The organism is Desulforegula conservatrix Mb1Pa (genome assembly GCF_000426225.1).
Classification (GTDB): Bacteria; Desulfobacterota; Desulfobacteria; order Desulfobacterales; family Desulforegulaceae; genus Desulforegula; species Desulforegula conservatrix.
In genome coordinates this window covers 1-57,671 of sequence record NZ_AUEY01000015.1, presented here as the reverse complement: position 1 = coordinate 57,671, position 57,671 = coordinate 1, and the positions used below count along the sequence as shown (strand labels likewise).

Genomic DNA, 57,671 nt, shown 5'->3' with positions numbered 1-57,671 from the left:
GTAAGATAACATGCCGGATCAGGCGCCCAAACGTCTCCGAGAGCGGCTTCGGCTCTTACCCTGAAATTGCCGCCGCAGATGTCGAGCCATTTGCATGTGGCGCATCTGCCTGTCACGTGATTCTTCTTGTCCTTAAGTTTGATGAGAAGCTCATCATCCGGTTTTGTCCAGATTTCTGAAAAAGGCCTTTGTCTTACATTTCCGAAACTGTGGTGGCGCCAGAACTGATCAGCAAAAACATCGCCATTCCAGCTTACACAACCGATTCCTCTTCCGCTGCTGTTTCCTTCATTCATTTTCAGAAGCTCAAGAACCTCTGAGGCTCTTTCAGGATCTTCATTCAGAAGTCTTTGATAAATATATGGGCCATCAGCATGGTTATCCACAGTAAGAACTTCCTTGGGTTTGCCTTTGTCGTGGAGATCCTTTGTTCTGTCAATTATCATATCAAGGGCTTTTCTTGTATCTTCAAGGCTTAAATCCTCTTCTATCATCTGTGAGCCTCTGCCTGAATATACTAGATGATAAAAGCAGATTCTTGGTATTTCTTTTTCTTCAACCAGATCAAAAATTGCCGGTATCTCGGTAACATTATGCTTGTTTATGGTAAATCTCAGACCAACTTTGATACCAGCTTCCTGACAGTTCTTGATGCCTTCAAGTGCGGCCTTGTATGCGCCTTTAACTGCCCTGAACCTGTCATTGACATCTTCCATGCCATCAAGACTGATCCCGACGTATGAAAGACCGATCCTTTTAAGGGTTTGTGCCATTTCTTTTGTTATGAGTGTCCCATTAGTAGAAATAACTGCCCTCATGCCTTTTGAAACCGCATATTCGGCAAGATCCGGAAGATCTTTTCTTACAAGCGGCTCTCCGCCGGAAAAGAGAATTACAGGAGAGCCGAAGGAAGCAAGATCGTCTATCAGTCTTTTGCCTTCTTCTGTGGTAAGTTCGTCAAAACCTGATTCTTCAGTAGCATGGGCATAGCAGTGAATGCATTTGAGATTACATTTTCTGGTTATGTTCCAGACAACAACTGGTTTTTTGTCAGAAGAGAACTGAAGAAGATGGGACGGCAGACTGCCTGAATGGCGTCCATAACGAAGAGCGTCGGATGGCTCTACTGTTCCGCAGTATAATTTTGAAATGCCAATCATGAAAAAAGTCCTTTACCGGATTTTGTTTTTCCGCAAAATCAATGAATCTCTTTCATCCCGTTACGGATAAGATTTTCTATATAATGCTCAGGAGCAATGAGGGCCTCTCTGGAAATGAAAAAGCGGTTGCGTTTTGCTTTTTCTTTGACCAGTTTAAGTCCAAGCTCAAAATCAGAAGTCATTTTTTTAAAGACTTCATCAACTGTAGCTCCGTGCTTAATAAATTGTTCGATGATGAAATCAATTGCATCATCCTCGAAAACGATATTGATATCATGGCGGTTTAAAAAGTACAGTTCGATTTTTCTGGCGTCGTCATAGAAATTTTTTATTCTCTTTATGGCGTTGCCTGTGCTTGTCATATGAGAGCAATAATAATCAGAAACCAGATTGATCCTCGCCTCGGACAAAGTCAGATTATACTTGAGGGACAGGGATTTCCAGTTTTCAGCCACATATTTATGAACATATTCTTTTTCGGAATCCGCAAGTTTCTGATATATGCTTTCCCATTTTTCACAGTCTTCTGGATTTGTAAGTGACGATATCGTTTCGTCCGGGTTTTTTATTGCTTCCAGAGTCACTGGCAGAAAGCTGATATTTGTTGAAGGAAGCTTTCTTTCAAATTTGAGAAGAGATTTTTCAACGCAGCTTGAAATCCCTCTTGCGCCTGTGTTTTCTGAGTATGCCTCGTCAGCCAGAAGATCAAGAGCGGCTTCCTCGAATTTTATATCAATGTCATAGGCCGCAAAATCGAGTTTCTTGCCAAGTATTATTGGATTATTCGGATTTTTCAGGATCTCGAATATGTCGTCCCTTGAAAGGGTTTCAAAAACTGTACGGATAGGAAGTCTTCCCACAAATTCAGTCTCGAATCCGAATTCAACAAGATCCTCGGTTTTTACTTTTTTAAGAATTTCATCATTGGTCTCTTTTTCCGCTAAGTCAGCACCAAAACCAATTTTTTTGCCAGATATTCTTTTTTTAATTATTTCAGAAAGTCCGCCAAAGGCTCCGCTCATTATGAAAAGAATATTCTTTGTGTTTACTGCGCGCTTGTTTTTTTTGCCTGTCTTCTGGAATCTGTCCAGCTCCTGAAGCATGGAAACAGGATCGTGGGGTACTTTAAGCTCAACGTCGGTTTCCTCCATTGGCTTAAGAAGGGCTCTCTGAACACCTGTGCGGGATACGTCTGCTCCGATCAGGTTTCTGCTTGAAGCTATCTTGTCGATTTCGTCAATATATATGATTCCATGCTCGGCAAGGGCGATGTCATCATCAGCCTCGCGAACAAGATCACGGACAAGATCCTCCACGTCACCACCCACATAGCCTGTTTCGCTGAATTTGGTGGCGTCTCCCTTTACAAAAGGAACCCCAAGTTTTTGCGCAATAAGCTTTACCATATAGGTTTTGCCTGAGCCTGTCGGGCCTAACATAAGAATATTGTTTTTGATGCTTCCGCTAAGCTCGTCAACTGCGTCCGGATTTGCGGCGGCTTTTCTTATTCTGTTGAAGTGGGTGCATATTTTGGTTGAAAGAACAGCCTTGGCTTCGTCCTGTTTGACAATGTACTGGTCAAGATAGGCGATCAGTTCTTCTGGTTTCATATCAAAGTTTATTTTTGTGCCGAGATCTTTAACCTTTGTCTCCTTGGAGCCTTCATGCTCTGGCTGTACGGAAAACTGCGGTGTTACGACCTTGATATTCCCGCCGAATTTTTTGCTTAAAAAATCGGCGATTTCTTTTTCAAGTTCTTTTGGATCTGGTATGTTTTCGTTTTTTACTTCCATATTATCAGCTTCCAATGGTTAAACTATAGAACCCCTTTTTTTCAAAAACAATAACCATAAAATTAAATTAATCAAATTCATATTTTCTTCTTTGTGATATTCATTGGGGGATGGATCTTGCAAAATGCCCCTTTTTTTTGAATTTGAAAAATCTGGATTTACTACTTTTTTTTTGTCAAATATAAGGCCTTATGCTTTCTTCGGCTATTATTTTTTTCAGGTCTCTCTTTTAAGGTTGTTGAAATGACTAAAGGTTTATTTTTTGTATTTTTTATCGCGCTGATTTTTATTTCAGGCTGCTCTGCCACTACTGAAACAAAACAAAATGTTCCGGGTATTTATAAAGATGCACCGGAATGGGTTCTTGCGAGTGATTTTGCCTTCGGGGTAAGCGGTGCGGGTATGGCAGCGATTGATGATGACTATGAAAGCGCATATAAGGAAGCTGAAGAAAATGCAAAAACCGATCTTTATATAAATCTGAACAAAAAAATCAGGGCGTGTCTGTTTGATTTATTCAAAAAAAGCAGAACTCTTGAAAACGAGGCTTTTGCAAGGATTGGCGAAAATATTGCCCAAACAGCTGCTGGTACTTTTAAAACCAAAGAGTCATGGCAATCTCCGAATAATGGAATTTTTGTTCTTGTGGTATCTGATGTGGATGTTATAAGAGATGCGTTTAAAATAAAATTAATGGATTTCTTGAGTGCCAGAAAGCCAGAAGGTTTTGATCCTCAGAATCCCAAAATCCGGGAAGATCTTGAAAAATATGCAAACATGCATTTCAGATATTTCCGGAAATTATAGGCCTTTTTTATTTGCCATATAGTCAAGCCTTCAGCATGACGTCTTAACAACCAAAAAGACAATATAATAATTTAATTTGGAGGATATATGACCCAGATAGTTGATATACGTGCTCGTGAAATAATTGATTCCAGAGGTAATCCTACGGTTGAAGTTGATGTAAAACTTGCCTGCGGTGTAATGGGGCGTGCAGCTGTTCCTTCCGGCGCATCAACCGGAACCCGTGAAGCCCTCGAACTCAGGGATAATGATAAGTCCAGGTATCTCGGAAAGGGCGTTTCAAAGGCTGTTGAAAACGTAAATACAACTATAATTCAGGCTCTTGTGGGCATGGACGCAACTGATCAGACAGCTCTGGACAGAAGAATGCTTGACCTTGATGGTTCTTATAACAAGGCCGAACTTGGGGCAAACGCCATGCTTGGTGTATCAATGGCTGCTGCCAGGGCAGCAGCCGAAGCTTATGGCCTTCCTTTATATCGTTATCTTGGCGGAATAACCGCATGTGAGCTTCCAATGCCGATGATGAATATCATTAACGGAGGAGCCCACGCTAGTAACAAGCTTGACATTCAGGAGTTCATGATCATTCCTGTCGGAGCAAAGAATGTAACTGAGGCAATCCGCATGGGAGCCGAAGTTTTTCACAATCTCAAAAACATTTTGAAATCCAAGGGCATGAGCACAGCTGTGGGCGACGAAGGCGGTTTCGCTCCTGATCTTTCATCGAATGAAGAAGCAATAACATGTATACTCCAGGCAATTGAAGCGGCAAAATATGTGCCTGGAAAAGATATCGGACTCGCGCTTGATGTTGCTGCAAGTGAATTTTACAAAGACGGCAAATACGTTCTCGAGGCCGAAGGCAGAAGTCTTACTTCCGTTGAAATGATCGATTACTATGAAACTCTTGTTAACAATTATCCTATTCTTTCAATTGAAGATGGTCTTGCAGAGCAGGACTGGGATAACTGGGCTCTTATGACAAAGCGCCTTGGCAGCAAGGTTCAGCTTGTGGGTGATGATGTTTTTGTTACCAATCCTGATATTTTCGAAAAGGGTATTAAAGATGGAATAGCAAATTCAATACTGATAAAGCTCAATCAGATTGGTACATTGACTGAAACCCTTGAAGCCATTGATATGGCAAAAAGAGCAGGCTATACGACAATTATTTCCCATCGTTCAGGAGAGACCGAAGATACTTTCATTTCAGACCTGGCTGTTGGAGTGAGCGGAGGTCAGATAAAGACAGGGTCTCTTTCAAGAAGTGACAGAATTGCCAAATACAATCAGCTGATTAGAATAGAAGAAGAGCTCGGTATGCGTGCAAGGCTTGCCAAAGAAATTTTTAAAAGATAGTATTCCACGCATTTTTAATATGTTGCCGCTTATTTTTAAGCGGCAACATTTTTTTTGGTTTTTTAGTTTGTGTTTTGAATCATAAGTCTTTATTTTTAGCCCTGAGATTCAATCTTTAAATTTAAATATATAATAAAATCCGTATATTGAGGAAATTATGTCCAGGTCCACCAAATTTATATTTGTTACCGGCGGAGTTGTATCTTCCCTAGGTAAGGGGCTGGCTTCAGCCTCCATTGCCGCACTTCTTGAAAGCCGGGGATTGAAGGTCACCATCCAGAAGCTTGATCCTTATATAAATGTTGATCCTGGAACTATGAGCCCATTCCAGCATGGTGAGGTTTTTGTAACCGACGACGGAGGGGAGACAGATCTGGATCTTGGTCATTATGAGCGTTTCATAAGCTCATCCATGACCAAAGGTAATAATCATACAACTGGTAAAATATATTATTCAGTAATCTCCAAGGAGAGAAGGGGCGAATACCTTGGAGGAACTGTACAGGTTGTTCCCCATATTACAGATGAAATAAAAAACTGCATGCTTTCCATTGCTGATGGATTTGATGTTGTTATCGTTGAAATTGGGGGCACCATAGGTGATATCGAGAGCCTCCCTTTCCTTGAGGCAATCAGACAGCTCAGACATGATCTTGGCCGTGAAAATGTCATATATATTCACCTTACGCTTGTGCCTTTTATTCCAACAGCTGGAGAACTAAAGACAAAACCGACCCAGCAGAGTGTCAAGGATCTCATGCGAATCGGTATTCAGCCTGATATTCTTCTCTGCAGAACTGACAGAATGCTATCAAGGGACATCAAAAGCAAGATAGCACTTTACTGTAACGTTGATGTTGATGCAGTAATAACCGCTCTTGATGTCAAATGCATTTATGAAGTTCCGCTTGTGTACCGTAAAGAAGGCCTTGACGATAAAATTCTTCAAAAGCTTAACATATGGGCAAGAGCTCCAAGACTTGAAAAATGGGAAGAGATAGTTGACTGCTATATGAATCCCAAATATGCGGTGGAAATTGGTATTGTCGGCAAATATACGAAACTGACTGATTCATACAAGAGTTTGAATGAGGCCCTTTACCACGGAGGCCTTCCAAATAATTCCAGAGTTAATCTCACTTTTATTGATTCTGATTCAATAACAAAGGAAAGCGTTGAGGAAATACTCGGAAAACTTGATGGCATACTTGTTCCAGGAGGTTTCGGAGCAAGGGGCATAGAAGGAAAGATTCTTGCAGCGAAATTTGCCCGTGAAAAGAAAACGCCTTACTTTGGGATATGTTTGGGCATGCAGATAGCTGTTATCGAATTTGCAAGACATGTTTCAGGATTAAATGGTGCAAACAGCACAGAGGTTGATCTTGCAACACCTTACCCTGTAATATACCTCATGCGTGAATGGTTTGACGAAAGATCCCAGACTCCTCAGAAGAGGGATGTTGATTCAGACCTGGGCGGAACCATGAGACTCGGAGCATATCCATGCAAAATAGAGCAAGGCACTAACGCCATGAACGCATATCAGAGCAATCTGATATCAGAGCGTCATAGACACAGATATGAATTTAATAATGATTTTATGGAGCTACTGAAAAACAGTGGCTTGGTTTTTAGCGGATTGTCACCCAAAGAGGATCTTGTTGAGATAATCGAGCTTAAAGATCATCCATGGTTTTTGGGTTGTCAGTTTCATCCGGAATTCAAATCAAAGCCGATGTCGCCGCATCCGCTTTTTCGTGATTTCATAAAGGCTGCCTTGCTAAAGTCAGGTGCCATGGAATAAAAAGGCAATGACGCTCCTATAGTTACACAAATCTTCTTCTCCGGCGTTTGGGGGGAGAAGACCGGGATGAGAGTGCTACAATATACCTTCCATCATTATTGATGGCCTCGCAAAAAGTCAGAAAAGGGCATTGGCGTCATGCCGGACTTGATCCGGCATCCAGTAATTTCAGTTACTTCTGGATTCCAGCCTGCGACGGAATGACGGTAATCGGACTTTTTGCGGTTTTGCCAAGTTTAATATTAAGTCTGTGATAATAAGTTTTTTGAAATGCTTAAGGCTTCCTTTCTTCTTTTAATTTAAAATCCGGTTGAATGGCATTGTTTTGCCTGACCCCTTACCGGCAATATCTGAGTAGGACCTCAGGTTAATGAATGCATTTTTACATCATCACTCCGATTATATAAATTTTATCTGCGGTGTGGCCCTTATTACAATTACAATGATAAGCTGGGGGCTGCAAAAAAACAGGAATAATGGCGATATTTCCTGGGAATGGCTGACCCAATTTGGAGTAGCCGGAGCCTTTAACAGATGGTTCAAGATGTATTCCTGCGGTAGCCCCTGGGTCTCGGACTATCCTCTTTTTCTTGTAATCTCCTCTCTCCTCTGCACTATTTTTCTTTTTGAATTCGGCCGGGTAAATATCAATCTGAAAAGCAATAAAAAGATCGGAATCTGGGTCTATCTTCTTTTCCTTCCATTGATGTTGATAGCAGCAATTAATGGCTTTCATTTACTCGACTATAGTTCACATTCTTCAATGGTTATTGGAGCAGGAGTTCTTGTTTTTGTGGCATTGCGGAAAGAACTGGATATCTGCAAGCCGGATGAGAGGAGTTCGATTAAATTTCTCATAATATTTTTGTGTTGTTATATTTTGACAACAATAGACCTGTTGCCCTTGTTAAAGCTTTTTACATCAAACAATCAGGGTTTTTTAAAAAATGTTGAGGGAATAACCGGATTTATAAATACTGTTTTTTCAATATTTATTGCCTGGGAAATGTGGCGGTATCTTTATACAAAAAATATTAATGGTAAAGGTCTTTATTTTCTTAAAGATAGGCAGTTTAATTTTATTCCGGTTTTTTTAATTCTTTTAGTTCTTATTGGTTGGGTTGCAACAGACTCCATTGGTAAAATATCGGACAAGGATAGAAAAAAACAGCTCTTGGTTAGAACAGAAGCAATATCTTACAAAGTTGACCCAAATTATCTCGAAGATTTGAATTATGAAGCAAATGACTGGTACAAGCCTACTTTTCAGCGTCTCAGGAATCTCCTTATTCTGAGCGGGAGATTGAACCCTGACAGGCGCTATATTTATATGATGGCCAAAAAGAATGACAAGGTTGTATTCACAGTCGAGGATGTTCTTGAGACAGACGCAGATTTTGAGATGCCAGGCGGAACATATGACGATGTCCCAAAAGAAGTTCTGAATGTTTTTGGCGAAGGCCGTTCACTTACACTAGGTCCATATACTGATCAGTGGGGGACATTTGTTTCTGCCTTTGTTCCCATAAAAGCCAGGGGGACGTCCGAAGTTATGGCTGTACTTGGTATGGATATACTTGCAGACAAGTGGGACCTGGAAACCTTTAGCAGGCGTCAGGTTCCCATTTTTATAGTATTCGTGATGATCTCTTTAATTTCCTTCGGTACGATAGCAATTATGAGGAGGGAAAGAAGAGAACAGAAATCAGCGAGTTTTATAAAATATGTTGAAACCATAGTTGTTTTTCTATTTCTGAGTGCAGTATCAATATCCTTATTTTTCTTTATAGATTACAGGGAAAAATACGCCAGACGTCAGAATTTTGAAAGGTTCGCAGAAACAAAAATAGCCGCATTCGAGCAGTCGCTCAAAAAGATATCATCTGAAATGGCCGCATTGAGCGGACTTTTTAAAACAAATTCAGAGATTACAAGAATAGATTTTTTCAGATTTGTTCAGTCTTTTTATCCTGAGCATGTCTCTGGTATTTCATATGCGTGGATACCCAGAATCGCCAAGGAAGACAAAAAAAAATTTGAAGAAAAGGTTTTCAAAAAAAGTCTTGCTGAATCCAAAGAGATTTTCGAGCTTGATAATAAAGGCAACCAGATACCTGCCAAAGAAAAAGACGATTACTATCCGATAATGTTCGCGGAGCCTTCATCAAAATGGTTTGAATATACCGGCTATGATGTGGCTAATGATCCAGCTATTGCAAAAGCACTGGAGGAAGCCAAATCATCGTCCCTATTTACTGCAAGCGACCCTGTTCCTCTTCCTTTGGGAACTAAGAATTATGATGATAGAGGATGGCTTATTTTTGATCCGATTTATGCAGGAGAAAACTATAAAAAATATCTCAAGGGATTTTCAGCAATAGCAATATCAGCACGCCAACTTTTGGATATATCATTTTCCCAGAGAGATCCAAGAAAAGGAGATATTGCAGCCAGGCTCATAGACCTAAATTCCGAGGAAGGGTCTATGCTAATGTGCACTTATGGAGTTAACAGTAAGGCTAATGAGGGAATCCCAATTACATTTTTCTTTGGACATGGTTCATTGAAATGGATTGAGCCAATATTTGTTTTTGGGAGAACATGGGCTATCGTCTGCGAACCAGGAGAAGCGTTTTATAAATCCAATCCGATGTTTCTGCAATGGATTGTTCTTTTTGCAGGCGGATTTTTAACATTAGTACTTTCTGTATTAACATTTTCACTTCAGAATGCTCGTGGCAGGGCAGAAGAACAGGTCTATCTCACCACTTCAGAATTAAAGCAAAGTGAAGAACGGTTCAAAGGTGTTTACAATTCAACGTATGACGCACTTGCTCTCCATGATTTTGAAGGGAAAATAGTGGATGTAAATGCCACAATGATGAAGCTTTTCGGGATTTCATGGCAAGATGCACAAAACATGACTCTGTATGATATTTCAGGCCCTGACAATGATTTATCAAAACTCCCTTTATACTATAAGAATGCTCTTAGTGATCAGGTACAGGTATTTGAATGGCAGGCAAAAAGACTCATTGATTCTCACATTTTTGATGTGGAAGTGGCGCTTAGAAAGTTTAATGACTCAGGTCGCACTCTTATACTAGCATGTATTCGGGATATTACAAAAAGCAAACAGGCAGAAAAAGCTTTAAGGGAAAGCGAGGAACGCTACAGGTTCCTTCTGGAAAACGCCCAGTTCCCGATTATTATAACCTCCCTTGAAAACAGGCGCGAAGTTCTTTTTATCAACAAGAGGGCTTCTGAAATATTTAATGTTGAGGTAAAGGACGCCATTGGCCAGGACCCTGTAAAATTCTGGGAATCGATGGATGAAAGAAGCATTTTCCATGAAATACTGGCAAGAGACAGACAGGTTAACAATTTCGAGGCTGAGCTAAGGACTGTATCAGGTAAAAAAATATGGGCGCTGCTGTCAGCCAAAACAATCAGGTTTGATAACAGACCAGCTGCGTTTACTCTTTTTAACGATATCACTGACAGAAAGAATATGGAAACCGCTCTTGCCGTCAGTGAGAAACAGTACAGAAGCGTTGTAGAAAATATTCAGGACGTTTTTTACAGAATTGATGCAAACAATATATTCACAATGCTGAGCCCCTCTGCCGCTGTAGTCCTGGGATATGATTCAATTGAAAGCCTCATAGGGAAAAAGGCCGAAATAATATGGGCTAATCCTGAAAAAAGATTGATAATGATGTCTGATCTCAGGAAGACCGGATGGCTCAGGGATTGGGAGATTGACATAAAAAAGGCGGACGGAACCCCGATATGCATTTCTGCAAATGCCCATGTAATCTATGATAACAAGGGGATTTACTCCGGATATGAAGGAATCTGGAGAGATATAACCGAAAGAAAAAAAGCAGAGGAAGCTTTACGGGCAGCAATGGAAGCCGCACAAGCTGCAAATATAGCAAAGACTCAGTTCCTTGCAAATATGAGTCATGAAATAAGAACTCCTATGAATGCCATAATCGGGATGACAGGCCTTCTGCTCGATACTTCCCTCAATCCTGAGCAGGGTAACTATATCCAGATTATCAAATCAAGCGGCGAGCATCTGCTTTCCCTGATTAATGATATTCTTGATCTGTCCAAAATTGAAGCTGGCAAGATAGAATTTGAGATTCTTGAATTTGATCTATGGGAAATTCTGGAAGATGTCTGCGATTCCTTGAGCTATAAGGCTCAGGAAAAGAATCTTGAGTTTCTTTTTGTGGCGGAACCCTGGATTCCTTCATTTTTCATGGGAGATGCGGGACGTCTCAGGCAGGTATTGATAAATCTTTCAGATAATGCGATTAAATTTACCAGTTCAGGTCAGGTAATAATCAGAGCATCCATAGTGTCCGAAACCTTGAATGATGCGACTATTAAGTTCAGTATATCAGATACAGGAATCGGTATTCCCCAGTCAAAAGTAGAGCAGATTTTTAAGCCGTTTACACAGGTTGACGGTTCTGTCACCAGAAAATATGGTGGAACCGGTCTTGGCCTTACGATCGTGAAGAGCATCGTTGAAATGATGTCGGGAAGCATAGGCGTTGACACAGTTGAAGGCGAGGGGACTGTATTCTGGTTTACAACTGTTTTTAAAAAGAACCTTGAAGCTCCTTTTACAAGACGTACAAGATTTCTTTTACCACCGCCTGCACGTAGAATGCTTATAGTTTCAGAAAATGACTGTGTAAGAGAATCGATTGAACTTCTGACAGAAAGTTTCGGATATAAATCCGTCAGTGTGCCTAAAGGCATTGATGCGGCAAGAATCCTTGAAGCATCCCAGGCTGATGGATTTTCATATGATGCCGCAATTATAGATTTTTCTGTATCTGATATCAAAATTGAAGATTTATGCCTGTCTATAAGAAAAAAATATTCCCCCAATACAAAACTTATTGGCCTTGTGCCTTTAATCTACAAAGCAGAGGTTGAAAAGCTTAAAGGATATCTTATTGATGATTATGTCACGAAGCCTGTAAGAGTTAAAGCCTTGCGGGATCTATTTTCTGATATGTATTATCCTTATTATGAAGACATTGTATCTGATGCTACTGCCCAGAACGAAGGATTGCCTTTTGTTGCCGAATCTGAAGAGAAAAAAATAAATATTCTTGTTGTAGAGGATAATCCCGTCAATCAGCGAGTGGCTCTTCTCATGCTTAAAAAAATTGGTTATACGGCTGATGTGGCCTCTAATGGCAGGGAAGGCATTGATATTATGAAAACAAATAATTATGATCTTGTGTTCATGGATATTCAGATGCCTGAAATGGATGGATTCGCTGCCACTGAATATGTAAGAAAAAAAGACACGGATGTACTGAATAAAGAAGTCGTGATAATCGCCATGACAGCTCATGCAGTGAAGGGGGACAAGGAAAAATGTATTGATTCGGGTATGGATGATTATATTTCCAAACCTATCAGTATTGATAAACTTACCCAGATAATAGACAAATGGCTAAATAAAGATTAATGAATTTGATGGACTCGCATAAAGTCAAAAACGGCGGGGCTGATATAACCCAAATCGGTTTTCAAGCTGCCCAAAAAATTCTCAGCCAACGTACTATCACAACAATTAGTCGAGGATATGCTGTTCTGCAAATTGAGCAAGGACTTCATGTATTTTTCTCGGAGGGCTTACTTCGAAGTAGTTTTCGATAACCGCATGTCCTAATTCATGGGATAATATTTTCAGATTTGTATTTTCCAATGAGACGTAAACAGAGTTTTTCCCAACAGAATAAAACGCAAGGAAATCAGTTTCAACTCCGTACAATTTTTTATATATATCAGTAACTTCTTTTGCAGTATCTAAAATAACAATTTGAAACCTAAAATTAGCGGGATTCATATCGAGTACAGATTGAAGCCTTGTAATAATAACGTCTATTTTCTGCTTGATCTCATCCTGGTATGTATGTGCAGTGCCCTGAATGTAGTATGAAAGTTTTCCTATATATAATTCCTGATTGAAATTTCGAAGCTGCGAATCATCTTTATAAATAATTGCAGCATATTTTGTATCAAGTTCGGCTGCGCTTGCTGAACTTGAATAGAACATTAACAGACTGCAAAAGCAAAATGCAGCAAATATTTTATTATTAATAATCATTATTGATAGACTCGCAAAACGTCAAAAAAAGACGGTGGCGTCATGCCGTACTTAATCCGGCATCTTTGTATTTTCAGATAGTTCTGGATTCCGGCCTACGCAGGAATGGCGGTAATCGGATTTTTTGCTTCCTTGTCATTATTGATGCTTTCGCAAAAAGCCAAAAATCAGATTTTTTATTAATACTATCAAAAGCATCCCATAATAAAATAGATATGAACGCAGTTTGATAGAAATCACAAAATCAAGTTTTTACGATTATTTATTTAGTCAGTCTAAAACTGTCAACTGTCTTTTTAATTTTCCCAATGCGGTCTACCAAAGTTTTTATATCTTCATCTTCGTTATATTTTTTTTCAATGTTTTTTATGCTGATTTCAATGTCGTTGCTCAAACATCTAATGTCATACAGGCTTTTTGATAGCATCTCATTTACTTCGTTGAATTTATCGGCAATAATTTTTCCTTCATCATATTTGCGAAGAACAAGGCGCTCAGTAAAATCACCGGCAATCATTTTTTTCAAGATAAGGTTGAATCTATAAAATGGGCCAGCAATCCTATGCATTAGTATCATAGTTACAATGCCTGTAAATGCTCCGCCAAGTACAATAAAAAACCAATTACTTAGAAGTATCTGTTTGATTAGAATTGTAGGTGTTGCCCCAACCCTTACATTGTAATTTTCATAAATAATTGACGTCGATCCTGATGAAATTAAACTGAAAATAACAGTGAATAAGGCAACACAAAAAATTGAAATAATGAAGAAATAAAAAATGTATTTTCCTTGAAAACTTTTCGGCATGAAATATATTTTTCTTCTTAATAATTTACTAATCATTGAATTATCCTCATTTATATTCTTTAATATCTATCATAGCTTTGTTTTTGATTTCCTGTTGCCAGTTTTCCATCAAGGCTTTCTTTTTCCCATCCTCAATAATTTTTTTAGCGAATGAACGCATTGTGTCATTTATTGGAGTTCTAATTGAAGAATTATCAATTTCATTTAATTTAATGACCTGATAAACATATTCGTCTTGAAGCGGGGGAGTTGTCTGCCCAGGGTCAATTTCACTAAGATAATATTTTAAGGTGTCGGAGAGATCAGAAAAATCTATTTTTATGTTTTTTTCATTTATATGATAACCCCCTTTCTTTGCAGAATCAAAATCCTTATATGAATATACTGTCATTTCTACCTGATTATTCATTCTATTAAGAAATTTTGATATTTCATCATCAGTTACAATGGGATTAAACTCTTTATTTTTTCTGTTCATTAAAGCTGTTATTAGTGATTGTTCGTAAAAATTTTTTATGTGCTTTTTAAAATCAGATTCCTCATGAATTTTTTGCCTCATAGCCTCCTGAACGAGTAGCTCTTTCTCAATAATGATTCTTGTAAACTGGAAGTCAGTCATGTCGTGCGGCTTATCGCTTATGAGGCCTCTGAACTCATCATTTGAGAATGTACGTCCATTAACTTTAAGAGCAATCTCGTTAGAATTTATATTAGAATTATTCGTTTTTAAAAGTATGCCGATAATGGACAATGTTATTATAATCAGCACTATTATTAGATAATAAATGTGTCTCATAATTACTCCAGATAATATTTGTTATAAGCCAAGCTTTGATCTCGCTTTTTTATTGGACGGATCAATCATAAGAATTTTTCTATACTCTTCATTTGCCCTATATGTAATTCCTATATTTTCATAAAGTTTGGCAGTTAATTCAAAAATTCTGGTGTCATCAGGGAATTTTTCAGATGCTGTTTTAAGTGATTGCAGGGCATAATCGTTTTTACCAATTTTCAAAAAATAATCAGCAGACGCCATAAATGTGCCCGGGCTTGTGTCAGGACATTCCTGGGATTTTATAAATGCGCTTTCAGCAAGATCTGTACTGTTTTTTGAGACGCTGTAAATAGCCAGGGATGTCCAGTAAGATGCTCGTTCAGGCAAAATGGATTTTATTTCATTAAGCTTCATTCCGAATATATTTTCAAGATCAGCAATTTGCTTTTTTTTGTCACCGTTATAAAAAGATAATATTTTTTTAATTATAGTGATGGCTTTATCTTTTTGATTATTAGCGTTGAGGAACATAGAGTATGCCATATGTTCATCATATCCTGCCTCTTTGTATTTGGCAGCTGCGGCAAGCAACTGATTGGCTTTATCTTTCTGGCCAAGCATATCAAACAAAAGGCCAGCTCTCATGAGAATATCCGTATCTGCGGGGTTTAAGGCAACAGCCTTTTCAAACAAGTCCAGAGCCTCGTTATTTTGACCAGATAAAACTTTTATTTTAGCTGCTGCATTTGAATATTTGGAATCAATTGGAAAAGTTTTGATGGATTTATCGGTGATGGAATAAAGCCTGTCAAGGGTCTCTTTTTCGGTGGAATTATTAATTACTGTGTTTTCAATACTTGAAAATAAATATTCTGATTTTAAAGCTCTGCCGTGAATAAATAAGGCAGATAAAAAAAATATTATAGAAAATGCCAGCAATAAAAGTGGTGATGGTTTTCCGGCTTCAGTAAGATATGTCAATTTTTTAGAATGATTTTTAGTCTTGACGGCGCTGCCTGCAACAAAAAGAGAGCATAAAAAAACAAAATAAAGGGCATTGGCTGGAATTTGCATATTAAAATCAAATACAGAATGTAAAAAAATGGAAATTAAACCTGAAAAAGCCGCTATGCATACCATTACAGGATATCTGTCTTTTCGGCCTTTCAAAATCTTAAATCCTGTTGTTATCATTGAAAACAAAAAAAGCCCTATCAGTATTATTGCTATTATTCCGCCATTTGAAGCGAATTCGAGATAATCGTTGTGGGCATGATCCACAATTCTTGTTCCATGAAATGTCAGGTAGGCAGGGAAAATCCACCTATAAGTGCCAAAACCGCTGCCTGTCATAAAAAAATCTTTTATAAGTGGCAAACTGTCTTGCCATATGGCCAGTCTGGAATATGATAAACCCTCAATTTCATTTTTAATATCGTTAAATCTCCTGGTGATGTCTCCCCAACCAAACCAGGTTATGATAAAGGCAACTATAAGCACAAAAAAAGCTGAGTTGATAAATCCGGTTTTGTTTTTGTAAACAAAGGATTGTAAAAGAGAAAAAAGTATTACAGATCCAAACACGAGTCCTATTATTCCACCGCGTGAAAGGCTTAAAAAAATTGATACTGCAATTGTCAGGGCAAAAAAGGCATACTTAAGGGACTCCATCATTTTGGAGCGGCCCCATGAGTCAATCATTCTTTCCCTGAAACTGCCATAAATAAACGTTGGCTTATTATAAAGATAGAGAATCGCAGACAATGGGAAAATCATCTCCATAAGACCGGCGTAGTGATTATGACAGACATAAGGGCCGACGATCATAGCATTATCCGGCACATACCTCAGCCATAAAGCATAATCCTTTCTGAGGAAAAGCTGACATATGGAAGAAAAAGCAAGTATAAACCCAAAGGTTGAAACTGTTTTGACACCTTTTTTGATATTATTTCTGTCTGAAAAAATCTGTACAGATACAATATAGAATATGAGGTATGTAGAGAATCTCATGAATTCGGAAATCGTGGCAGATTTGTTTACTGATATTGTCATAAACGGGGTATTGCCGAATACTCCGACTGTACTTCTATATAACTCCCAGGACGAAGGAGATATTATTTTTACCAGAGACTGGGGGAGCGGGATAATCTGAATAAGAATAAATTCACAAAGAAGAATAAGCGGAACAAGGCCTGGAACTGAATAAAAAGTCCGTTTTTCTTTGACTATATATATCGAGTAGGAAACTGCGGAAAGTGTAACGAGGAGTTCCATAATCAGAAGCGCCCATGTTTCAACAGAACCAAATGCCAGTGGCGCTATTATAAGGCATATAATGATAAGATAATATGAGATTTTGTTCATGCTATGAAACTCTCTTGCCCTCCAATACTTTTAGAGGATTTTCATAAACCAGCCTTAATATTTCTTTTTCATTAAGGAATTTACGAGCATATTTCAATCCATTGGAAATAACAGGTCTTCTTCCTTTTGTTCCGTGGGAGTCGCTGGCAATGAAGTGAACCGCATTTTTCTTTAGCAGATACACTGAAAGTGCCTGAACATCCCTGCCAAAATCACCTGCCAGACTTGATGAAGTAATCTGGACAGACGCACCTTTTTCAATTAGCTCGAATACTTTGTCAGGACTTTTTAATACTGCAGGGTTGCGTTCAGGGTGAGCTATTATTGGGTAATAGCCTTTTGAAATCATTTCTTTAATATATAAGCCAGCGTTGATGGGCAAATAGCTATGGGGGAATTCAACTAAAATATTTCTGGTTCCGTTGATCCCATAAGAATCAAGATTTGATAAAGTAGCCGGATATGCGATTTCAGCTCCTGACGTTATTTTTAAATTTAACCCATTATTTTTTAATTCTATGCCGAGTCTTTTAACCTCTGACTTTATATGCTCAGCAGATGGGTTGATCTCGAAAACATGTGGTGTGGCAACAATAGCTTTAATCCCGTCATTACAAGCGATGCGAGCCATTTCAATTGATTCGGCAACGCTTGTGGCCCCGTCATCAATTCCCGGCAAAATATGACAATGTATGTCTATCATTATTAAAATATACTATGATTCTGAGTCGCTTTTTTCATTTCCTGAGCCGTAATAATAATATCCACTGGCATAATAATCATATTTGTGAATTTTGATATCCACACAGTTGACTACAATACCGAGCAGTTTTGCGTTAATGTCGGCAAATCTTTTAACTCCTTTAATAAGAGCCTCGTATTTTGTTTTTCCTGATCTTGCAATTACGATGGTTCCTTCAACTTCCTTGCTTATGATCAGTGTGTCTGAAACAGCAAGTAAAGGTGGTGAGTCAATGATTACATAATCGTATTTTTGAGCCATGAAAGTCAGCAGTTTCCGGAATCTCTGTGAGCCAAGCAGTTCGGATGGATTAGGGGGCACAGGGCCTGATGTCATAATATCAAGTCCATCAACGGGTCCTTGTTGTATCCCGAACAGCTCTGATGTTCCTGAAAGATATACACTGGCTCCCTCATTATTAACTAAATTGCCTATTTTATGAATTGTCGGTCTTCTTAAGTCTGCGTCTATGATAATTACTTTTTTACCTGTAAGCGCTAAGGATATAGAAAGATTATAAGCTGTTGTTGTTTTGCCCTCATCCGGGCTCATACTGGTTACAAGAATCGTTTTTGGCGGTGAATCTGCGTGGGATAAAAGCAGAGAAGCCCTGACTGTCTTGTAGCCCTCGGATATCTGTGAGCTTGGATCTGAAAAAGTTATACCTTCGGTTTTTTGATTTTTATCCATATTTTGAAGTATTGATCCTAAAACCGGAATACCTGTCTGGGTTTCAGTATCTTCGGATGTCTTTATTGTATCATCGAGATATTCAATAAAAAAAGCTATTCCTGTTCCTCCGAAAAGTCCCAGTACAATTGCCAGAAGCATGTTTTTAATAAAATTAGGCTTGGATTGTTTTTCAGGCGTTTTTGCAGAGTCAACAACAAAAATCTCAACACCTTGACTTTGTTCGGTTATCTGTTTCTCTTTCATTTTTGTGATAAGAGCGTCATAAAGTTGTCTGTTGGTTTCAACGTCTCTTTTCAGGATATTATATTGAATATATTTTTCATTTAGTTCTGTTGCTTCCACTTTGGTCTCGTTAAGGCTTGCCTTGATGCTTTCAACTTGTGACTTTGCTATCTCATAATTGTTTTCTATTGTTTTTATGCCTCTTCGTACTTCTTCATTCTTTCTATCAGTAAGTATTTTCAGATCGGCCTGGGCTTTTATCATCGAAGGATGCTTGTCTCCAAATTTATTGGAGAGTTCCATCATATTTTGCTCTGCCTTTATTATGTCTTCTTTGAGAGCTTTGTAAGTCGTATCATTTATAATATCTGGAATGGATTCTGCGCCTGAAATACCGAGTTGTTTTACTTTGTCGTAAACGGCTTTTATTTCATTTTCTTTGTTTTCAGCTTTGGTGAGCTGTGAGTTAAGATCTCCAAGACGTTCAGGAACAAGACCGGCCTTGTTTTCTATTGTGATCATATCCTTGGATTTTAAATAGTCCTGAAGTATTTTTTCAGATTTTTCCAGCTTTGCTCTTTCTTCGTCAGCTTTTTTTCCCATCCATTCCCTTGTCATGTTTTCAGAACTCATCCTCATTTCAAGAATGGTTTCTTTATAAGCCTTTGCGAATGTATTGGCTACTATTGAGGAAAAAATTGGGTTGGGTGAAGAAAAAGACAGGCTAACAATCCTGCTGTTTCGGACAGGCTTAACTTCGACTGATTCAGAAATTTCCTCCGCAATGATATCTGCCTGAGAAAGGGGCTCTGCCTGTTTTAAATGGTCACTCTTTGAAAGCGATTCTTTGATGTTTTTTATATACTGCTTTACTGAGGCAAGGCTTTGTTTGATAAATGATTTTTTTGTGTCAAAATACTGATCATATGTTTCTGTGAGCTTTAGAATCTCAACCACTTTTTTAGATACATTGGCACTTGTAATGATCTGGAACTGGGTTTCCAGGAATTCGGGGTCCTGGGGCAGGTTATACCGATATTCCTTAAGCGGCTCGGAAGCGTTACGTTCTATCATTAATTTTGCAGTAGCCGTGTACAAGGGTGTCGTCTTTAAAGTTCCAATAAACACCGTGATAAATGTCACAACAAAAAAAACGATTATGATATTTCGTCTTTTTATGATGATTCTCAAATAATCTTGTAGGTTCAGTTCTTTTTCAATCGAATTCATTTAAGACTCTGCTCAATAATTAAAAATTGGTTGTTATATACTGTACACGGCCACAAATAATGGTTTTAAAAAGCTTCATCTCCGTCCAGTCCCTTAATTATCTCGGGTTAAGGTTTTTTAGCGTAGGTCGGCTTCGAGCGTCCTTTGGTCGTAATCCGACATAAACCTGTTGTAAGCACGAGAGACTAAACCGCAGTTTTTGCCCGTTTATAGTATATGTTAGCTTTTTTATGGATATTAAAAGAAACTTTCAGGAACAACTATAACGTCCCCTGGGAAAATTGGATCGTCAAGTTTGACATCCTCAATTTCAATTTCTTTATCTTCAATTTTTCTTATTATTTTTATGGATCGTGTTGAGGCTTTGGGAGTCAGACCTTTTGCCGTCGTAATGGCTTTTAATACAGTCATATCCTTTTCATAGCTGTAAGCGTTAGGATGCCCAACTTCTCCAGTGACATAAAAGAGATCCACTTTAGATATAAAAATAGTATCACTGTCCTGTATGATTACATTAAGCTTGCTGTCGCCGGATTCGGTTAGTTCTTTGATATTGATTTTTATGTTTTCTTCTTTGCCACCCTTTTTTCTGGTAATTATGGCAAATTCGCCTGCTTCAGGCATAAGCCCTTCAGCCTTTGAAATCATCTCAAGGATTGTGTTGGTTTCTCTTAGTTCATATACTCCAGGTTTTTTGACCTGACCAAGAATGGTGACTTTTTGACTCCTGTATTCTTCAACAAAAACAGAAACTTGTGGGTTTCTAATGTATCCGGCTGAATAAAGAGATGCTATCTTTTGTGTAGCCTTATCAATGGTCATGCCACTGATATTTACAGTGCCGATTAACGGAAGAATAATTGATCCCTGATCACTGACCCTGACCTTTGAGTCAAGATCCGGGTGATCGTAAACTGATACCTTCAGAGTGTCTCCACCACCGATTGCATAATCATTAGCTGATGCCGTCGATGCCATCAACAGAAAGGTTAAGGCAATTGAGATAAATAGATAATTAAAAATAATCATTCCTGAATTGAAAATAGCTTGGTTTATCTCTGTTTTATTTTTCATACACTTCCTGTTTATACGATGCTTGTTAACACAAAACCGGCGGAGGAAGCTAAAGGACTTTTCCTGCGCCGGTATTATATTTTTGATTAATTATCACAAGGCTGCAAAAGAATCACATTCTGTTATTCCGGAGATGATCGGAATTCGGAAGCAATTGAAAATAGTAGATATCCAATCAAGTCCTATATGACCCTGACGCTTATATTTACTTTTTAGCGAGTCCTTCATGCCGGACATTATTATTATGATCTTTTGGGCTTTCTGCTGCTTCATCAATTATATTGCCGCTGTGATCTTAACCATATATGTGTTGTTTTCATAGTCGTAATTTGTTGTTGTATCAGATTCCGCGTCTCTTGTTTTATATGAATAAACCAGATCTGATGTCAACCAATCTGTGAATTTATACTGAATCTTTGGAGAAATCATATATATATCGTCTGTTCTTGAAATATTATTATAATCCAGATTTTCCCATCTAAGCTCAATACTTGCCATTATTTTTGTCGTAATTTTTTGATTATATCCCAATCCGAGCATTGTTGAATCTATATAGCTGCTGCCTGCAATATCAGATTCCTGATTCGATTTAGCTCCGCGGCATGAAATCCCGGTACTGCTTGTAAAGTTATGATCAAGTGAAACTTCGGTCATAAAGCCATCAAAGTCATTTTCTGTATCTTTATCAAATTCTCTGGTTAAATATCCTACCTTTATATTGCCTTTTGACTTTGCTGTTATATCCCATTTAACTCCAGTAAAATACCTGTTCAAATTACTGTCAGATAAATTTTCAGAAGTATCATCATCATAATCTACATCTATATGATCATAGCCAGCATAAATGGATGTTTTGGACATTATGGCGTAAAAAAGATATCCGGATAATCCCATATCCTGTCTGTCTTTGTAACTGTTTCTGTTTTCTGTGTAATGCACATTATATGTTGACCCACCAGCTCTCACCATTATTTTAGGGGACAGCTCATATGAGATCATTCCATCAACCAGATTGTTTTCATATTCATCAAGAGAAGTGGACACGCCTTCTCCTCTTGAATCATGAGACTTCAGATATTGATCAACAATGTCGAAGCTTAACCCACCTTTTAAATTATATTGTAGTCCCCCTTCTGCAAGATGAGACGTGGAATTTTCATCATCATTGTTCGAAAATATTTCAAATTGAGGGGAATAGAGGGCATATGCCTGATATCTATTAAATGTTTCAGCCTTGAACCTTGTGTTAATAAGCCCTCCAGGTATGTTGCCAGATACTTCTTTAACTGATATTGACTCTTTTGTCCCTGGTAATGCCAACCATAATCCAGGGGATATAACAGTTATAAAATCCTCTTCTTTGTCTTTTGTATTATAGATATTGTCATTATATGATTCTGACAAAGATATGAATGGATGAAAATATCCAGATTCCTTACCAAAAATATCTCCGCTTATTCCCTTGGTTTCCTCGGCAAATATATTTGACGCCATCACAATGGTACAAAGGCAAATGATACCAAAAAGTTTTTTTAAAAAAAATCCTCTATAAGTCATTGATAGGTCCCTTATGAACTCTTTATAAATAATCTCTCGGTAATGAGAGAAAACTATTATGATTTGTATAAAAACACTTAGACTAAAATCTGCCATTTTAACCTTCATACATACCCTCACTATAGGCAGAGTTGCAGAAAGTCCGATTTCAGTCATCCCGACATGACGCTCACATAGTTTTGGCTTTTTGCGAGACCATCAAAATGGCTCATTAATGGATAGCGTAAAAATAGTGTACGCGAAGCTTTCCCGTGCGCTTTTACGTCAAGCAACGTCCACGCCATACCGATGTCATTATTATTGTGGTCTTGCTGGCGTTGCAGGGGTCGCTGGTGTTGCAGGACCTCCTGGGCCACCCGGAATTGCAGGTGTTGCCGGAGTCGCTGGGCTAACGGATTTTTGTCCACCACCGCCGAGGCCACCGCCGCCAATCTGACCTGAAATTGGAGAACCCGCACCGCCTACACCTGCGCCCAATCCTGGATCATCTCCAAAACCGAGGGCTTCATCTTTCTTAATTTTGTTTGAGGCATTAGGTATAGCTCCGAAACATTTTTCGGTAATTTTGCTAATGTCGTCCGAAGGTAATGAAGACACCTGCGACAGAATATCATTGGATACACCACCAGAGCTAAGACCGCATATGGCTATATTTTTGTTATCGTTCGAAACATTTTTGTATACAATGGTTGCAATTGAACTCGGAGACTGACCTATCTCTAATCCTGCGGCTGTAATAGAGGAAATTGATTCTCCTTTATTAATATATTCTTTTAATGTCTCTTCGAATCCAATTTTAGCAATTTGGGCCTTAAAATCTGATAGCCATTTGGGGTCGAGTTTAGCCTGGGCAGAAAAAGAATTAGATGCAATAAATAATAATGTGAAAACTATTCCGAAAGTAATTTTAAAAATACGCATGATAGCCCTTTCTTGTGTTGTGTTGATAAAAATATGCCAAAAAAAATTCTTTTTTGTTGTCTAATAAAAAATGATGGTCTCGCAAAAAGTCAAAAATGGGCGGTGTCGTCATGCCGGACTTGATCCAGCATCCAATATTATTAGATATTTCTGGATTATGGCCTGCGCCGAAATAACAGAAATCTAACTTTATGCGACTTTATCAATATTGATGATCTCGCAAACAGTCAGAAAAGGGTTTTATCACCATGCCGGGCTTGATTCGGCATCCCGTATTTTCAGACAGTTTTGGATTCCGGCATGCCCGGAACGACGGAAATCGGACTTTTGCTATTTTCTCAATGTTATCCTTCTGAATTCCGTTATCATATCAATTAAAATGACTCAATAGCCTATCTTCCCGATCTCAAAAAAACAGTGTTAAAAGTCATGACTAATATTTTGAAGTCAAGGATAATTGACCATGAATCAATATATTTTAAATCAAGTTTTATCCAGTTATCAAATGAAATATCGTTTCTGTTTTTTGCGATCTGCCACAGACATGTTATTCCAGGCTTCATTGATAGTCTTCGCCTGTGCCAAATTTCATAGCTATTGACTTCTGATGTTATCGGTGGCCTTGGGCCCACAAGGCTCATTTCTCTTTTTAAAACATTAATGAGCTGCGGTAACTCATCAAGATTTGTTTTTCTTAAGAATGCTCCGATATACGGAATTATTCTTGGGTCTTGTTTTATTTTGAAAACTGGTCCATCAGATTCATTTTTGTCTTTTAAAGAATCTTTAAGTTCTTCGGCGTTTTCAACCATTGTTCTGAATTTATATACATGAAACTTCCTACCATGAAGACCAAGTCGTTCCTGTTTAAAAAAAACAGGGCCGGGAGAACTTAGTTTGATTGCGATGGATGTAATAAGAAAAAAAGGTGAGCATATAAGAAGTATTATAATGCTCGCGACAAAATCAAAAAGAGATTTTAAAAAAAGCGCCCCTTCATTTGGTGTTGTCATGTGAAGGGACATTGTTGGGGTTCCTGCAAGATTCTTAAATTTTATAGTCGCGATATCAGGTTCATACATAAGATAATGGAGTTGCCAGTCCGGTATAATTCTAACATGAACTCCCATGTCTTCTGCTGTTGCAATATATAGGTCGGCGTTTTCAATTATTCTTAAAGGTATTGCAAATACAATTTCATCCACAATATTTTCTATGAGATGTTTCTCCAGATCGTGGATGCAACCTATTATTTTGTAGCCGTTTACAATTGATTTACCAATATTATTAGTTCCAGTGTCGAGGCAGCCAAGTATTTCATAATCGTTTGGTGTTTTTTCTTCGATCCCTTTTATTAAATCCACGGCTCTTTCTTTAGTGCCGACTATGATAATGTGCTTTTTATTATCAGTGACGAAACCACGTTTTTTGCTGATTTTAACAATGAACAGTTTGCTAATACAAAGCAGTAAAACATCATAAAATAGAAATGTTACAATAATAAATCTGCTGATACCCTCAATTTTCAGAAGATAAAAGATTGTGGATAGAATGGTGGCTGATATCACAACGATTTTCAGTGTATTTGTTAAAATATCAAGCCAGCCTAACTCATCAGAATATATATAATTTGGTGCCCAGGTAAAAACTATGTACCAGATAATAATTATCAGGAGGATCAGGAAACTATAAGTTTCACTTGAGAATCCAGCGTAATGATCGGAGTATGCAACCTTTTTTGTGATTACAGCTAAAATAAACGAAATACAGGTAATGAAAATATCAAGCAGCTTATGCATGCTTGATATAAAACGTTGTTTTTCTCTCAGCATAGTTATTTCTTTAAGCTAAAAAATTGAAATAATAATTAATATAGTAGTAGATATCATGTTTTTATAGTTAATATAATGACGTGAATTTTTTTCTATCAGATATTAGAATGTTTTTTTGTTGTCAAGTACTTTAAAAAGCCGTTTAGATTTTTACGAATAAAAACGCTATTGATTATATATTTTTAATGTTATTTAATGGTTGCAAGTCGCAACTGATATTAATTTTTTATCCGAGCAATCGGATTTTTTTGGGGAAGGTCGGATTAGAGGGTTATTTGCTCGTAATCCAACCTCGTGACCATTGTGGATTACGAGATTAAAGGATAATCAACTTATCTATGCTGAGCGCGGTCTCAGTTGAGGTTTTCAAAATAACTCCTTCTCCACCGCTTCGGGGGAGAAGGAATGAAAAACTCTGGTTTATGCCCGTTTTCATTATATATATCTTATTAAATTCTGACAGTGTCGCAAAAAATTCAATTATTGTTATTCCGGCGCAGGCCTGAAAATATTGGATGCCGGATCAAATCCGGCATTACGCCGACGCCTTTTTTTGACTTTTTGCGAGACCATCAATTCTGATTTCACTCTGGTTTTCAATGAACCATGCATATGTTTTCTCTATGCCCTTTTCAAGGGAGTTGCTCGATTGCCAACCCAGATTATTGATTTTTGAAACATCCATTAGTTTTCTTGGCGTACCATCTGGTTTGCTTGAATCAAATAATATTACACCTTTAAACCCTATGGCTTTTTTAACAAGTTCGGCGAGCTCAAGAATTGAGATATCAGAGCCTGTACCAATATTGAACAAAGGTCTGTCAAGTTTATACTCTGAAGTATCTTTTTTCATAACAAATACGCAGGCATCAGCAAGATCATCGACGTAAAGAAATTCTCTTTTAGGAGTCCCTGTACCCCATACTGTTACTGAATCATCTTTTGATAGCATAGCTTCATGAAATTTTCTTATGAGCGCCGGAAGAACATGGGCGTTTTCAAGATCAAAATTATCACCTGGGCCATAAAGATTCGTAGGCATTACAGGAATAAAGTCTGTCCCATATTGCCTGTTATATGCCCAGCACATTTCAATTCCTGATATTTTGGCGATTGCGTAAGGTTCGTTTGTCGGCTCAAGCATTCCTGTAAGCAGATCATCTTCTTTCATAGGCTGAGGCGCAAATTTAGGATAAATACACGATGATCCTAAAAAAAGAAGTTTTTTGACCTTGTTAACGTAGCTTTGATGAATGACATTGTTTTGAATCATCAGATTTTCATAAATGAATTCAGCAGGGTAGATGTTGTTGGCATGAATACCTCCAACTTTTGCCGCAGCAAGAAATATATATTCAGGCTTTTCAGCTGAAAAGAACTCATCAACCTGAGTCTGGTTCTTAAGGTCAAGTTCATTTGATTTTCTAACTATAATATTTGCATAGCCTTCTGATTTCAACTTGCGAACAATCGCAGATCCAACCAGCCCTCTGTGCCCTGCCACATAAATTTTTGAATTTTTTTCCATAACCTATTTAACCTTGATCTAAATTATACTGCATATATATTTAAAACGGTCATAAACTGGGGGTTTTATCCCTCTCTTGTTTTAGTATGTCTCTACTCATTTTTTTGCCCTTTCAGGGCAGAATATCTCAATCAAATTGGACAGCCTTAACTAAACGGCACCCCGTATTCCGTCCAAAAATCACCCTTTCAAAGGGGGCAGGGGGGATTTCTATAATGATATCACACCATGTATATACACCGGCTACTCATGATAATTGTAAGTCCTGAACCCGCCAATCTTACAATGATGATCCTTTTCAGCTTCCCTCAAATCAGATGCCATCATTTCCTTAACAAGCATCTCAAAGGTTATTCTTGGCTTCCATCCAAGCTTTTCCTTCGCTTTTATCGGATCTCCAAGCAGGGTATCAACCTCTGTTGGCCTGAAATACCTCGGATCAACCCCGACAATCTGATTTCCGGTCGCGACATCAAAGCCCTTTTCATCAACTCCGGTGCCTTCCCATCTCACCTTTATTCCAACTTCTTCGCAGGCGGCCTCAATAAAATGACGAACCGAAAACTGCTCACCGGTTGCAATTACGTAATCTTCGGGCGTTTCCTGCTGGAGCATGAGCCACATCATTTCGACATAATCCCTGGCGTGTCCCCAATCTCTTTTTGAATCAAGATTTCCAAGATAAACCTTGTCCTGTAGGCCCAGCTTTATTCTTGCGATTGCCCTTGTAATCTTTCTTGTTACAAAGGTCTCTCCTCGCAATGGCGATTCATGGTTGAATAGAATGCCATTGCAGGCATACATTCCATAAGCCTCACGATAGTTTACGGTGATCCAGTAAGCATACATCTTGGCAACAGCATATGGAGAGCGCGGATAAAAAGGAGTTGTTTCTTTTTGTGGAATTTCCTGAACCTTTCCGAAAAGCTCGGATGTAGAAGCCTGATAAACCCTTGTCTTTTTTTCAAGACCAAGAATTCTTAATGCCTCTAGAATTCTTAAAGTACCAAGAGCATCACAGTTTGCCGTGTACTCCGGCGATTCAAATGAAACCTGAACATGGCTCTGGGCAGCAAGATTATAAATTTCGTCAGGCTGAACTTCCTGGATGATTCTTATCAGGTTTGTTGAGTCCGTAAGATCGCCGTAATGAAGAATAAAATGTCTGTTTTCTATGTGTGGATCTTCATATATATGGTCAATTCGGCCAGTGTTGAACATTGAAGCCCTGCGTTTAATACCGTGTACCTCGTACCCTTTTGATAAAAGAAGTTCCGAGAGATACGCTCCGTCCTGACCTGTTACACCTGTGATTAATGCTTTTTTCATTTTGAATTAAACTCTAATATTTTCTAAGGTTCCAATAAGAATCAATCTACCATTTTATCATTATATCGTAGGTCGGATTAGGGCGTCCTTTGCCCGTAATCCGACATGGTTCTATAATTAAATTATTTTCGTTCTCGCGTGGGAATGCATACCGGCCAATATAAAAATTTCGGTAGCCCTGATCTCTGAAGTAGCCGCCGATATACCAAACGTACAAGATAATATTTTGATTAAAGCCCCGTAGGGGCTAAATATTTGTAGTATTGTAGCATTCTTAGATTTAGCTCCGTAGGAGCGACATATTTGTGAAGTTAATATGCCGCTCCTACGGAGCTGATCAAACAAAGGGTGAAAAGCTATTTGCAGCATTTTATCCCCTAATATCTTTTTTAATTTGTTCCCATGAGAGAACAGTTACCTCACCAGCCTCTATCTGTGCAAAACGTTTTTCCGCAATAGCAGCCCAGGCATCGTCAACTTCATCATCCTGAGTTTAGTCAAGATTTGAAATCAGACAATGTGATAACACGGCCTGCTCTTGAATAGACATATCTTTGATATTTTCAAGAATCTGCTTCATTTTGTCTGACATAGCAACTCACCTTATTTTAATGCATAATTCATTCTATAAATTTGACAAAATCAATGCCGAATCATAAAAAAAGTTCATTTGATTTCCGTAGGTCGGATTAGGGCGCTCTTTGCCCGTAATCCGACATCTTTATTCCCCCTTTGTAAAGGGGGGCATGGGAGATTTCCCTGAAAGGTTTTTCCCAAATCTCTCTCTCATCAACTGCTCAATAAAAAGCACAACAAACCTTGGATTATGCTTAAGATACCTTTTCCATAATCTATCAGGTTCACTCGCGAATCTGAAAACCCATTCAATTCCCAAATTCTGCATCCATATAGGAGCTTCTTTCTTGTCTCCGCTCAGAAAATCAAAGGCAGCACCAACTCCGATCATAACGCAGTTTATCCTGTTTTTGTGTTCAGCCATCCAAATTTCCTGTTTTGGACAGCCAAGTCCGACAAAAAGAATCTTTGCTCCGGATTCATTTATCTGAGCTGTATATAAGTCATCTTCTTCTTGTGTAAGCGGCCTGAAAGGAGGAGAGAATGAATAAGCTGTTTTAAGTTCAGGAAATTTTTTCTTAAGAAAAACATTAAAATTATCAAGCGCGTTCTGGCTTCCGCCATAAAGCCCTATTGGTATCTGTTTTTTTTCGGCTTCCTTGCATAATTCCAAAGTAAGGTCAGTTCCCCGGACATGAGAAGCTTCTTTATGCCCCAAAAGTTTTTGAGCCCAGACAAGGGGTTTGCCGTCGGGTACTGTGAGGTCTGCGCTATTGACTATCTTCGCATATTCAGACTGATCATAGGCTTCCATGCACATGTGGACGTTGGAAACGCAGACATATTTGCCTGATTTGTTTTTTGTCCAGTTAATGACAGTAATTAATGCTTTTTCATGATTTGTTATATCAGACAGCATTTCAAGAATTTTTGCTTTCATCATATTAATTTGATCCTCTTTTATGCTCTTCAATAACTTCATTATATATATCCATCAGCATTTCATAATTTTTTTCAGGGGTGTATTTCTCTTCATAGGTTTTTAAGGCATTTTCACCCATTTTTCTGCATTCTTCAGGATGTTCAAAAAGCCATCTGGCTTTATCTGCAAGATCTTTAGGATTTCCAGATTCAAAATGAAGCCCATTAACACCATCTTTGATTATTTCAGCCATGCCGCCAAGTCTTGAGGCTAAAACAGGAATACCAAGTGAAAAAGCTTCAGCTATTACCATTGGAAAATTTTCATAACAAATAGAAGGAAGAACAATAAAAGATGAATCGTTCATTTTATTAATCAGTTTTTTTTTGTCCAGCATCCCATGAAAATGAAAATTTTTTTTGCCTTTTTTAATAGCAGACTGCATCAGCGGGCCATCACCAGCAATAATTAGCGAGTAAGGCAGGTTTTGCCAGGCATCCATAAGAGTATCAACGCCTTTTTCTTCTGATAATCTGCCAGCAAACAGAGCAAATGGTTCTTGTGATTCTGTATCTGGAGTAACAGTTAGGTTTTTACCTGTGAAGTTGGGCTTTACAGTTATTTTGTTTTCAGGCAATCCCGCCTGAATAAATTTAGACTTAGAGAATTCGCTGAGAGCTATAAAACGATTTACCTTGTTTTGCCAAGTCTTTTTTCTTTTATGAAATTCAATCATAAAAGCAACAGATGCGCTTCCAGGGATGGAATTTCTGTAGCACCTGTTCAAAACAGCCTTATAAGGAATTTTGTTAATACATTCTTCGCAAATATGACCATCACGCATTAATAATGCGTTTGGGCAGATTATTCTGTAATTATGCAGAGTTTGAACAATAGGTATATTATTTTCTATGCAGGCGTCATAAACAGACGGAGTTATAAGAGGGAAGAAATTATGGACATGAACAATATCAGGAGCATATCTTTTAATAAAATCTCCTATTTTTTGTCTTGATCCATTTGAATAATGAATATTCAGAGCGCTTTTAATCTTAGGCAATGTTCCTGAAATTGAGTCGTTTGTTAATGAAAATAATTCTGCAGTATGATTATTCCTGAGAAGGTTATTTTTTTCAGCATCAACAACAGCATCTTCACCGCCTGAAAGTTGATAGTAATTATGAACTATAAGGATTCGCATTGCCCAACCTGGTTATTACTAATATTTTCATAGACTTTTTTAACAACCGAAGGCCAGTAATACTGTTCAGATTTATTTAAAGTCCCTGTTTTTAGATCCTTATATAAAAATTTGTCATCTGACAGTTTGAAAAGTGCTCTAGCTAATTCATCAATAATTTGAGATGCACATTTGTAATTTGTATTAATCTTGATCCCGCACGTACCATCAACAATGACCCCAGGGCCACCAATATCGAGGCAAACAACTGGCAGGCCGTGTATCATGGCTTCTAAAACAACCATCCCACCTGAATCGTGCAGACTTGGGAATAAAAAAATATCATGTTTACTGTATATATCTGAAAGTTGCGCTTGATTAAGCCAGTTTATCCATATTGTTTTGTGGGATATATTCAGGGTATCAGTAAGCTTTTTTAATTTGTAGTATTCCTGACCTTCCCCAACAATTGTGAATGTCGCATCAGGGTTGACCTTAGAATATTTTTCAAATGCACGGATGCCAATGTGTAATCCCTTCCAGAAAATAAAACGGCCTATAAAAAGTATTCTGTTAGATTTGTACTTATTGTCGATTTTAAGATTGCTGTGTTTGAAATCTGAGCTAATGCCGATTGCAAGTTGAATTTTAGTTTTTTTATGAAAAATTTTAGGAATAAGCTTTTTTGACTGATTTGATGTAACTAAAATAAAAGACGCAGATTTAAATGTCTGCCTCATCAGAGGATCAAGCCTGATGAAGCAATTTGCTATATCTCTTGCAAAATCAACAATCCATCCTTTTATCCCAAATGATTTTCTTAATTGGAATGGTGCGGTTTCGCCACCGGCAACAGGACCAAAAATAAAAGGTATACCCAATCTGCCCATAAAACTTGGCTGTCTTATTGAAACAAAAGTAACGTGATGGACCAGATTAAATTGTTGTTTAATATGGATTTTTTCAACAGCCTTAAAGGCAAACCATTGCCATAATAGATAATAAAGGTATATCCCGCCTTTGATATTTTTCCATTTCATTATAGAATCAGGCAAATCATAATAAATGAAATGTAGTTTGTCCGAATATTCAGCCTTTTGTAATTCTGCTTCGATAACATTCCTGTTATTCGCTCTTGTAAGAACCCAGACTTCGTGTCCTAATTTTACAAGTTCAATCGCCCAGTTCCATCCGACTCCTGGTTCAGAGCCTTTGTTCGGCTCACATGCATAGGCAGAGAGAAGTATTTTCATATTAGACTGTTTTTCCTGAGATTGCTGATTAGAAAAGATGCGTATGTATCCTGTTTTATAATTGATTTTAGTATCAAGTCGTAATGATAAAATAATATAAGCAGTTCAGCTTGTTTTTTGTTTAGACAATGGAATTCCAAGTATCTGATAATTTGATTGTTTTTTAAAAATCTTATCATTGACCATTCTTTTCCAAATAGAAAACTCTGCATTAAATGAAAATGGCATAAATCATATAAAGGAAGACCGAATTCATTGGCATTTTCCCAATCTATGCAGCAGAGCTGATTATCATGCTGCATTTTGATATTCCAGGGGGCAAGGTCACCATGAACAAATACAGAGTCAAAATGGCAGTCAGCTGAAAACCTTTCAGTTAATTTAGATAATCCACGATTAAGCTTTTTATCTAAACTGATTGTTTCAAGCCCTTTCCTGAGGCTATGACCTATCTCAAGAAAAGATATTTTCTTCCCTGTTTTTGGCATTTTGATCAAAAGGTCAATGTGTTTATCAGTAAGAGATCTCTTGTATAAATACCCATTAGCATAAGTCTGGCTGGAAATGCCATTGATTGAATCAAATTCAATTACAGCTGGTGCATTGATCTGATATCGTGAAAGCATATTCAATGTTTCTGCTTCTTTGATGATTGAATGATTAGCTCCTTTTTCAATAGGAATTTTATATATGCACTCAGGCTTTAAAGAAATTGAATCCAGGACTGTTATGACGGCTTTACGTTCATACCCCGGAGTTCCGATATAAATAAGAAGTTCTTTTTTGCTATTCCCAAAGGCTTTACGCAAAAAATCATGCTTATATATGAATCCTATCTTTTTAACCTGAGGCAGATGTTGAAGAAGATTGAGGCGATAGAGAATAACCAGAAACCTCCATTTAATTAAAGCCATCAGGCTGTATGGCCGCCACTCATTCAATATAGAGCATAATGCATTTATGCCTTTACTTTTTGCTGGAATAATCCATCTTGGCTCTCCCTTGCTATGGATAACGAGATAACGATTAATACCGTTTTCACTCCCTGTATCGCATAATGATAAACCGATTTTTTTTAATATGTATTCTACAGGAGATGTATCTTTCATCTTACAAATGTCTTTGCTTGAATCTGTTTGCCATATGGGTAAGTATAGCCTTGTTTACGTCATTTATTACCTTATCGGCAGGTTGGGACGCATCGATTATTAAGCTGTTTTTTAGTGTTGAGGCTAATTTTAGATATTCTTTGCATGCCCTCTGGCTTTCTTCAAAAGGGACTTCCTGTTTTCTTTTCTGAATTTCCTCCGGACTCGCGTTTAAAAAAATCCATAAGTCTGGTTTTGGTATAAGAGAGCCAACAAATTTAGCAATCTTCATTGAAGAAGCAAATCTGTAGCGCTTGGGATCAACGAGCAGATCGTGATAATATCGGTCAAATACAACAAATGATGATCTAATTAGCCTTGGTTTTATTTTAATAAAATATCCGAAAACATAATCTGTTAAAAAGTATAGCAGCTTAAGGTACGACATCAGAGGCGTTCTTGGAGGTTCATTGTGCGGGTTTAATACTGGCCCGGCATTCCCTTTTGATCTTTTAAAAACATCTGGTTTCAGGTGAAAATAATCCTTGTTTCTGAAAGCTGGTTCAAGATCTTTCCTGACAGCATTTATGACAGTACTTTTACCAGATCCGTCAGGCCCCATGATTACTACAAAAAGTCCGGTAGGCTGACAGATTCTTTTCAGCAGCCTGAATATTTCGTTTGTAAGATTCTTTGATGTATAACGAAGTGTTCGATGAAGCTGATCTTTAAGGTGTGGGAGCTTTTTTTGCAACGTTGCCTGATTGTTTGTTTCAAAAGCAGTTGAAATAACGCCTTGATCATATGGACTCTGCCAGAATCGTTTTATCTGATTCAAGCATGATTCAGGTTCTTCATTCCATAGCTTTTTAAGAAATAAATACTGTTTCTGATTAATACTTTTTTTATCTGTTTTTTTTAGAAGATAATAAATGAAATTCATTTCTGTGGAAGGAACAAAGAACTCGATCTCGATATGGTTTTCTTGCACGTTTTTAGCTTTGGTTATAGAGCTCAGTATTTCATCCGATTTAAGAAACTTTTTTCCATTTCTGAGATAATCTGAGCATATATCCAGCTTTATATTAATTAATTGGCTATCATTCTGTTTGAATAGTACAAAATAATATGCACATTGTTCATGTTGAAGCATTTGAACAAGACAAAGCTCATTATTATCAGAAAAAAAAGATATAATTTTATTTATCTCTTTGGCAGGTCTGCTTTCTATGACTATATCAACGTCGCCTTCAATGTTATAAGAGAATTCAGATGTGTTACCTACAATGCAATATTTAATTCCTTCATCTTCTAAAAAGCGAGTAAATATATTAAATATTGATGTATTTGAGTATTTATAATGCATTGTTTTTATCTCTTTTTTAATAACTTTAGCGGGATTACCAGTGGCAATAGAGATTGCAGGGATACTTTTGTCACTATTTATCCTGCTCCAATAATTGTATTATCACCTATTTGAGCACCAGGGATACCTATAACTCTTGTACTCACCAGACGTTATTGCCAATGATACAGGTTTTTTTGCCCTTATTAATTTATTATATTTCCTAAATTTAGTAATCGCATTCTATATCTAACTTACTGATAATTAGGAAGTTTATAAAATTTTTTCTCTCTCTTTAAGAGAGTAATAGCCGCTGCTGAAACAAGCATAATAAACAGATTAATATGCATAATCTGATAACTCGGGCCTGCAAAAGATCTGAATATTACAAAAGACTCAAAAATACATAAATAGGACAATATTATGTAGTCATCTGTAGACCATATACGTCTTTGGACTATAAGCATTTTGAAAGAATCAAATACTAATGTGAAAGCAAATGTTATGAGGAAAAAAGTACCAATTACCCCAACATTTACTAAGCTTTCCAAATATGTGTTATCAATATTTGAAAAAACAGATAAGATTTTGGACATATCAAGGGATTTATGGCCAGAATAGAAGCCTTTTCCAAGCAAAGGGTCTTCGATGAAAGCGTTATACGCTATTGACCAAATATTACTTCTTCCAGACATTGATAAAAAAAGATTTTTGTCTTGGCCTCTTAAAATAAAAGCTAAAATAAAATCACTATATAAAACAAAAGCAATTATGCCTGTAATTACAATTGTAACAATAGATCTCCATTTGTTATTGAAAACTAAATATAATAAAAAAAATATTATAGTTGCAATAATAGAAGTTCTGCTATGCGCTATAAGTAAGGTTAATAGACCAACTAAAATAACAAAAAAGCAACCATTTTTATGCCTTTTTTCATAATAAAAAGTTGTAATACCAATAAAAAAAATTATGCCAGATAATTGACTTAGAGTATTAGGGTGTATTTGAGGAATAATTCCTCCCATAGATATTGAAGTTATATCCACCATAGTATTTTCTCTAATGAAAACTGTCCCTACATCCCGTGAAAGCTCAGGGTAAATCAATATTCCAACCAAAGAAAATAATACCAATGCGAATATTATAAAAGTTAATCCATGCACTAATTTATAATAGTAATCTTTTTCATGGCGTGATGATTGAAAATATAAAAAAACTAACGTTACACATAGCAATAGTTCAAATGATTTCCATAGTGTTTCTTCTGGGAATGGGGAATAAAAAGCAGATAAAAAACATACTATAATATATATGATATACCATTTTACATACGACATTCTAATAAAACTGTGCTTCGTGTGAAGTTTAAAAGAGCAATAAGCAAATATAAGCAAATAAGCAATTATTCGAATATATCTATTGGCACCTAAACTCGACTCGATAGAAAAAGCGCTTTCACGATAATTATTTGGCCAGAAAAGCATGCAACAAATTATAAGCGAAGTAATTAAAAAAAGTTTGTCTGAAAAAAAAGCCTGTTTCCATATGCTTACAGGTTTGAAACGGGACAAAACAAAAAGAATAATTGATCCAATTATTACTATATTAAAGTAAACGAATGCAGATATATTCATGATTTAATAGTTTTTTTGCTTTTAAAAAATAAAAAGAATAAGATTATGCATGAAATAATTTGAGTCAGCAATATTCCAATCATTGCTCCACTGGCACCAAATAATACAGTCAATTTATTAGCAGAGAGCAATGTAAATACAGACATCAAACCATAGGAAATAAATATTGCTTTTGTATAATCAATCGTTCTAAATGCCGCTCGCAGCGGGAAATTTAAATACATTAATATGTAAATAGGGCCCCACCAAGTTAATATATTGGCGTAGGCGATATATTTTTTCCCATAAAACAGGGTTAGCCAAAAAGATGGGAATAATGCTATTCCAGCTACTATGAATGATACTAACACGCAACCCCAAAATGATACTTTTAAGACATACGACTTCAGACCATCAAGGCCCTTACTTAAAAATATTTTTGTCATTTTGGATGGGAAAATGTTTTCAAATGCCTGGAAGAAAACGTGTGTAATTGCAATTAAATTTTGAGTAGCACGTATTGCACCGGCTGCAGATGCTCCATTGATACTCGCAACTGTCACAATAAAAAAATTGCCAGTAGTCCATTGTAAGAATGCACTGAAAAGAAGCCATTTTGTCATGCGCCAGTTATCAATTATGGATTTCTTTATATTGGTGTGGTTTAGATTAATTCTAAGACCTTTGCTTCTGAAATACCCTAATATTACTGCCACAAGTGAAGTTCCAGATACAACATACAGAACATCCAAAGTATTAAGAGATATAAATTTAAAAAGAATAATAAGCATTATAAGCTGCCCAAGGTAACTCACACAGTCATTTAATAATGCTTCTTTATGTGAATTTTTTGAGAAAAAGAACCTTCTGTAAAAATCCTGCACTTGATATGCGGCAAGAGAACAGCATAAGGGAAAGCACAAAGCTTGTAGATTCATCTCTGGCTTGAAGTAAATGCTGATTTTTATGGCTGAAAAAAGAAATATTACAGAAAAAATTGTTAATAGTAATTGCAATGAAAAAAAATTATTATAAAAAGCTTCTTTTTCTTTCGGTTCTTTTTTTGAGGGTGCAAGACTCATCATAGGACTTATTATCACTGCAAGTTGGATACTGTTAAAAAATAAAACAGTCATCCATGCTAAGGTAAATTTACCGTATTCATTAACTCCAAGAAATCTTGCAATAATAATACCCGTCAAAAAATTACAACCGCTGACTATTGCCTGATCAATGAGCGCATAGAGAATTCCATGCTGTTTTTTTGCTAATTGTCTCAATCTTAGAATCATATAAAATTCTTTTTGAAATACAAAACTGATGACGCCATAAAAACCTGGGTTTCAGTTATTGCTGATCGCTCATCCATCAAATTTGAATAAATAATGCTAAAAATATTTAACTCCATAAAGGGTTGTAAAATCAAGATAATGGCTGATTTAAAATTTCATCGATAGAGCTTTTATTTTTTACAGCTTTTAAAATTGTATTCAAGGTTGCCAAATCATTTATGCTTTTTATTTTCTGAATCATTTTTATGGGAGTTTCGGTATTTCCATAAAGTATAGAAATCATAAACCTAAGGCTCTCCTGTAATGATTGTGCTCCCTGCTGTACGCCTTTTTTGGCCCAACCGCAGTGGTTAAGGCAGTTGCCACTTCCTTTTCCCTGATATATTCACTTCCGCAAGAAGTGCGAAGATATCCGGAAGACGGGAGTTTAGTTCCGGATCTCGTATATGCTTTAGAATCAGGAGTGTTATTTTTAAAAGGATACTCCCTATGATGTCTTTGTCGTTATATTTGGAAAGATCATAAATAATAAAATCAAAATCAGGGACAAGTCATTTTAATTCGTCTGATGGTATTGAAACTGCTGACGAAAAATTTGGATTCATTTTCCAGTTTTTTTGCCATGGTAAATAACTATGGGAATAATAGGAGGCAGCTTGCCTTTTTTATTTTTAGATCCATGCAGGCGCCATATTTCAACAATATACTGCAAAAGCTGAAAATGAATGTTTTTGTCCTTGAAGCTTTTATGCTCAAAGAGAAAATATACAAACCCTGAATCCTCACCAATTGTTACTTTATATAATATATCTGAAAAAAAATCGCTGAGTTCATCTGTGACGTAAGAATCCTTACAGATTTCAAGCGTATCAATATTTATTGAGGAAACGATTCCCTGCGGCAGGTAGTTTTCTACAAAACTGCGAGCTGTTTCAGAGTTTGTCCATACTTCCCTGAAAAAACTATCGTGTGGGTTTTGTATTTTGTTAGAACTATTTTCCATACAAACTAATGCTGTGACCCCAATAAATCCTGTTTTAACTGTTCATAAAGATAATGAGCGGTGTTGCTGCTGAAATCAACCGAGTGTATGGCCTGTTGGCTTAAGTTCCGGTCAGCTTCTCATTAATAATTGTTTTAATGCGCATATAAACAAAATACGATAAAAGCAAGCGTTAATTATTATATTATCGTGTTTTTAAAACTGATAATCTCACAAAAGTCATAAAAAGGCGTCGGCATCATGTCCGACTTGATCAGGTATCTTTGTCATTTCTGTATTCCGGCCTGCGCCGGAATGACGCTAATAGAACTTTTTGCGACCTTCTTACCATTTTTTTAACAAACCACCGGCTCCTTGCTGTCGGTGGTAGCTGTCGTATCCCGATTGAAGCCTGTAAAAGCCGCATAGAAAACTCTTGCGATATCATAAAGCCCTTCGAAAGACCCTGGTTCTGCCACTCCCCAAAATGGACTCGGCGCGCATTTTAAAAAAATTCCTGAACAGTGACTCCAAACATTAAATAACATTTTTGTATAATTATTTTTAGATTTTTGAATCCTGAAAAGCTTTAAAAAGCCACGATTCCTTTTCTTCTTCGCAAATCAGACTCTGTGATATTCTGAAAATATTGCCCGGACTTGATCAGGTATCCTTTATTTTCAGTTGCTTATGGATTACGGCCTGCACCGGAATGACGATAATAGAACTTTTTGAGACCTTATCAATATTGATTTTATATTAGGATGAACAAATAAAACTCACGAATAAATATCTGTAATTATAATATCCTGAAATAATGGAAAAAAGATCTTAATATCTTTCATGCTCCCTTCTTTATTTTTCTACAAAATGCAAATATGTAATATTTGCATATAGTGTAACAAATTTGAAACAAATTAATTGAATACAGTATATAATCTATTCAAGAATATATCATAAAATAAGTATGTTATCTTATCTCATTAATCTTGAATAGTATTGGCACGTTAAGTGCATTGTAAGAAAGCGTGTTTGTGCTGTGAATAAAATTGGCTTTGCTTAAGGGTTCACAAGACGTCAGGCAACTTGGAATTTTAACAAGTAATAATAAAGGAGATGAGCCATGAGGAAAATCGCTATCTATGGCAAGGGCGGAATCGGTAAATCGACAACAACCCAGAACACAGTGGCAGGTCTTGCTGAAATGGGGAACAAGGTAATGGTCGTTGGCTGCGATCCAAAAGCTGACTCTACACGTCTTCTTCTCGGCGGCCTTGCACAGAAAACAGTTTTAGACACACTTCGTGACGAAGGTGAGGATGTCGAGCTTGATGACGTTCAAAAGACAGGTTTCAAAGGTTCTGTATGTACGGAATCAGGTGGTCCTGAGCCAGGTGTCGGATGTGCTGGTCGAGGAATCATAACCTCAATAAATCTCCTTGAACAGCTTGGCGCCTATGCCAGTGATAAAAGCTTAGACTATGTTTTTTATGATGTTCTCGGAGACGTTGTTTGCGGCGGTTTTGCAATGCCAATCCGCGAAGGCAAGGCGCAGGAAATCTATATTGTTGTTTCGGGCGAGATGATGGCCATGTATGCGGCAAACAACATCTGCAAAGGTATAGTGAAATATGCTGAAGCTGGTGGCGTAAGGCTCGGAGGTCTTATCTGCAACTCAAGAAATGTTGATTTTGAAAAAGAGATGATAAGCGCGCTTGCAGCAAAGCTTGGAACCCAGATGCTCCATTTTGTGCCAAGGGACAACGTGGTTCAGAGGGCAGAAATCAACAGAAAAACCGTCATTGAATATGAGCCTGAAAATAAGCAGGCCGATGAGTACAGGACTCTGGCCGAGAAAATCAGGGATAATAAAATGCATGTTATTCCGACTCCGCTTGAAATGGAAGAATTTGAAAAGCTTCTCGTTGAATACGGACTTGCCGGTTAGTTCAGAATTTAAATTAATTTTGCCTGATTACGAGCAAAGGGCGCTCTAATTTGGCCTACGATAATAAGGAGAAACTCCATGATAATGATCAGAGCTATAATAAGACCGGAAAAGACAGATTGTGTTCTTGCCTCACTCATGGAAGCAGGCTTTCCTGCCGTAACTAAATTCCCTGTAGTTGGCCGAGGAAAGCAGCGCGGAATCAAAATAGGTGAAATCACATATGACGAGATTTCAAAAAACCTGATTTTCACAGTTGTTAAACCCCAGGACAAGGATTTCGTTGTCAAGACTATTATAAAGGCGGCACGTACAGGTGACAAGGGCGCTTACGGAGACGGCAAAATTTTTATAACCCCTGTGCTTGAGTCTTACACCATAAGTTCAGGAATTAAGGAATTGCCTTCAGGCGAACTTGAGGAGGTCAAAATATGAAAGAAGTCCTGGCTATTGTCCGAATGGACATGATGAACAAGACAAAGGCAGCCCTCACCGAAGCAGGGATTTCTTCCATGACCGCGAGGGAAGTTCTCGGACGAGGTAAGGGGCTTGTTGATCTTTCACTCCTTAAAGGCGCTGAACTTGGATACGAGGAGGCCATTTCCCAGCTTGGCCAGACAAACAGGCTGATTCCAAAACGCCTGCTTACAATGGTTGTGCCGGACAAGATGGTTGACCGAATAGTCAAAACTATAATCAAGGTCAATAAAACAGGAAAAGCCGGCGACGGCAAGATTTTTATCCTTCCGGCAACTGATGCGATCAGGGTCAGAACCGGTGAAAGCGGCGATTCAGCCCTTGATGAAATTTAGCTCGATTCCATTTGCATTCAAGATGACAGCAAGGCGGCAAGGAGGAGGCGACGCAGACGTACGTTTTCTGTACGTTGAGGAGCCGACGACATAGCCAACACCGCTGCCGCTTGAATGCGGATTGGAATAAGACATACGGAGGGACTTATGAGCACGAAAGAATCATTAAAATATGAAGTCAACGGAACAGAAATGACTCCTGAGGAAATCAAGACTGATATGACCAGGATTTATCCGTCCAAAGTGGCCAGAAAGAGGGCCAAACACATCATGGTAAATAAGGTGTGTGATGACGGGTGTGTTCCTGAAATAGAATCGAACGTAAGAACCATCCCTGGCATAATTACCCAGAGAGGATGCAGTTACGCAGGATGCAAGGGCGTTGTTCTGGGGCCGACCCGCGATATCGTGAATATTACCCACGGCCCCGTAGGATGCAGTTTTTATTCATGGCTTACAAGACGCAACCAGACAAAGCCAGAAGCAGAGACTGATGAAAACTTCATGACATACTGTTTCACCACAGACATGCAGGAAGAGGACATTGTTTTCGGCGGCGAGAAAAAGCTCAAGGCATGTATCCAGGAAGCCTATGACCTTTTTAAACCTAAGGCCATAAGCATATTTTCTACCTGTCCGGTAGGTCTTATCGGTGATGACGTGCATGCTGTTGCCAAAGAGATGAAGGAAAAGCTCGGCGTAAACGTTTTTGCCTTCAGCTGTGAAGGCTACAAGGGTGTCAGCCAGTCAGCGGGACATCATATAGCAAACAATGGCTTGTTCACACATATAATAGGTCTGGATGACACTATAAAAAAGGGCAAGTACAAGGTTAATCTACTTGGTGAATACAACATTGGCGGCGATGCTTTTGAACTCGAAAGGATCTTTGATAAATGCGGAATTACGCTTCATTCGACATTCAGTGGCAACTCGACATATGACGGCTTTGCAAACAGCCATACTGCCGATCTGAATACCGTAATGTGCCATAGATCTATCAATTATGTGGCTGAAATGATGGAGAAAAAATACGGAATTCCATGGTTTAAGGTTGATTTCATAGGCGCGGCGGCGACTGCCAAATCTCTCAGGAAGATAGCGGCATATTTTGAAGATCCTGAACTCATAGCAAAAGTTGAGGAAGTTATTGCAGAAGAAATGCCTGAGGTTGAAATGGTAATGGCTGATGTAAAAACAAGGTGCAATGGCAAGACAGCGGCCCTGGTAGTTGGCGGGTCACGAGCTCACCATTATCAGGAGCTTTTCTCTGAAATTGGAATGACAACTCTCATGGCTGGCTATGAATTCGGACATCGCGATGACTATGAGGGCAGAAAAGTTATTCCGACAATCAAAGTGGACGCCGACTCAAGGAATATCGAAGAGCTTGAGGTCTCTGCTGATGAAGTCCGGTACAAACCGAGAAAAAGCGCCGAAGAACTTGCAAAGCTCAAGGAAGAAGGAATCGACTGGGCAGATTATGTGGGGATGATGCCTGAAATGAAGGATGGGGCTTTTGTCATAGACGATATCAGCCAGTACGAGACTGATTATATAATCGAAAATCTTAAGCCTGATATTTTTTGTGCGGGCATCAAGGAAAAATATGCTGTCCAGAAACACGGCATCCCGCTCAAACAGCTTCACAGCTATGATTATGGCGGGCCTTATGCTGGATTCAAGGGAGCCGTCAATTTTTACAAAGATATTGACCGTATGGTTAACAGCAAAATATGGGGATACTCAAAAGCTCCATGGGATTTGAATCCTGAGCTTTCTGCAGCATTCGCAAACAGTTAGCCTGAAAAAGATATCCGGATAAATCCTCTCCTTCCGGTTGGGGATCAGGGCGATAGATAAAAGGCTGCCAAAGTCTCCCCTTTGCCCTGATCCTCATAAAACTGAGTTTTTGTCGGAGTAAGAGCAAAAGAGTACTCTTGTCCGACTTACGAGAAAATAATGGTGGCGTGTCCACATTACAGAAATAAAGGAGTTCTTATGCTGCTTCGACACACTCCAACAGAAATAAAAGAAAGAAGCGCTCTTTCCATAAACCCGGCAAAGACATGCCAGCCAATAGGCGCGATGTATGCAGCTTTGGGTGTGAAGGGATGTCTGCCTCACAGTCATGGTTCCCAGGGCTGTTGCGCTTACCATAGAAGTACTCTGACCAGGCATTATAAAGAACCGGTCATGGCAGCCACAAGCTCATTCACAGAAGGGTCGTCTGTTTTCGGCGGTCAGTCCAATCTTGTGCAGGCCATAGACAATATATTCACCATTTATAATCCTGAGGTGATTGCGGTTCATACAACCTGTCTTTCTGAAACAATAGGTGATGACCTTACACAGATTACAAGAAAGGCGCATGAAGAAGGCAAGGTTCCGGCGGGTAAGCATATCATATATGCGAGCACTCCAAGCTACGTTGGTTCGCATGTAACTGGTTTTGCCAATATGGTAAAAGGCATGGTCAACTGTCTTTCTGAAAAAACTGAAGTCAAAAATGGTAAAATGAACATCATCCCAGGCTATGTCGAACCTTCGGACATGGAAGAAATTAAGAGAATCGCCTCTGAAATGGGAATATCGACAATCATGTTTCCGGATACGTCGAATGTCCTGAACGGTCCTCAAACCGGTCGATATCACATGTTTCCCCGGGGCGGTGTGAGTGTTGAGGATCTGAAATCAACCGGCGACAGCATGGCAACAATCGCTCTTGGGAAAACAGCTTCTTCTGCGGCTGCTTTGGCTCTTGAAACCAAATGCGGAGTGAAATGCGATATCCTTGATCTGCCCATCGGCCTTCACGGCACGGACAGATATGTGGATGCCTTGAGGAAAATGGCGTGCGTGAGCGTACCTGATTCCATCAACAGGGACAGAGGTCAGCTTGTGGATGTGATCACTGACATGCACCAGTATTTCTACGGAAAGAAAGTCGCAATAGCAGGTGATCCTGATCAGCTGATAGCTCTTACCGAGTTTCTTGTAAGCATCGACATGTACCCAGTTCATGTCGTTACTGGAACCCCTGGAAAGCAGTTTGAAAAGACGATTTTGGATCTTACAAAGCATCTTCCTGTGAAGGTGAATGTTAAGTCTCATTCTGACCTTTTTATGCTTCATCAGTGGATAAAGAATGAGCCGGTTGATCTTTTAATAGCTAATACATACGGCAAATACATAGCCAGAGACGAAGATATACCGTTCATCAGATACGGTTTCCCGATTCTGGACAGGGTGGGACACAGTTACTTTCCGACTGTAGGCTATAAAGGCGGTTTGCGTCTTGTTGAAAAAATTCTCGATGCGATTCTTGAAAGAAAGGATCGGGATGCACCGGAAGAAAATTTTGAATTGGTTATGTAATAACGCAGCACACGTGATTTTGCTTAATAACTGATGCTGCGCGCAAGCCCGGAGCGGGAGGGCAGTCAATCGCCCTCCCAGTTCAGGAATGTAGGCTGGTATGCCTTCGGCGAGTAGCTTTTTTGAAAAAAAGCTCCGCAAAAACTTTATGGATTTTAGATTTTGGAATCCTGATTTTTGATTCTGGATGGCAAGCACATAACAAAAATCATCAATCAAAAATCTGAAATCAAGGGAGAATAGCCATGACAGATATATCAATACTCGACGAACGCAAGAAGCAGATATTCACCAAGGGCAATGATGACTTTGAAATGAAATGCGAATCCCAGAGCGTTTCAGGTTCCGTAAGCCAGAGAGCATGTGTTTTCTGCGGGTCAAGAGTTGTTCTTTATCCGATTGCTGATGCTCTTCATCTTGTTCACGGCCCCATCGGCTGTGCGGCTTATACCTGGGACATAAGAGGAGCTCTTTCATCAGGCCCGCAGCTTCACCGCTTGAGTTTTTCAACTGATCTGAGGGAGACAAATGTCATATTTGGCGGCGAGAAAAAGCTTTATGCGGCTCTTACTCAGTTGATCGAGATGTACAAACCCAAGGCTGCCTTTGTCTATGCTACCTGCATAGTCGGAGTAATAGGTGATGATGTTGATTCAATATGCAGAAAAGTAACTGAAGAAACCGGCATTCCTGTGATTCCTGTTCACTCAGAAGGATTTAAGGGAACAAAAAAGGATGGTTATGCAGCGGCATGTCAGGCTCTTTTCACCCTGTTTGATAATTTCAGTCCGAATATGGATGAAAAGCCTAAGTTTGCCATAAACATTCTCGGAGAATTCAATATCGGCGGAGAGGCCTGGATAATAAAGGAATACTACAGAAGAATGGGCGTCAACATCATTTCTGTAATGACAGGAGACGGAAGGGTTGATGATATCAGAAACGCTCCGCTTGCATCTCTAAATGTGGTGCAGTGTTCCGGCTCCATGACCGGCCTTGCAAAGATGATGAAGGAAAAATTCGGAATTCCTTACATCCAGGTTTCATATTTTGGAGTCGAGGATACAGCCAAGGCTCTTTATGATGTGGCAGAATTCTTCGGTGATGCAGAGCTTCTGAAAAATACATCTGAGATGATTAAAGCCGAGATTGCTGAAATACATCCTGAAGTCCTTTCCATAAGAAGGCAGCTTGAAGGAAGAAAAGCAGCCGTTTATGTGGGCGGAGCATTCAAGGCTTTCTCGCTTCTCAAGGCCCTTAAAAACATAGGCATGGATGTGGTTGTAATCGGTTCCCAGACAGGGGCAAAAGAAGACTACAAGACCTTAAAGGAAATCTGCGATCCAGGAACCATAATTGTGGATGATGCCAGTTCGCTTGAACTTGCAAAATTCATAATCGAGAAAAAGGCCGATCTTGTTATAGGCGGAGTCAAAGAAAGGCCTATAGCCTACAAAATGGGCATTGGCTTCTGCGATCATAATCACGAAAGGAAAATTCCCCTGGCAGGTTTTGAAGGCATGCTTCACTTTGCCAGAGAAGTCAGGAATACGGTTTTAAGTCCTGTATGGAAGCTTTTTCCTGCAAGAAACGAAGTAAAAAAAGAATCTTCAGGAAAGGCGGCGTAAGAACGTGGGGACTTTTTGAAAAAAGTCCCCACACCCCCAAAAAACTTTATGGATTTGTTAGGCATCTGACAAAAAAATGAAACCATAAGTTTTTTGCGGAGCTTATTTCAAAAAAGCGATCCGCTTGCAGCTGATTAATTATCAGGCTTGATTATATAAGGAGAGCAGCATGGAAACAAACATCCCAAACCGTGATTTTACCCAGAACGCTTGCAAACTGTGCGCTCCGCTTGGAGCCTGCCTCGCATATAAAGGAGTAAAGGGTGCGATCCCTTTTCTGCACGGCTCCCAGGGCTGCGCGACATATATAAGACGCTATCTGATCAGCCATTTCAGGGAACCCCTTGATATTGCGGCGTCTAATTTTTCCGAAGCTTCCACAATTTTTGGCGGAGGAGAAGCTTTGAAGACTGGTCTTTTGAATATTGTCCGTCAGTATTCTCCAGAAATGATTGGCGTTGCAAGTACCTGTCTTTCAGAAACAATTGGCGAGGACGTCCCTCTTGCACTTAGGGAGCTTAGAATCAGCAAAGGCATAACTGGTCTTCCTTCAATGCCGTTTGCATCGACTCCGAGTTATGCAGGAACCCATGCAGACGGTTTCCAGGCTGCTGTTCTTTCAATGGTTAAAACCATTGCTGGAGCAGATAAGCCAGAATCAATTGAACAACCTGTTGTGAATATTCTTCCAGGAATGCTTTCGACAGCAGATTTGAGGCATCTCAGAGAAATTAGCGAGGATTTCGGCCTTAAGCCAGTCATCCTTCCAGATTACAGCGAAACCCTTGATGGTGGCCCCTGGGCTGAATACCAGAAACTTCCTTCAGGCGGTACATCTGTTGAAGAAATAAAGTGCATGGGAGCTTCGGTAATGTCAGTGGAATTCGGGAAGGTGTCAACATCAGGATTATCCGCTGCTGAATATCTGGAAAAGGAGTTTCATGTTACTGCCAGAAAAATGGAAAGGCCGATTGGTGTGAAAGCTACGGATTTATTCATGAATGAGCTTTCACATGCTTCCGGAAAACCTGTTCCTGAAAAATATGAAAAAGAAAGGGCCAGACTGATAGACAGCTATGTGGACGGTCATAAATACGTTGCAGGAAAGACGGCGGCTGTTTTTGGCGAGGCAGACATGGTTACGGCAATCTGCGGCTTCCTGTCTGAAATCGGCATAACTCCGGTGATTGCAGCGTCTGGCGACATGAGCAGCAGATTTGTTGCTGCCATGAAAGAAGCTGTGTCTGATTTTGATGAAAAGGATATCCGCATAATTGACTCGGCAGATTTTAGAGACATTGAAGAAGCTGTTGAAGAACTTTCTCCTGATATTCTGATTGGTTCGAGCAAGGGTTTTGCTATGAGCAGAAAAACCGGAGTCCCTCTTTTAAGAGCTGGAATGCCGATTCACGACAGGATGGGCGGCGCAAGGATACTTCAGATTGGCTATCGGGGGACCCAGGCCTTTTTTGACTCAATCTGCAATACTTTGATTGAGAATATGCAGGAGGAATCTGAGATTGGATACACCTATATATAGCTTTGATGGATTCACAAGAATAGGGGCAACAAAACCATAAGTTTTTTGCGGAGCTTTTTTCCAAAAAAGCGACCCGCCGGAGGCCGGTTTCCCGATATTTTTTGAATAATTGATTGAATAAGGGTTTCAGTTCATTTTGGACTAAAGGAGATACGCCATGGAAAACAGTTTTGAAAATCATCCGTGTTTCAACGCATCAGCAAGAAAAAAATATGGCCGCGTACATCTGCCTGTAGCTCCAAGATGCAATATTCAGTGCAGATTCTGCAATCGCAAGTTTGACTGTGTGAATGAAAGCAGACCAGGAGTGGCAAGCGCAGTTCTCAGTCCTTATCAGGCACTTGCATATCTGGATGACATTCTTTCTGAAAAGAAAAACATAGCGGTTGTTGGAATAGCAGGGCCTGGCGATCCTTTTGCAAATGCAGAGGACACGATGGAAACCATGAGGCTCGTTAATGAAAAGTATCCTGAAATGATTCTTTGTCTTGCAACAAACGGTCTTAATCTTGCGCCTTATGTTCCTGAGCTGGCAAAACTGAACGTCAGCCACGTTACAGTTACTGTTAATGCTGTTGATCCGGCAGTGGGAGAAAAAGTATACGCCTGGTTCAGGCATGGCAAGCGTGTTTTGAGCGCGTCCGAAGGAATTGCAACTTTCATTGAAAAACAGCTTGAAGCAATAGCTCTTCTAAAAAAATACGGAATCAAGATCAAGATAAATACGATTCTTCTCCCTGGTATAAATACTGAACATATCAGGGATATTGCCGAGAAAGTTTACAGTCTCGGTGCTGACATCATGAACATTATTCCTCATTATCCTTGCGAGGGAGCAGCGTTTGAAGGGATTGGAGAACCAGATCACGAGGCTTTGAAAAAGGCAAGGTCAGAGGCAGGCGAATTCATGTCCCAGATGACCCATTGTGCAAGATGCAGAGCAGATGCAGTCGGATGTCTTGGTGAAAGCAATTCCGACGAGATAATGGAAAAGCTGCAATCATATCAGAAAATGGAGAACCTGATCCCGATGAAAAAAGCTGTCCCAGGATCTGGCAGATATGTAGCAGTTGCAACCCGGGAAGGGCTTCTGATTAACCAGCACCTTGGCGAAGCTCGCAAACTTTACATTTATAAGGAAGAATCAGGACTTCCGGTTCTGTTTGATGTTCGAGAGGCTCCTCCCCAGGGCGGAGGAGATACAAGGTGGGAGAAGATTGCAAGTGTAATTTCTGACTGTTCGGCGCTCATGGTCAGCGGAATAGGGGACACACCCAAGAGAGTTCTGACTGGTCACGGAATAGATGTGAATGTTCTGGAAGGTATGATTTCTGACATTCTTCCAGGATTCTGGACAGGAAAAAACCTTAATCATCTCAGGCCGTTTCAGGCAAAAGGGTGTGGAGGCGGAGGAATGGGGTGCATGTGATTTCAACCGCATTCAAGCGGCAGCTGCATTGCCTGCATCTTCAAATCCTCGACGTACAAAAAACGTATGTCTCCGGGTTTTTCTCCTTGCCGCTTTGCTGTCATCTTGAATGCGAATTGGAATAACCTATGTCAGATTAGATGCCTGCTATTAATAATGAGGTTTTTTGTGAAAAGGCACCTATGCCCCAATAATCATAAAGTTTTTTGCGGAGCTTTTTTTCAAAAAAGCGACCCGCCGGAGGCAAACAAAAAAGAAAATCAGGTTCGATATACTCCAACCTGTTTATATTAATTTCAGATCAAGGAGACCAAAACATGAGAACGCCAACATATCACATCTTTGTATGCTCAAGTTTCAGAATCAGCGGAGAACCCCAGGGAGTCTGCCATAAAAAGTCAGGTGCGACCCTTATGCAGTATATTGAGGAGGAAATTCTTGATCGCGGTCTTGATGCAATGATTTCATCGACTGGATGCTTGAAGGCTTGTGAAAAAGGACCAGTCCTTGTGGTTTATCCTCAGAACTACTGGTTTGGCGGGGTTGATTCAAAAGATATTATTGATGAGATTCTTGATGCGCTTGAAGATGGTAAGCCTGCGGAATCATATCTGCTTTAATAAAATTAGAGGTGCGTGATTCTAACGCACCTCTAAAAAGGAGTTTTTTCATGGGATCAGCAGCAACTGTTTTCAGAAAGGAAGTTGTGCTTAGAAAAGATTCAGCCGAAAGAGTCAGGGTCAGGCCAGCTACAAAAGATGATATCGAAGACTTGGCTGATCTCATCGCAATCCTTTTCAAGCTTGAACCTGATTATATTATCGACAGGGCCAAACAGAAAAAAGGTCTTTCAGCTCTTATCGATTCTTATTCAGCATATATAGCTGTTGCAGAATTTCAAGGCCGGGTTTTAGGCATGTGCTCGTGTCAGACCATAATTTCAACATCCGAGGGCGGTCCTGCAGGAATTATTGAGGATCTGGTTGTCTCTCCTGATTTCAGAAAAAAAGGCATCGGCAAGGCGCTAATCAGAAATGTGGCTTTATGGGCCGAAAAAAAAGGAATCTCAAGGCTTCAGCTTCTTGCTGACAGGGATAATTACGGAGCTCTTGGTTTCTATAGGAAAACGGGCTGGAACATGACCAGGATGATATGTCTTAGAAATTATTCCGAAAACATTATTGGTTGATTTTTGAGCATTTGCATAATATCTTGATTTTATATCAAACTAAATTTTAGTGATATAATGACAAATTCAAAAAAAGTCCGATCCCAGTCATTCCGGCGAAGGCAGGAATCCATTTTTGACTTTTTGCAAGACAATCATAAAATAACTCACTCATCAAGGAGAATAAAATGTTCAGAAAAACTTCTATTCTTGCGATTCTTTTAATTTTTGTAACATCTTCGGGCTATTGCGGGGAAATAAGCGTATCAGCAGCCATAAGCCTCAAAAATGCCTTTGAAGAAATAGGCAGAATATATGAGCAAATCAATAATGGTGAAAAGATAATATTTAATTTTGGAGCGTCTGGTGATTTAAAAAAACAGATAGAAGGAGGCGCTCCGGTCGATGTTTTTGCGCCTGCTTCTCAAAAAGATATGAATGATTTGTCTGAAAAAGGCCTTATTATAAAGGACTCCAGGATTAATTTTGCTTCAAATTCAATAGTCCTTGTCAAACCGTCAGGATCAGTGGGCAAAATCTCATCTTTTGATGATCTTGCAAAGCCTGAGATTAAAAAAATATGCATCGGAAATCCTGCCACAGTTCCAGCAGGAAAATACGCTAAAGAAGTATTGACTCATTTTGATCTCTGGAAAAAGCTTGAAACAAAGACAGTGCTTTCAGAAAATGTCAGACAGGCCCTTGATTATGTTGTCAGAAATGAGGTCGATGCAGGGATTGTCTATGAAACAGATGCCATGTCTGTTCCAAAAGGAGTTATTGTTGCTGTCAAGGCTCCGGCTGATTCGCATTCCCCAGTAATTTATCCTGCTGCACTTGTTGCGGCAAGTCAAAATCAAGGAGCGTCAAAAAAGTTTCTGGATATTCTTGTAACTGAAAAAGCGGTTGAAATACTAAAGAAGCATGGCTTTTCTCCTGTGCAATGAAATATTGGATAAGGTTTAAGGTATGAATTCGACTTATTTTTTTCCAATAATGCTTTCTCTCAAGGTCTCCATTGTTTCAAGCATAATGGTTGTAGCAAGCGGAGTTCTGATTGCTTATATTCTCGCAAGAAAGCAATTTAAATGGAAGGAAATGTTCGACGTTCTGCTGACGCTTCCAATGGTTCTCCCTCCCACTGTTACAGGTTATTATCTTATTGTTATTTTTGGGAGAAACGGGATCATCGGTAGTTTAATATATGAAATGACAGGCTGGACAGTGATGTTCACATGGCAGGCGGCTGTCCTTGCTTCTTATGTCGTATCGCTTCCTTTGATGATCAAAACAGCGAGGGCAGCCATTGAAGAAGTTGATGAAAATCTTGTGAATGCGTCTTACACGCTTGGAAGATCAGAATTAGAAACCGCTTTGAAAATAATTCTACCGCTTTCCAGGCGAGGGATTATGGCCGGGGCAGTACTTTCGTTTGCAAGGGGGATCGGTGAGTTCGGCGCAACGCTCATGCTTGCAGGAAATATTCCTGGTAAAACAAATACAATGCCAATAGCAATATATTCATTTGCTAGCTCTGGAGAATGGGGGAAGGGACATATAATGGTTATTTTTTTGACCATTTTTTCAGGGGCAATTCTTTATTTAGCCAATAGATATTCACGAAAAATCTGAAAGTTGTTTGCGAAGCTTTTGAAAAATAGTCGATCCACAAGCGGCAAATTTTATTGCCCAAAAAGGAGTCTGGTATGGGGATTTCAGTTTATATAAAAAAAAGCCTCAGAGAGTTTGATCTTGATGTCAAATGGGAAGCAGGGAACGAGCTTGTGGCCCTTTTCGGATATTCCGGATCAGGAAAAACCATGACACTCAAAGCCATATCAGGTCTTGTGACTCCAGATTCAGGTAGTGTTTGTCTTAATGGCAAACCTCTTTTTGATTCGTCTTCGGGCTTAAACGAATGCCCTCAGAAACGCAAAACAGGTTTTGTTTTTCAGGATTATGCACTTTTCCCTCATATGACTGTCGAGGAAAACATAGCTTACGGCCTTAACAAGCATGAAAAGAAAAACTCAAAAGAAAGAATTTACGAGATGCTTGACTTATTTCACTTGAAAGGACTTGAGAAAAAAAATCCCACAAGACTTTCAGGCGGACAGAAGCAACGGGTGGCCTTTGCAAGGGCGCTTGCCGTAAAGCCATCTGTTTTGCTTCTTGACGAGCCTTTTTCAGCCCTTGACAGCATGATCAGACTGGAAATGAGAAGCGTCCTTAAAGCAATGCAAAGGACTTTCAATATTCCGGTTGTGCTTGTTACCCATGATTTTCCTGAAGCGCTTGAGCTCGCTGATAAAATGATTGTGTACTCAGATGGAAAGATTCAGCAGACTGGAACGCCATCGGAAATTTTTTTGAAGCCGGAAAATGAAAAGGTCTCAGAGCTTTTGTCGTGCTGGAAGAGAAAGGATATTTTTGAAATTAGCTCTGATCGTCTTTGTTATTTTGATAAAAGATTAAAAGTAAAATGCGAGGCAAACCATGCTGCATGAAAATATCAATAATAAAAATATCATTCTTATAGATTCAACCTTGAGAGATGGGGAACAGGCTCCTGGCGTCTCGTTCTCCAGGGAAGAAAAATTTGAAATAGCCATGATGCTTTCCGATGCCGGAATCGATGAAATTGAAGCAGGTATTCCTGCAATGGGTGATGACGAAGTGCATTTTCTGAAAAAACTATCATCTTCAGGATGCAGATCACGCATCATTGCATGGTGCCGGGCTCATATGACGGATCTTGAACTTGCGGCTGAGTCAGGAGTATCTGATGTTCATATCAGTTTTCCTGTTTCTGATCGCCATCTTAAGATTCAAGGAAAGAGCAGGGCATGGGCAATAGATAATCTTTCAATAATAGCAGGCAAAGCATCTGAAATGTTTGACAGGGTTTATGTTGGTGCCCAGGACGCAACAAGATGCGATTTTGGTTTTCTGCAAACTTTTGTTGAAGAGGCTGAAAAAAGTCGGGTTTCAAGGGTCAGAATAGCAGATACGGTTGGATCTTCTTCTCCTTCGGAGATTTATGAAATGATAAGAAGCCTTGTTTCTGTACTATCTTCAACAATAATTGAATTTCATGGCCATAATGATTTTGGCATGGCGACAGCAAATGCAGTATCTGCCATAGAGGCCGGAGCCGCCGCTGTCAGTGCAACAGTCTGCGGCATTGGAGAGAGGGCGGGAAATACTCCTCTTGAAGAAATTGCACTGTGGCTTGCTCTTAAAAAACCAGGGTCTACGATCATGAAGACAGAGGCGCTAAAAAAAATATGCGAAAAAGTATCTGAAGCATCTGGAATTCCAATCCCTGTGAACAAGGCAATTGTGGGAGAAAAGGCTTTTGTCCACGAATCAGGTATCCATGTTCATGGACAGATTATTGATTTTCTTGCATATCAGGCTTTTAACCCCGAATTAGTTGGCTCATCAGAAAGTTTTATCATTGGAAAGCATTCAGGGCGAGCTTCAATAAAAAAGGTTCTTGAATCCATGGGTATTAATGTTACGGATCTTGAGGCAGTTAGAATACTTAAATCAGTCAGAAAACATTTTGAGGCGAGGATAAAAAATACTCTGAGTGAAAAAGATCTTATTTCTTTGGTTGAAAACTGCTCAATTAATGTGAACAGGAGGCCTGCATCTTAAAAAAAACACAAAAGCCATTCCTGCAAAGGCCGGATCCAGATGTAATTTAAACGACTGATGGCCGGTAAATCCGGCATCCTATAATTTCAGCCACTTCTTGATTCCGGCCTGCGCCGGAATGACGGTAATCGGACTTTTTCACCTGTTCAAAGATTACGGCTAATAAAAAGCAATTGCGTGATCCTCAGAGAATCCAAGCGCATTCATCGGTTCTTTGAATTTGACCCCGAATCCTTTATCTTCATTTCTTGTTATATACCCATTAATTCTAAAAGATGTGCTGCTGTTTGGGATTTTGATAGACAGGCAGATATCGTTGCCTATTGCAAAAGCTTCATATGAATTGATAAACATACCACCCTGGCATATATCAATAAGTTTGCCATGGTACTGCAAATCACTAATTGAGTAATTGACATTCAATTCTGTTTTACAACGTAAAAAGTTTCTTTTTTCTTTCATTGTTATTTAATTGTAATTATCTATTGATAAAATGATAAGTATATGATTGATTATTGTAGTTTGGTTGAATTATATATATTTTCTGATTTAGTCAAGCTCTTTGAAAGTTGTTTATTGATAATTAGTGATATTTTAGTTAATGATCCGTGATGAATAACTGGTCCAGCTATTACAGCAATTATTCTATATCAGGTATACATGCTTTTTTTGATAGCATAATAACCTTCTTGAAAAAAATGTCCGGGAATGTAATTCTTGCTTTTTTTTAAAGGAGGATTTTTTATGCCTTTGTTCAAGAGGCTTTTAAAAGCGCTTGTTGTTCCTGTTCTTATATTGGCTATTTCGGGATTATTATCAGTTTTCTGGTCAAAACTGGTTTTTCTGCTTTTCAGACTTCACGCATTTACTGACATATTCGGATTCCTGACAGTGATGCCTTATTTCATATTGTCAGCCTCGGCAATAGCTGGGGCGAGATATAATAATACCGGATATTTTTTCAGCTCAGCATACCTGATATTGCTTTACTTTCTGAACCGGCTTTATTCTGTAGAACAAAATAATCATGTTATTTTGTCAAATGCCTTTTTTGCTTTGTCGCCCCTGTTTTTTATTTTTTTTTCGCTTCAATCCAGAAAGAGATTTTTATCAGTACGAACCCTTAATAACCTTGCATTCGTATTTGTTGCAGGTTTACTTGTTTATCTTTTGGGGAAAAATGTATTATCTGATGTTATTGAACCCAATATTCCGTTCAGGTTCAGGGATGGTTTTTTGTTTATTATTGAAAAGATTGATGCTTTTCTTTTTTTAGATAGTTCGACCAAGGATGAATTCGCATATGCGGCTAGATTTTTTTTAATCTTTATTGGTTTTTCCTGGTTTGCAATAAGGCTTGCAATGAAGCACGATCCTGATTCTGCAGGCTATTTAGGCGTCATTGCTGCAATCATGACTGTTTTTTATACAACAAAACCAGAAAATGAAATGATCTTTTTTTCTTCTGCGGGCTTTATTTTTATGGCAGCTTTGCTTGAGGCTTCGTTTATGAAAGCCTATGTTGATGAATTAACAGGTATAGGCGGGAGGAGAAGTCTGGAAGATGCGATGATCAATCTTGGCAAAAAGTACGCTATAGCTATGTTTGATATTGATCATTTTAAAAAATTTAACGATACGTACGGGCACGAGGCTGGAGATCAGGTTCTTAAACTCGTTGCAACCCGGCTTAACGGATCTTTTGGAAGAAATGCCTATAGATACGGCGGCGAGGAATTCACAGTCGTTTTTCCAGGCAAAAACGCTAAAGAAGCTTTTCCTCTACTGGATTCTTTCAGAGCTGACCTTGCAGACCACAAATTCATAATAAGAGAGACAGGAAGAAAAAAAAGCTCGGCCAATAAAAGGGGACAGGAAAAAAGTTCCTCACGGAAGAGCGTTGTAATAACTGCAAGCATGGGTGTGGCTGATTCAATAGCATTTCCTGGTGAATACCCTAAAAATATAATGAAAATAGCTGACCAGGCACTTTATAAGTCAAAGCAAGCTGGAAGAAATTGTGTGAGTATTGCGTGACTTTATGTAATTTGTAATCCTGTTACTTAATTGCTGTTTAACTCTTCGTCAAATTTTTGGCTAAACAAGTATATTTTTCCCTTTTGTTTCAGCCTTATTTATTTAAAATACTGAATTTTAAAGATTAAATTTAATGGTATATATATTGCTTTCATACTCTTCAGAAGTATGCCCGTTTACTCTGACTTATGGAGGTAGATATGAAAACCAAATACAGGCAATTAACCATGGAAAGAAGAAGCACTAGAAGATATCCTGTAAAAGAAGGAATGTATGCGGCATTTAAATCCGGCCGGCTGCTTGTTGGTACTATCGATAATTTTTGCAAAGGTGGGTTATGTTTCAGGTACTTAGATGACCTTGAAAGTGCTTCTGATGATAGGAGTGGTGAGTTGACGCTTTTTTCATACAACCACGGCTTTTTTCTGGATAATATAAAATGCAGGATTGTCAGAGATGAAGCAGATAACTCAGATCCTTCTTTTATTGATATAAGCATGAAAACCCTTGCTGTTGAATTTAATGACCTTGACTCATATCTTAGTCAGGGTATTAGTGATTTTATCAATAATTTTTGCATAATTAATCATAGTCCCGGGCATCCAGGTATCAGAGAAAAACGTGAAGAAAACCATGAATATAATCAGTATATGAAATATATGAGAGCTGTAAACATTTGATAAAGTCAAGATCAGTTGACTGCTGGAGGCCTTTTTGGATGACGTTGCATGCAAGTTTGAAATTAATCGTGAATTGATATTCTCCTTAAATAAAATATATGACTTCATAGAAGCGACGACTCAAAGACCTCCTGATAGCGCGGAGTTATCAAAAGTTTTGAACAGGTATTTCATACTTTCAGAAATAGGCGCACAAATAAAATGGGAAAGAGAAAACCCTGGCTTTTGATTCTGTCAAGATTGTTATTATCAAAAGGCATTACGTGTTGCTGTTTTAATTAATATTTTCTATGAAACCTCTTGCATTGACAAATTAATGGTTATAATTACTTTCAAAGTGTCAATTTTAACTTTAGGAGGATTTCATGGTTATTGATGTTACGGAATCTGCCCAGAAGCAGATTGCTGAATATTTTGTAGGACGGGCTGTAATGCCTATCAGGGTTTTTTTGACAAGTGGTGGCTGAGCAGGCCCCTCATTGGCATTGGCTCTGGATGAAGCCAAAAATTCTGATATGGTGTTCGAAGTGGGTGGTCATAAATACATAGCAGATAACGAGTTTTTGAAGGCTGCAACCCCTGTTCATATTGATTTCAATGAAATGGGCTTTAAAGTGTCATCAAGCCTTGATTTGAGCTCACCTAACGGAGGTGGGTGCTCTGGGTGCGGTACTTCGAGTTCCTGCTGCAGCTAAAAATATATTTAATATATTTGACATGATGCAAAAAGTGACGATAAAGCCATTTAGGACTTTTTGCGAGATCATCAGAATTAATAGGAGCACATATATGTGCTCCTATTTTTTTGTTTGCCCGGCAAAGCCGTGCCCCCGTCTGTTTGAAAGAAAGCAGAGATGCCCCGTCCGAGGGGAAATCAATCCGAATCGCAAGGGCGCTACTGGTAACGGTAGGGTTTGAAGGAAGCGACAGGAAGAGAATGGTACATAGCGAAAGCGAACCTGATACGGCTCGTGCAGAGGGT

Annotated in this window: 45 protein-coding genes and 2 pseudogenes (1 of these 47 running past the window's edge); 21 read left to right on the top strand and 26 right to left on the bottom strand. The window is 38.7% G+C overall.

What is annotated here, in order from left to right; all coding sequences use genetic code 11:
* A protein-coding gene (gene ahbC / locus K245_RS0107905) for a 12,18-didecarboxysiroheme deacetylase (RefSeq protein WP_027358850.1) crosses the window boundary here: on the bottom strand, window positions 1-1,160 show its 5' portion. The gene continues 28 nt to the left of window position 1, outside the view; the window shows 1,160 of its 1,188 coding nt (coding positions 1-1,160); the start codon lies at window positions 1,158-1,160; its stop codon lies beyond the left edge, outside the window.
* A 38-nt stretch (window positions 1,161-1,198) separates the two neighbouring features.
* A complete protein-coding gene (locus K245_RS0107900) occupies window positions 1,199-2,953 on the bottom strand; it encodes an AAA family ATPase (RefSeq protein WP_027358849.1) in 1,755 nt (584 codons plus the stop codon).
* 243 nt (window positions 2,954-3,196) lie between these two features.
* Between K245_RS0107900 and K245_RS0107890 the strand changes: the two genes are divergently transcribed.
* From K245_RS0107890 to K245_RS26475, 4 genes are all read left to right on the top strand, one after another.
* Window positions 3,197-3,760 (top strand): hypothetical protein, encoded by a 564-nt coding sequence (locus K245_RS0107890; RefSeq protein WP_027358848.1) that lies wholly within the window; start codon window positions 3,197-3,199, stop codon window positions 3,758-3,760.
* Between the two features lie 87 nt (window positions 3,761-3,847).
* Entirely contained in the window at window positions 3,848-5,122 is a 1,275-nt protein-coding gene (gene eno, locus K245_RS0107885) for a phosphopyruvate hydratase (protein ID WP_027358847.1), read from the top strand.
* A 157-nt stretch (window positions 5,123-5,279) separates the two neighbouring features.
* Window positions 5,280-6,926 carry a CTP synthase gene (locus K245_RS0107880; protein WP_027358846.1) on the top strand — a complete coding sequence of 549 codons (1,647 nt, stop codon included), beginning with the start codon at window positions 5,280-5,282 and terminating at the stop codon, window positions 6,924-6,926.
* Window positions 6,927-7,296: 370 nt separating this feature from the next.
* Complete coding sequence (locus K245_RS26475; protein WP_051283976.1) at window positions 7,297-12,429, top strand: CHASE domain-containing hybrid sensor histidine kinase/response regulator; 5,133 nt, start codon at window positions 7,297-7,299, stop codon at window positions 12,427-12,429.
* A gap of 105 nt (window positions 12,430-12,534) precedes the next feature.
* On the opposite strand, the gene K245_RS0107870 is transcribed toward K245_RS26475, so the two are convergent.
* The 23 genes and pseudogenes from K245_RS0107870 to K245_RS28470 form a co-directional block, all read right to left on the bottom strand.
* The gene (locus K245_RS0107870) at window positions 12,535-13,020 is read right to left on the bottom strand and encodes a hypothetical protein (protein WP_027358845.1); all 486 of its coding nucleotides are present in this window, start codon (window positions 13,018-13,020) and stop codon (window positions 12,535-12,537) included.
* A 313-nt stretch (window positions 13,021-13,333) separates the two neighbouring features.
* The gene (locus K245_RS0107865) at window positions 13,334-13,915 is read right to left on the bottom strand and encodes a hypothetical protein (protein ID WP_027358844.1); all 582 of its coding nucleotides are present in this window, start codon (window positions 13,913-13,915) and stop codon (window positions 13,334-13,336) included.
* A 10-nt stretch (window positions 13,916-13,925) separates the two neighbouring features.
* Entirely contained in the window at window positions 13,926-14,675 is a 750-nt protein-coding gene (locus K245_RS0107860; RefSeq protein WP_027358843.1) for a hypothetical protein, read from the bottom strand.
* Window positions 14,676-14,696: 21 nt separating this feature from the next.
* Window positions 14,697-17,024 (bottom strand): O-antigen ligase family protein, encoded by a 2,328-nt coding sequence (locus tag K245_RS0107855; protein WP_027358842.1) that lies wholly within the window; start codon window positions 17,022-17,024, stop codon window positions 14,697-14,699.
* Window position 17,025: 1 nt separating this feature from the next.
* Window positions 17,026-17,727 (bottom strand): tyrosine-protein phosphatase, encoded by a 702-nt coding sequence (locus K245_RS23585; protein WP_051283975.1) that lies wholly within the window; start codon window positions 17,725-17,727, stop codon window positions 17,026-17,028.
* Window positions 17,728-17,739: 12 nt separating this feature from the next.
* Entirely contained in the window at window positions 17,740-19,911 is a 2,172-nt protein-coding gene (locus K245_RS0107845) for a GumC family protein (RefSeq protein ID WP_027358841.1), read from the bottom strand.
* Between the two features lie 237 nt (window positions 19,912-20,148).
* On the bottom strand, window positions 20,149-20,985 hold the full coding sequence (locus tag K245_RS0107840) for a polysaccharide biosynthesis/export family protein (RefSeq protein WP_051283973.1): 837 nt from the start codon (window positions 20,983-20,985) through the stop codon (window positions 20,149-20,151).
* A gap of 276 nt (window positions 20,986-21,261) precedes the next feature.
* Window positions 21,262-22,698, bottom strand: coding sequence for an outer membrane beta-barrel protein (locus K245_RS0107830; protein WP_084156171.1), 1,437 nt, complete (start codon window positions 22,696-22,698; stop codon window positions 21,262-21,264).
* A 141-nt stretch (window positions 22,699-22,839) separates the two neighbouring features.
* Window positions 22,840-23,463, bottom strand: a complete 624-nt coding sequence (locus K245_RS0107825) for a hypothetical protein (protein WP_027358837.1) — start codon at window positions 23,461-23,463, stop codon at window positions 22,840-22,842.
* A gap of 392 nt (window positions 23,464-23,855) precedes the next feature.
* Complete coding sequence (locus K245_RS0107820) at window positions 23,856-25,295, bottom strand: sugar transferase (RefSeq protein ID WP_027358836.1); 1,440 nt, start codon at window positions 25,293-25,295, stop codon at window positions 23,856-23,858.
* A 535-nt stretch (window positions 25,296-25,830) separates the two neighbouring features.
* A complete protein-coding gene (fcl, locus tag K245_RS23580) occupies window positions 25,831-26,823 on the bottom strand; it encodes a GDP-L-fucose synthase (protein WP_051283972.1) in 993 nt (330 codons plus the stop codon).
* Between the two features lie 243 nt (window positions 26,824-27,066).
* Complete coding sequence (gene gmd / locus K245_RS0107805) at window positions 27,067-28,152, bottom strand: GDP-mannose 4,6-dehydratase (RefSeq protein ID WP_027358835.1); 1,086 nt, start codon at window positions 28,150-28,152, stop codon at window positions 27,067-27,069.
* 370 nt (window positions 28,153-28,522) lie between these two features.
* Window positions 28,523-28,630: pseudogene (locus tag K245_RS28535) on the bottom strand (addiction module protein); the annotation flags it as partial.
* A 243-nt stretch (window positions 28,631-28,873) separates the two neighbouring features.
* On the bottom strand, window positions 28,874-29,671 hold the full coding sequence (locus K245_RS23575; RefSeq protein WP_156906739.1) for a WecB/TagA/CpsF family glycosyltransferase: 798 nt from the start codon (window positions 29,669-29,671) through the stop codon (window positions 28,874-28,876).
* A 1-nt stretch (window position 29,672) separates the two neighbouring features.
* Window positions 29,673-30,851 carry a glycosyltransferase family 4 protein gene (locus K245_RS0107785; protein WP_027358833.1) on the bottom strand — a complete coding sequence of 393 codons (1,179 nt, stop codon included), beginning with the start codon at window positions 30,849-30,851 and terminating at the stop codon, window positions 29,673-29,675.
* Window positions 30,836-32,083, bottom strand: a complete 1,248-nt coding sequence (locus K245_RS0107780; RefSeq protein WP_027358832.1) for a glycosyltransferase family 4 protein — start codon at window positions 32,081-32,083, stop codon at window positions 30,836-30,838. The genes K245_RS0107785 and K245_RS0107780 overlap by 16 nt, the downstream gene beginning before the upstream one ends.
* Entirely contained in the window at window positions 32,080-33,192 is a 1,113-nt protein-coding gene (locus K245_RS0107775; protein WP_027358831.1) for a phosphotransferase, read from the bottom strand. The genes K245_RS0107780 and K245_RS0107775 overlap by 4 nt, the downstream gene beginning before the upstream one ends.
* A gap of 1 nt (window position 33,193) precedes the next feature.
* Window positions 33,194-34,537, bottom strand: a complete 1,344-nt coding sequence (locus tag K245_RS0107770) for a hypothetical protein (protein ID WP_027358830.1) — start codon at window positions 34,535-34,537, stop codon at window positions 33,194-33,196.
* Between the two features lie 233 nt (window positions 34,538-34,770).
* Window positions 34,771-36,153 (bottom strand): O-antigen ligase family protein, encoded by a 1,383-nt coding sequence (locus K245_RS0107765; RefSeq protein ID WP_027358829.1) that lies wholly within the window; start codon window positions 36,151-36,153, stop codon window positions 34,771-34,773.
* Window positions 36,150-37,424 carry a lipopolysaccharide biosynthesis protein gene (locus K245_RS0107760; protein ID WP_027358828.1) on the bottom strand — a complete coding sequence of 425 codons (1,275 nt, stop codon included), beginning with the start codon at window positions 37,422-37,424 and terminating at the stop codon, window positions 36,150-36,152. The genes K245_RS0107765 and K245_RS0107760 overlap by 4 nt, the downstream gene beginning before the upstream one ends.
* 130 nt (window positions 37,425-37,554) lie before the next feature.
* The gene (locus K245_RS27675; protein WP_156906738.1) at window positions 37,555-37,707 is read right to left on the bottom strand and encodes a hypothetical protein; all 153 of its coding nucleotides are present in this window, start codon (window positions 37,705-37,707) and stop codon (window positions 37,555-37,557) included.
* 67 nt (window positions 37,708-37,774) lie between these two features.
* Window positions 37,775-37,960: pseudogene (locus K245_RS28530) on the bottom strand (Rpn family recombination-promoting nuclease/putative transposase); the annotation flags it as partial.
* 65 nt (window positions 37,961-38,025) lie between these two features.
* Window positions 38,026-38,427: an Rpn family recombination-promoting nuclease/putative transposase gene (locus K245_RS28470; protein ID WP_051283971.1), complete on the bottom strand. Its 402-nt coding sequence runs from the start codon at window positions 38,425-38,427 to the stop codon at window positions 38,026-38,028.
* A gap of 1,102 nt (window positions 38,428-39,529) precedes the next feature.
* Between K245_RS28470 and nifH the strand changes: the two genes are divergently transcribed.
* From nifH to K245_RS0107675, 14 genes are all read left to right on the top strand, one after another.
* The gene (gene nifH, locus K245_RS0107740) at window positions 39,530-40,354 is read left to right on the top strand and encodes a nitrogenase iron protein (RefSeq protein ID WP_027358827.1); all 825 of its coding nucleotides are present in this window, start codon (window positions 39,530-39,532) and stop codon (window positions 40,352-40,354) included.
* A 78-nt stretch (window positions 40,355-40,432) separates the two neighbouring features.
* Entirely contained in the window at window positions 40,433-40,789 is a 357-nt protein-coding gene (locus K245_RS0107735) for a P-II family nitrogen regulator (protein WP_027358826.1), read from the top strand.
* The gene (locus tag K245_RS0107730; RefSeq protein WP_027358825.1) at window positions 40,786-41,166 is read left to right on the top strand and encodes a P-II family nitrogen regulator; all 381 of its coding nucleotides are present in this window, start codon (window positions 40,786-40,788) and stop codon (window positions 41,164-41,166) included. The genes K245_RS0107735 and K245_RS0107730 overlap by 4 nt, the downstream gene beginning before the upstream one ends.
* A 147-nt stretch (window positions 41,167-41,313) precedes the next feature.
* A complete protein-coding gene (gene nifD / locus K245_RS0107725) occupies window positions 41,314-42,969 on the top strand; it encodes a nitrogenase molybdenum-iron protein alpha chain (protein ID WP_198013851.1) in 1,656 nt (551 codons plus the stop codon).
* Window positions 42,970-43,167: 198 nt separating this feature from the next.
* Complete coding sequence (nifK, locus tag K245_RS0107720; RefSeq protein ID WP_027358823.1) at window positions 43,168-44,544, top strand: nitrogenase molybdenum-iron protein subunit beta; 1,377 nt, start codon at window positions 43,168-43,170, stop codon at window positions 44,542-44,544.
* 245 nt (window positions 44,545-44,789) lie between these two features.
* Entirely contained in the window at window positions 44,790-46,172 is a 1,383-nt protein-coding gene (gene nifE, locus K245_RS0107715) for a nitrogenase iron-molybdenum cofactor biosynthesis protein NifE (RefSeq protein ID WP_027358822.1), read from the top strand.
* A 169-nt stretch (window positions 46,173-46,341) separates the two neighbouring features.
* Window positions 46,342-47,712 (top strand): nitrogenase component 1, encoded by a 1,371-nt coding sequence (locus K245_RS0107710; RefSeq protein WP_027358821.1) that lies wholly within the window; start codon window positions 46,342-46,344, stop codon window positions 47,710-47,712.
* A gap of 157 nt (window positions 47,713-47,869) precedes the next feature.
* Entirely contained in the window at window positions 47,870-49,141 is a 1,272-nt protein-coding gene (gene nifB, locus K245_RS0107705) for a nitrogenase cofactor biosynthesis protein NifB (RefSeq protein WP_027358820.1), read from the top strand.
* A 317-nt stretch (window positions 49,142-49,458) separates the two neighbouring features.
* Window positions 49,459-49,761: a (2Fe-2S) ferredoxin domain-containing protein gene (locus K245_RS0107700; RefSeq protein ID WP_027358819.1), complete on the top strand. Its 303-nt coding sequence runs from the start codon at window positions 49,459-49,461 to the stop codon at window positions 49,759-49,761.
* Window positions 49,762-49,811: 50 nt separating this feature from the next.
* Window positions 49,812-50,330 carry a GNAT family N-acetyltransferase gene (locus K245_RS0107695; RefSeq protein ID WP_051283970.1) on the top strand — a complete coding sequence of 173 codons (519 nt, stop codon included), beginning with the start codon at window positions 49,812-49,814 and terminating at the stop codon, window positions 50,328-50,330.
* Window positions 50,331-50,497: 167 nt separating this feature from the next.
* The gene (gene modA / locus K245_RS0107690) at window positions 50,498-51,256 is read left to right on the top strand and encodes a molybdate ABC transporter substrate-binding protein (RefSeq protein WP_027358817.1); all 759 of its coding nucleotides are present in this window, start codon (window positions 50,498-50,500) and stop codon (window positions 51,254-51,256) included.
* Window positions 51,257-51,278: 22 nt separating this feature from the next.
* Window positions 51,279-51,941 carry a molybdate ABC transporter permease subunit gene (gene modB / locus K245_RS0107685; protein ID WP_027358816.1) on the top strand — a complete coding sequence of 221 codons (663 nt, stop codon included), beginning with the start codon at window positions 51,279-51,281 and terminating at the stop codon, window positions 51,939-51,941.
* A 74-nt stretch (window positions 51,942-52,015) separates the two neighbouring features.
* Complete coding sequence (locus tag K245_RS23565) at window positions 52,016-52,816, top strand: sulfate/molybdate ABC transporter ATP-binding protein (protein WP_084156170.1); 801 nt, start codon at window positions 52,016-52,018, stop codon at window positions 52,814-52,816.
* A complete protein-coding gene (locus K245_RS0107675) occupies window positions 52,806-53,972 on the top strand; it encodes a LeuA family protein (RefSeq protein ID WP_035276765.1) in 1,167 nt (388 codons plus the stop codon). Before K245_RS23565 ends, K245_RS0107675 begins: the two co-directional genes overlap by 11 nt.
* Before the next feature lie 159 nt (window positions 53,973-54,131).
* On the opposite strand, the gene K245_RS27190 is transcribed toward K245_RS0107675, so the two are convergent.
* The gene (locus K245_RS27190; RefSeq protein ID WP_084156169.1) at window positions 54,132-54,434 is read right to left on the bottom strand and encodes a PilZ domain-containing protein; all 303 of its coding nucleotides are present in this window, start codon (window positions 54,432-54,434) and stop codon (window positions 54,132-54,134) included.
* A gap of 282 nt (window positions 54,435-54,716) precedes the next feature.
* Between K245_RS27190 and K245_RS26470 the strand changes: the two genes are divergently transcribed.
* From K245_RS26470 to K245_RS0107645, 3 genes are all read left to right on the top strand, one after another.
* Window positions 54,717-56,009: a GGDEF domain-containing protein gene (locus tag K245_RS26470; protein ID WP_051283969.1), complete on the top strand. Its 1,293-nt coding sequence runs from the start codon at window positions 54,717-54,719 to the stop codon at window positions 56,007-56,009.
* A 200-nt stretch (window positions 56,010-56,209) separates the two neighbouring features.
* On the top strand, window positions 56,210-56,689 hold the full coding sequence (locus K245_RS0107660) for a PilZ domain-containing protein (RefSeq protein ID WP_027358813.1): 480 nt from the start codon (window positions 56,210-56,212) through the stop codon (window positions 56,687-56,689).
* A 479-nt stretch (window positions 56,690-57,168) separates the two neighbouring features.
* A complete protein-coding gene (locus K245_RS0107645) occupies window positions 57,169-57,384 on the top strand; it encodes a hypothetical protein (RefSeq protein ID WP_084156168.1) in 216 nt (71 codons plus the stop codon).
* Window positions 57,385-57,671 lie beyond the last annotated feature (287 nt).

Excerpts from the sequence above, each read along its gene's own strand:
- K245_RS0107900 (WP_027358849.1), bottom strand. The coding sequence starts at position 2,953 with ATGGAAGTAAAAAACGAAAACATACCAGATCCAAAAGAACTTGAAAAA.
- K245_RS0107890 (WP_027358848.1), top strand. The coding sequence starts at position 3,197 with ATGACTAAAGGTTTATTTTTTGTATTTTTTATCGCGCTGATTTTTATT.
- eno (WP_027358847.1), top strand. The coding sequence starts at position 3,848 with ATGACCCAGATAGTTGATATACGTGCTCGTGAAATAATTGATTCCAGA.
- K245_RS0107880 (WP_027358846.1), top strand. The coding sequence starts at position 5,280 with ATGTCCAGGTCCACCAAATTTATATTTGTTACCGGCGGAGTTGTATCT.
- K245_RS26475 (WP_051283976.1), top strand. The coding sequence starts at position 7,297 with ATGAATGCATTTTTACATCATCACTCCGATTATATAAATTTTATCTGC.
- K245_RS0107870 (WP_027358845.1), bottom strand. The coding sequence starts at position 13,020 with ATGTTCTATTCAAGTTCAGCAAGCGCAGCCGAACTTGATACAAAATAT.
- K245_RS0107865 (WP_027358844.1), bottom strand. The coding sequence starts at position 13,915 with ATGATTAGTAAATTATTAAGAAGAAAAATATATTTCATGCCGAAAAGT.
- K245_RS0107860 (WP_027358843.1), bottom strand. The coding sequence starts at position 14,675 with ATGAGACACATTTATTATCTAATAATAGTGCTGATTATAATAACATTG.
- K245_RS0107855 (WP_027358842.1), bottom strand. The coding sequence starts at position 17,024 with ATGAACAAAATCTCATATTATCTTATCATTATATGCCTTATAATAGCG.
- K245_RS23585 (WP_051283975.1), bottom strand. The coding sequence starts at position 17,727 with ATGATAGACATACATTGTCATATTTTGCCGGGAATTGATGACGGGGCC.
- K245_RS0107845 (WP_027358841.1), bottom strand. The coding sequence starts at position 19,911 with ATGAATTCGATTGAAAAAGAACTGAACCTACAAGATTATTTGAGAATC.
- K245_RS0107840 (WP_051283973.1), bottom strand. The coding sequence starts at position 20,985 with ATGAAAAATAAAACAGAGATAAACCAAGCTATTTTCAATTCAGGAATG.
- K245_RS0107830 (WP_084156171.1), bottom strand. The coding sequence starts at position 22,698 with ATGACTGAAATCGGACTTTCTGCAACTCTGCCTATAGTGAGGGTATGT.
- K245_RS0107825 (WP_027358837.1), bottom strand. The coding sequence starts at position 23,463 with ATGCGTATTTTTAAAATTACTTTCGGAATAGTTTTCACATTATTATTT.
- K245_RS0107820 (WP_027358836.1), bottom strand. The coding sequence starts at position 25,295 with ATGCTGAGAGAAAAACAACGTTTTATATCAAGCATGCATAAGCTGCTT.
- fcl (WP_051283972.1), bottom strand. The coding sequence starts at position 26,823 with ATGGAAAAAAATTCAAAAATTTATGTGGCAGGGCACAGAGGGCTGGTT.
- gmd (WP_027358835.1), bottom strand. The coding sequence starts at position 28,152 with ATGAAAAAAGCATTAATCACAGGTGTAACAGGTCAGGACGGAGCGTAT.
- K245_RS23575 (WP_156906739.1), bottom strand. The coding sequence starts at position 29,671 with ATGATGAAAGCAAAAATTCTTGAAATGCTGTCTGATATAACAAATCAT.
- K245_RS0107785 (WP_027358833.1), bottom strand. The coding sequence starts at position 30,851 with ATGCGAATCCTTATAGTTCATAATTACTATCAACTTTCAGGCGGTGAA.
- K245_RS0107780 (WP_027358832.1), bottom strand. The coding sequence starts at position 32,083 with ATGAAAATACTTCTCTCTGCCTATGCATGTGAGCCGAACAAAGGCTCT.
- K245_RS0107775 (WP_027358831.1), bottom strand. The coding sequence starts at position 33,192 with ATGAAAGATACATCTCCTGTAGAATACATATTAAAAAAAATCGGTTTA.
- K245_RS0107770 (WP_027358830.1), bottom strand. The coding sequence starts at position 34,537 with ATGCATTATAAATACTCAAATACATCAATATTTAATATATTTACTCGC.
- K245_RS0107765 (WP_027358829.1), bottom strand. The coding sequence starts at position 36,153 with ATGAATATATCTGCATTCGTTTACTTTAATATAGTAATAATTGGATCA.
- K245_RS0107760 (WP_027358828.1), bottom strand. The coding sequence starts at position 37,424 with ATGATTCTAAGATTGAGACAATTAGCAAAAAAACAGCATGGAATTCTC.
- K245_RS27675 (WP_156906738.1), bottom strand. The coding sequence starts at position 37,707 with ATGATTTCTATACTTTATGGAAATACCGAAACTCCCATAAAAATGATT.
- K245_RS28470 (WP_051283971.1), bottom strand. The coding sequence starts at position 38,427 with ATGGAAAATAGTTCTAACAAAATACAAAACCCACACGATAGTTTTTTC.
- nifH (WP_027358827.1), top strand. The coding sequence starts at position 39,530 with ATGAGGAAAATCGCTATCTATGGCAAGGGCGGAATCGGTAAATCGACA.
- K245_RS0107735 (WP_027358826.1), top strand. The coding sequence starts at position 40,433 with ATGATAATGATCAGAGCTATAATAAGACCGGAAAAGACAGATTGTGTT.
- K245_RS0107730 (WP_027358825.1), top strand. The coding sequence starts at position 40,786 with ATGAAAGAAGTCCTGGCTATTGTCCGAATGGACATGATGAACAAGACA.
- nifD (WP_198013851.1), top strand. The coding sequence starts at position 41,314 with ATGAGCACGAAAGAATCATTAAAATATGAAGTCAACGGAACAGAAATG.
- nifK (WP_027358823.1), top strand. The coding sequence starts at position 43,168 with ATGCTGCTTCGACACACTCCAACAGAAATAAAAGAAAGAAGCGCTCTT.
- nifE (WP_027358822.1), top strand. The coding sequence starts at position 44,790 with ATGACAGATATATCAATACTCGACGAACGCAAGAAGCAGATATTCACC.
- K245_RS0107710 (WP_027358821.1), top strand. The coding sequence starts at position 46,342 with ATGGAAACAAACATCCCAAACCGTGATTTTACCCAGAACGCTTGCAAA.
- nifB (WP_027358820.1), top strand. The coding sequence starts at position 47,870 with ATGGAAAACAGTTTTGAAAATCATCCGTGTTTCAACGCATCAGCAAGA.
- K245_RS0107700 (WP_027358819.1), top strand. The coding sequence starts at position 49,459 with ATGAGAACGCCAACATATCACATCTTTGTATGCTCAAGTTTCAGAATC.
- K245_RS0107695 (WP_051283970.1), top strand. The coding sequence starts at position 49,812 with ATGGGATCAGCAGCAACTGTTTTCAGAAAGGAAGTTGTGCTTAGAAAA.
- modA (WP_027358817.1), top strand. The coding sequence starts at position 50,498 with ATGTTCAGAAAAACTTCTATTCTTGCGATTCTTTTAATTTTTGTAACA.
- modB (WP_027358816.1), top strand. The coding sequence starts at position 51,279 with ATGAATTCGACTTATTTTTTTCCAATAATGCTTTCTCTCAAGGTCTCC.
- K245_RS23565 (WP_084156170.1), top strand. The coding sequence starts at position 52,016 with ATGGGGATTTCAGTTTATATAAAAAAAAGCCTCAGAGAGTTTGATCTT.
- K245_RS0107675 (WP_035276765.1), top strand. The coding sequence starts at position 52,806 with ATGCTGCATGAAAATATCAATAATAAAAATATCATTCTTATAGATTCA.
- K245_RS27190 (WP_084156169.1), bottom strand. The coding sequence starts at position 54,434 with ATGAAAGAAAAAAGAAACTTTTTACGTTGTAAAACAGAATTGAATGTC.
- K245_RS26470 (WP_051283969.1), top strand. The coding sequence starts at position 54,717 with ATGCCTTTGTTCAAGAGGCTTTTAAAAGCGCTTGTTGTTCCTGTTCTT.
- K245_RS0107660 (WP_027358813.1), top strand. The coding sequence starts at position 56,210 with ATGAAAACCAAATACAGGCAATTAACCATGGAAAGAAGAAGCACTAGA.